The organism is Pseudomonas sp. lyk4-TYG-107, assembly GCF_030209055.1.
Classification (GTDB): domain Bacteria; phylum Pseudomonadota; class Gammaproteobacteria; order Pseudomonadales; family Pseudomonadaceae; genus Aquipseudomonas; species Aquipseudomonas putida_A.
Genome location: NZ_JARVST010000011.1, coordinates 1 through 57,671, shown reverse-complemented (window position 1 = coordinate 57,671; position 57,671 = coordinate 1). Strand labels below are relative to the sequence as shown.

Genomic DNA, 57,671 nt, shown 5'->3' with positions numbered 1-57,671 from the left:
TTCCGCTGAAACACCGCGTTATCGAATTCTGGGCGACCTCGCGAAAGCCGATGCGGCGAAACTGAGCTGGCGCCTGATCGGCGCTGATGGCCAGATCAGCTATGAGCTGGAGATGATCCTCGATGAGGTCTGGGCCGACTTCGGCAATGCCGGCAGTGGCACCCTCAGCGGCAAGGCTTTGCGCCTGGATCGAGCGCTGGCCTTGCCGGCGCAGGACAACCGCTTCGTCGCCGTCAAGCGGCTGTTTCCCGAAGCGCGCGAGCGCACGCCGCTCAACCCGACGTTGCTGGCGTGGTTGATCTCTCCCGAGCATCGCCTGTTTCACCAGTTGTGGCATGCGACCCGGGACAAGTGGCACAAACTGCCCGAGGACAAGCGCGAGGCCTTGCGCGGCATCGGCTGGCAGCCCGGCCCGCGTGACAAGGAGCGCGATGCCCGAGGCCCGCGCAAGGATCGCAATGGCTCGGGCGTGGACTTTTTCTTCATGCACCGGCACATGCTCGGGACGGCGCGCTCGATGCAGGATCTGCCATCCTGGGCGTTTTTCCCGCTGCCGCAGCCGGAGCTGATCCGCGACCGCGTCGGCTTCGCCCGCTATTTCGACAACCACGACGGCACGGCCTTGCCGCCCACTTGGACGGCGGCGGGCGATGACGAATTCAGCCAGTGGGTCAGCGACATCAAGACTGCCGAAACCTACGAAAGCAACTTCCAGGTCTGGGAGTCGCAGTACCGCGATCCGGCGTATCTGGCCCGGCTCACCCTCGGCCAGTTCGGCTCCGAAGTCGAGCTGGGCCTGCATGACTGGCTGCACATGCGCTGGGCCTCCGTGCCACGCGATCCGTCCAACGGTCAGCCGGTGCCGTTTGCCCGCGATCCGGCGGACTTCGCGGCCCGCTGGTACAACGCCGAAAACGACTTTCTCGGCGATCCGTTTTCTTCCCACGTCAACCCGACGTTCTGGCATTTCCATGGCTGGATCGATGATCGCATCGAGGACTGGTTCCGCGCCCACGAGCGGTTCCATCCGGGCGAAGTCACGCGGCTGCAGGTCAATGGCGTGCCATGGTTTGCCCCGGGGCGCTGGGTGGAAGTCGACGACCCGTGGCTCGGGCCGATCACCCATGGCTGCAGCACCACGCCGGGATTGCAGATGGGCAAGTCGGTGGAGATGGATCCGGAAACCATGAAGCTGGCGCTGCGCATCACCTTCATCACCGACGAGGAAAAACTCGCCGGCCTGTTCCGCCGCGTGCCGCAACGGCCATGGTATGCGCGCAATCTGAAGCCTAAAACCAGCCCGACTTGAGGGCTGCGTCATCGATCATTCGCGAGCAGGCTCGCTCCCACAGGGTTATGTGTCAGCCCGAGATAGCGGCAACACCGTCAATCAATGTGGGAGCTGGCTTGCCAGCGATAGCATTGGGTCAGGCAACATTGATGTCGGGAGTGCTGGCCTCATCGCTGGCAAGCCAGCTCCCACAGGGTTGTCGTGTTCATTCGATTACAGCGTCTGCCACCCGCCGCCAAGCGCCTTGTACAACGCAATGCTGGCCTGCACTCGTGACAGCCGCAGTTGTGCATGCTGATCCTGGGCCGCGTACAGCGTGCGCTGGGTTTCCAACACGGTCAGCAAGTCTTCAGCGCCGGCCTGGTAGCGGCTCTGCGCGATGTCGAATGCGGTCTGCGCCTGATTCAGTTCTTCGTTCTGCCACAACCGCTGCTCATCCAGGCGGCGAATGCTATTGAGCGCTTTTTCCACATCGGCGAAACCGTTGATGATCGCCCCACGGTAAGTTTCCAGCAGCTCTTGCTGGCGCGCAGAGGCCTTGTCGCGTTCAGCGCCGAGGCGACCGTTATTGAAAATCGGTGCGACCAGTCCGGCGGTCAGGTTGTAGAAAGGGCTGCGGATCAAATCGTCGAACTGATTGGCGCCCGAGCCGAGTTGGGCGGTCAGGGTCAGTGCCGGCAACATGGCCGCGCGAGCGACTTTGACGTCAGCTTCGGCGGCGGCCAGTTGGGCTTCGGCGCGTGCGATGTCCGGACGATGCGTGAGCAACTCGCTGGGCACGCCAGCGGCGATGTCTGGCCATTGCAGGTGATCGAAGGACTCTGTCGTCGACAGTTGCTGCACCGGTCGGCCAAGCAGGGCGGCGAGGCTGATCAGCGCGTCCTGGGCTTGCTGTTGCACGCGCGGCAATTGCCATTGCTGGGCGGCGACCAGGCTCTTCTGTTGCGCCAGTTCCAGCGCGGTGGCTGAGCCTGAATCAAACCGCGTCTGCACCAGTTTCAGCACGCTTTGCGCGTTGGCCAGATTGAGTTCGGCGATGCGGCTCTGCTCGCGTAGCGACAAGGTTTGCGCATACGTGCTGGCAACGCCGCTGAGCAATGTCAGTTCGACCGTCGCCCGGTCGAATTCGCTGGCCTGCAGAGCGAACTGCGCACTGTCGCGCGAGGCGCGTTTGCCGCCCCAGAAATCGATTTCGTAGGTGGCGCTCAGGTTGGTATCGAAATAGTCCACCGCCTTGTTGCTGCTGTTGGCATCGAGTTGGCTGTAGCCATTGCCGCGCAGCAGTTTCTGCCGATTGGCATTCAGGCCGGCCTTGACCTCCGGCAACTGAGAGCCGCCAGCGATGACAGTGCCTGCCTGCGCCTGATGCACTCGAGCAACGGCGGCCGCGAGGTCGAAACTGCCGACGCGAGCCTGTTCGATCAGGCGATCCAGTTCCGGGCTGCCAAATTGCGTCCACCATTGTGGGTTGTTGCGGGCAACGCTGGCGTAATGGGGCGATTGCCAGGCAGCAGGCGCCTGCACACCGCTGTCCGGGCGTTGAGCGGGACTGCCGCAGGCACTGAGGATCAGGCACACGGTCAACAGGCTGAGGCGCGGTTTCATAAATCGATCATTCACTGGTAAGGGCTGTGACCGGGTCGAGCCGGGCAGCTTTGCGGGCAGGCATGAAGCCGAAGACAACACCGGTGACCAGGGCGCAGCCGAAGGCGCCGAGTACCGCCATCAAGGAAAAAGCCACGGCCACTTCGCTGAGGATCAGCACGCCGCCGACGATCAGCGCCAGGGCGATCCCGGCAATGCCGCCGACCACCGAGAGCATCACCGCTTCGGTGAGGAACTGCCGGAGGATGTCGCGCTGGCGGGCGCCGGTGGCCATGCGAATGCCGATCTCGCGAGTCCGCTCGCGCACGGTCATGAGCATGATGTTCATCACGCCGATGCCGCCGACCAGCAGCGAAATCGCCGCAATCGAACCGAGCATCAGCGACAGGGTGTTCTGGGTGCGCGCCTCGGCCTGAATCATCGCGGCGTTGTTGGTCAGTTCGAAATCCTTCTTGCCGTTGTGCAGGCGCAGCATCAGTTGCTCGATGGCCTGCTCGGTGTCCTTGACCTTACGCGCGTCGGCGGCGGCAATGGCCACGTATTCCGGATTGCGCGTGCCGAACAGCCGGACGCTGGCCGCCGAATAGGGGATGGCGATGCGGTTATCACTGTCGGAGTCGCCGGAGCTGGCGCCTTTTTCTGCGAGTACGCCGACCACCTGGAACGGCACATTCTCGATCAGGATGAATTGGCCGATCGGGTTCGGCACATCCTTAAGCAGTTTGCTGCGGACTTTGTGGCCGATCACCGCGACGGCTGCAGCGTTCTGCTCATCGGCCTCGGTGAAGTAACTGCCTTGCACCACCGGCCAGTTGAAGATCGCCGGGAAGTTGGTGTCGTTGCCACCGACGTAACTCAGGTGGTCGGCATTACCGTAACGTACGCCGGCCTCGGCGCCGTTGACCGGCATGATCCGCTGCACTTGCGGCAAGCTGGCCAGCGCGTGCACATCGTCGAGGGTGATGATCCCCGGCGGCGTGCGCGGGTTGGGCGCCGAGCCGCTGAGGTAAATAATGTTTGAACCGAAGGCGCCCATCTGCGCCATCACCTGGCGTTTGCTGCCTTCACCGACCGCCAGCATCACCACCACCGACGCCACGCCGATGATGATCCCGAGCAGGGTCAGCGCCGTGCGAAAGCGGTTGATCCACATCACCCGCCACGCCGCGTGCAGGGCATCGACCAGTTCACCTTTCCACGCGCCAGTGGCTTCGGCGCCGTCGGCCAGACGCTGGCGCAGATCCACCGCTTGCAGCGCGCCGGGGTTGGCGCTGGTCTGGGCGTGGGGATTGTCGCGGGCGCTGTCGCTGATGATCAGGCCGTCGCGGATTTCGATGATGCGTTTGGCTCGGGCTGCGACTTCGCGATCGTGGGTGATGAGGATCACCACGTGGCCCTGACTCGCCAGTTCGTCGAGCAGCGCCATCACCTCTTTGCCGCTGTGGCTGTCGAGGGCGCCGGTGGGTTCGTCGGCGAGGATGATGTGGCCGCCGTTCATCAACGCCCGGGCAATCGACACCCGTTGCTGCTGGCCACCGGACAACTGATGCGGGCGGTTGCCGGTGCGCGAGGCCAGACCGAGGCGGTCGAGCAGGGCAGCGGCGCGGGCGTGACGTTCGGCGGCCGGGGTGCCGGCATAGATCGCCGGCATCTCGACGTTTTCCTGGGCCGAGCCGGACGGAATCAGGTGATAGCCCTGGAACACAAATCCAAAGGCTTCGCGACGCAGCCAGGCCAGCTCGTCGCTGTCGAGGCCGGCAACGTTTTCCCCGGCGAAGCGGTACTCGCCGGAGGTCGGGCGGTCGAGGCAGCCGAGGATATTCATCAGGGTCGATTTGCCGGAGCCGGAAGCGCCGACAATCGCCACGAATTCACCAGCGTGAATCGACAGGTCGATGCCGCGCAACACGTGAACTTCAGGCGCGTCACCGCCGCCGTAGGATTTGCGAATGTCCTGCAGATCGATCAGAGGCGTTTGCATTCAGCCTCCGCTGCCGTCGACCGGGCCGATCAGCAGGTGATCGCCTTCGTTGAGGCCGTCGACAATCTGCACTTTGAGCCGGTCGCTGATGCCGGTGCGCACCTCGCGCTGCTGAATCTCGCCGTTGGCCGCCACCACCTGCGCGGTTTGCAGGTTGGCCGTGGTGCTGCCCTGCAACGCGGCGACCGGCGCGGTGAGCACGCCTTTGGCCTGACTGGCGACGAAAAACACTTGAGTGGTCATCTCGGCCATCAAGGCGTTGTCGGCGTTATCGACGTCGAGCAAAACCGTGTACAGCACAACGCGGGCGCTGCCGCTTTTGCTGGCGCTGGCCGGGCTGCCGCCGCCCTGGCTGGTCTGATCCAGTGGCTTGGGCGGCACCGGCAGAATCTGCCGTACGGTGCTGCTCCAGCGCCGCTGACCGCCGCTGAGGGTGGTGAAGTAGGCGGTCATGCCCGGTTTGACGTGACCGATGTCAGCCTCGGAAACCTCGGCCCACACGGTCATCGGTGACAGCTTGGCGATGCGCAGGATCAGCGGCGTCTGCTGTTGCGCGTTGAGGGTCTGGCCTTCGCGGGCGTCGAGGGCAACCACGGTGCCGGCCATCGGCGCGTAGATCCGCGTGTAGCCGAGTTCGGCCTGATCGCTGCGCAGGCTCGCCTCAGCCTGGCGGATCTGCGCCTGGAACATGTCGACGCGGGCCTGAGTGGCTTTCAGTTCGGCGCGGGCGGTTTGCACGTCTTCTTCACGGGTGGCGCCGCCGGCCACGAGATTCTGCTGCCGCTGATACTTCTGCCGCGCCAGCTCATGCTGGGCGCGCTGCTCCTGCAATTGCGCCTTGAGGTTTTCGATGGAGAAGCGCCCGGCGTCGAGTTTGGCCTTCTGCGTGGACGGATCGATTTCCACCAACAGTTGACCTTCCTTGACCACGTCACCGACTTCGACGTGGATCTTCTGGATCTGCCCGGAGGCCTGCGCGCCGACATCGACATACCGGCGCGGTTGCAGGGTGCCCAGCGCGGTGACGCTGCTCTCGATGTCGCCACGGCTGACTTGCACGGTGGCGAAGCGCTCGCGGCCCGGCGGCATGATTTGCCACGCGGCGTAGGCAACAACGGGAATCAGACATAGGACTGCGAGCAGGGCGCGTCGAGCGGGGCGGGGACGTTTCATGCAGGGTTCCGGCCAGTGGAATTCGGCCCGTCGTCCGGCTGCACGCCACAGCGCGCAGCCGCAGAACGCTGTCGCAGGGCGCGACAGACACGGGGAGCTGTCCTGTAAACGATGAATACGCGGGGGAATTTAAGCGAAGACACAGGATGTTACAGGTATAGAACGACACTATTTAGCGGGCAACGACAAACGCCACTTTAAATCTATATGAGAATTACTATAAATTACGCACCTCAGTTGCCACTATCTTGCTACCCGTGTTCGCGGGCCGTCGATCAGTGTGCTCAAGGATCGAATCCGCATCGATGCGGCCGGGAGTCATGTTGGAAAACTACTATCGCGAGCTGGTGTGTTTCCTGAACGCCAAGCTCGGCAACCGTCAGGTCGCCGAAGATGTGGTGCATGACGCTTATGTGCGGGTTCTGGAACGCTCCAGCGACACGCCCATCGAGCAGCCCCGGGCCTTTCTTTATCGGACGGCGCTGAATCTGGTGATCGACGATCATCGGCGCAACGCCTTGCGCCAGGTCGAGCCACTGGAAGTGCTCGACAGCGAAGAGCGCTATTTCACCCCGTCGCCCCATGGCACTCTCGATCACGGCCAGCGTCTGGAGATGCTCCAGCGCGCCCTGGCGGAATTGTCGCCGCTGTGCCGCGACAGTTTTCTGCTGCGCAAGATCGAAGGCCTGTCGCACCCGCAGATCGCCGAACAGCTGGGAATTTCCAAGGCACTGGTGGAAAAACACATCGTCAATGCGATGAAGCATTGCCGCCTGCGCATCAAACAATGGGATGCCCATTGAGCCGCCATCGCTAAATTTTATTTCACTGTCCTCGTTCCTACTCAACAGACGACCTGCTGTCCTGCTCAAGGCCAGTCGGGTCACTTAGGCTCTCCTTTCCCCTTGTTGAGGGGTTCATCCAGAGGACACTGGAAATGACTCAGGCAATTGCATCGCCCATCGTTCACGACCTGATCGGCGTCGGTTTCGGACCTTCGAACCTGGCGCTGGCCATCGCTCTGCAAGAGCGCGGCCCGACCCACGGCGAGCTGGATGTGCTGTTCCTCGACAAGCAGGCCAACTACAGCTGGCACGGCAACACCCTGTCGACCCAAAGCGAATTGCAGATTTCCTTCCTCAAGGATCTGGTGACCCTGCGCAACCCGACCAGCCCGTACTCGTTCGTCAATTACCTGAAGGCCCACGGCCGTCTGGTCGACTTCATCAACCTCGGCACCTTCTACCCGTGCCGCATGGAGTACAACGACTACCTGCGCTGGGTCGCCGGGCAGTTCACCGAACAGAGCCGCTATGGCGAAGAAGTGCTGACCATCGAACCGGTGCTGCACAACCATCAGGTTGAAGCGCTGCGCGTGATCTCCCGCGACAGCGAAGGCCAGCAGTTGGTGCGCACTGCGCGTTCGGTGGTGGTCAGTGCCGGTGGCACGCCGCGAATTCCTGAAGCGTTCAAGGCGCTGAAGGGTGACAGCCGCGTGTTCCACCACTCGCAGTATCTGTCGCAGATGGCCAAACAGCCGTGTGTGAACAACCAGCCGATGAGCATCGCGATCATCGGCGGCGGGCAGAGCGCGGCGGAAGCCTTTATCGATCTGAACGATTCGTTCCCGTCGGTGCAGGTCGACATGATCCTGCGCGGCTCGGCGCTCAAGCCTGCGGACGACAGCCCGTTCGTCAACGAAGTGTTCTCGCCGGAGTTCACCGATCTGGTGTTCCAGCAAAACAGCGCCGAGCGTGAGCGGCTGGTCAACGAGTACCACAACACCAACTACTCGGTGGTCGACATCGACCTGATCGAGCGCATCTACGGCATCTTCTATCGGCAGAAAGTCTCGGGCATTGCCCGTCATGCGTTCCGTACCCTGACCACCGTCGAGAGCGCCACCGCCACCGAACGCGGCATCGAACTGGCGGTGCGCAACAACGCCACCGGCGAAGTCACCGTGCGTATCTATGACGCCGTGGTCCTGGCCACCGGTTACGAGCGGCAGATGCACCGCAAACTGTTGGCACCGCTGGAAGAATACCTCGGTGATTTCGAGGTCGATCGCAACTACAAACTGATCACCGACGAACGCTGCAAGGCCGGTCTGTACATGCAGGGCTTCTGCCAGGCCAGCCATGGTCTGAGCGATACGCTGCTCTCGGTATTGCCGGTGCGTGCCGACGAGATTGCCGGGTCGCTGTATGAGCATGGCAAGAACCGTGGGCATCGTTCGGTGGCAGATCTGTTGTTGGCGACTGCCAGCTGAATCTGCTTTGCCTGATACACCGCAATCGCGAGCAGGCTCGCTCCCACATTGGCTCTCTGTCGACCACAAAATCTGTGTTCAATGAAGATCCCCCTGTGGGAGCGAGCCTGCTCGCGAAGGGCCGTCAAAAACACCCTGAAATCTGAATCCTGAACCCTTCCTGAACACCCGCCACATTCCCTGACACACTTCCTTTTGCGGGTTTACTCTCAAATCATCGAGGCGTAAGCTTCGCGCGTTTTCATCAATAGCGGAGACCCACAGTGGGTACTTGTTCGAGTGACAGTTGTCGGCCGGTCTCGGTAACCGGCAGATTCTCGGCAAGATAACGCGCAGCCTTTCTCTGCCGTTGTCTCGCCGTAAAGCGAGCAGCGGCATCCCGATCATGGTCAGTTGAGACCATGTCCCGACGTCCTTCTCATCGACACTGAAAGTATGTGATTTCGACCGTGTGGTCGCGATCGCAAACCTATCGACACGCCTGTCCTTGTGATCGGCGCGCCAAGCCTTGCCGTGCCGGATTTTCCGGCGTACGAGGCGCGGTCGTACCTGCTCGACGGTTTCCCGGCTGACCATAGGGGCAACAGCCATGAAACTTACGCTCAAGGAATTTTTCGCAGGCTTCCTGCGCACACGCCACATCGCCCGGCACTTCCGCCGTCTGGCGCTGCTGGAATCGATCAACGACACCACGGTCAGCCGTGAAGTCCCGCCCACTCTGGCCAACACCCTGGTCGATGCAGCCCATCGCGACAGCGGTGAACTGCTGTCGTCGCTGGGCACTCACACCGACGGTTTGACTGACTTTGAAGTCGACGCCCTGCGTGCGCAGTACGGCCTCAACGAAGTCGAACACGAGCAGCCGCTGCCATGGTGGACCCACCTGTGGCACTGCTACAAAAACCCGTTCAACCTGCTGCTGACCCTGTTGGCGGTGATTTCGTGGCTGACCGAAGACCTGAAAGCCGCCACGGTGATTTTCTCCATGGTGGTGCTGTCGACGCTGCTGCGCTTCTGGCAGGAAAGCAAATCCAACCAGGCCGCCGACGCGCTCAAGGCGATGGTCAGCAACACCGCCACGGTGATGCGCCGCGACGAGCCGCGGATCGAACTGCCGATCAAGCAACTGGTGCCGGGCGACCTGATCGTGCTGTCCGCCGGCGACATGATTCCTGCCGACTGCCGGGTGCTCAGCGCCAAGGATCTGTTCGTCAGCCAGGCGGCGATGACCGGTGAATCGATGCCGGTGGAAAAATTCGCCCGTCAGGCCGACCGCGACACACGCAATCCGCTGGAGCTGGAGAACATTCTGTTCATGGGCACCAACGTGGTGTCCGGTACGGCGGTGGCGGTGATTCTCACCACCGGCAACAGCACCTATTTCGGCGCGCTGGCGCAGCGGGTCGGCGCGACTGACCGCGCGGTGACCTCGTTCCAGCTGGGCGTGAACAAAGTCAGCTGGCTGCTGATCCGCTTCATGTTCGTCATGGCGCCGCTGGTGCTGTTCATCAACGGTTTCACCAAGGGCGACTGGACCGAAGCGCTGCTGTTCGCGCTGTCGATTGCCGTGGGCCTGACCCCGGAAATGCTGCCGATGATCGTCACCTCGACCCTGGCCAAAGGTGCGGTGTTCCTGTCGCGCAAAAAGGTCATCGTCAAGCGTCTGGACGCGATCCAGAACTTCGGCGCCATGGACGTGCTGTGCACCGACAAGACCGGCACCCTGACCCAGGACAAGATCTTCCTCGCGCGCAATGTCGACGTCTGGGGTGAAGACTCCGATGGCGTGCTGGAAATGGCCTACCTCAACAGCTACTACCAGACCGGGCTGAAAAACCTGCTCGACGTGGCGGTGCTGGAACATGTGGAAATTCACCGTGAACTGAAAGTCGGCACGGCATTTCGCAAGGTCGATGAGATTCCGTTCGACTTCAATCGCCGGCGCATGTCGGTGGTGGTCGAAGGGCGTGGCCAGCCACATCAACTGATCTGCAAAGGTGCGGTGGAAGAAGTGCTGGCGGTGTGCACCCGTGTGCAGCACGGTGACGTCGAGGAAGCCTTGAGCGATGAATTGCTGACCCGGATTCGTCAGGTCACCGCAGCATTCAACGCTGAAGGCTTGCGCGTGGTGGCAGTGGCTGCCCGCTCGATGCCGGAAGGTCGCGACACCTACAGCCTGGCCGATGAGCAGGAACTGACGCTGATCGGTTATGTGGCCTTCCTCGATCCACCGAAGGAAAGCACCGCACCGGCGCTCAAGGCGCTGGCCGAGCACGGCGTCGCGGTCAAAGTGCTGACTGGTGACAACGAACTGGTGACCGCGAAGATCTGCCGTGAAGTCGGTCTGGCGCAACAGGGCTTGCTGCTGGGCAACGATGTCGAGCGCATGAGCGACGCCGAGCTGGCGGTGGCGGTGGAGAACACCAACGTCTTCGCCAAGCTCACGCCGTCGCACAAGGAACGCATCGTGCGCATCCTCAAGGGTAACGGTCATGTGGTCGGTTTCATGGGCGACGGCATCAACGATGCGCCGGCGCTGCGTACCGCCGACATCGGAATCTCGGTGGACAGTGCGGTGGACATTGCCAAGGAAGCCGCCGACATCATCCTCCTGGAAAAGAGCCTGATGGTGCTGGAGGAGGGCGTGCTCGAAGGGCGGCGGACCTTCGCCAACATGCTCAAGTACATCAAGATGACTGCCAGCTCGAACTTCGGCAACGTGTTCTCGGTGCTGGTCGCCAGTGCGTTCATTCCGTTCCTGCCGATGCTGCCGATGCACCTGCTGGTACAGAACCTGCTCTACGACATTTCGCAGATCGCGATTCCGTTCGACAACGTCGACAAGGAGATGCTGAAGAAGCCGCAACGCTGGCAGCCGGCTGATGTCGGGCGCTTCATGCTGTTCTTCGGCCCGATCAGTTCGATCTTTGACATCCTGACGTTCGCCTTGATGTGGTATGTGTTCGATGCCAACACTCCGGATCACCAGACCCTGTTCCAGTCCGGCTGGTTCGTGGTGGGGCTGCTGACCCAGACGCTGATCGTGCACATGATCCGCACGCCGAAGATTCCGTTCCTGCAAAGCCGTGCAGCGATGCCGCTGCTGGTGATGACCGGGATCATCATGGCGGTCGGAATCTTCCTGCCGATGGGGCCGCTGGCCAACTACTTCAAACTGCAGGCGCTGCCGTCGATGTACTTCGTGTTCCTGCCGATGATCCTGCTGACGTACATGGCGCTGACCCAGGCGGTGAAAGGCTTCTACATCCGCCGGTTCGGCTGGCAATAACAACAGGACAACGCTGTTCCCTCTGTAGGAGTGAGCCTGCTCGCGATGGCAATCCGTCAGTCAAAATTTCAACGACTGACACACCGCTATCGCGAGCAGGCTCACTCCTACAGGGGATTCGGATGTTTTCAAGGACAAGACTATGCAAGCCATCAACAACCTCAACCTGACTTCTTTGCTCGACACGCTGGTCAGCCTCAGCGCAGCGTTCATCCTCGGTGGCCTGATCGGTTTCGAGCGCCAGTACCGGCAACGCACCGCCGGTCTGCGCACCAACGTGCTGGTGGCGGTCGGCGCGGCGATTTTTGTCGACATGGCCAACCGTCTCGGCGGTGCTGAAGGCGCGGTGCGGGTGGTCGCCTACGTGGTTTCCGGCATCGGCTTTCTCGGCGCCGGGGTGATCATGCGCGAAGAAGGCAACGTGCGCGGCCTCAACACCGCCGCGACCCTGTGGACGTCAGCTGCCGTTGGCGCCTGCGCCGGTGCCGACCTGCTGGCCGAAGCGGTGCTCGGCACGCTGTTCATTCTGGCCGCCAACACCTTGCTGCGGCCGATCGTCAACAACATCAACCGCCAGCCACTGGACGTGGTCTCGGCCGAAGTGACCAACATCGTTTACGTGATCGCCCGGCGCTCGCAGCAGAAAGCCGTGTTCGCCCTGCTCGAAGCCGAGCTGGAGCGCAGCAACTATCCGGCCAGCGACGTCGATGTACACGCCTTCGGTGCCGACGAAATCGAGATCGAAGCGACGCTGGCGACGACTTCGGTCGACGGCGATGAACTCGATGCGCTGGTGGCGCGGATTTCGACTTCAGCGCTGGTGGTGCAGGCGTTCTGGAGTCCGAGTACCACCGAATAAGGCAACAACGTCGGGCAGCCATTCGGCATGGCTCATGAGTGCGGATGAATGACCGGTTTTTTAGGAAAAGTCCTACAGAACTGCTCCTGCGGCTTGCGTAGTCTTGGCGCACCCGTCCACCTCCACGAGATCGAGCATGATCAATAAAGCCCTGCGTATCCTGATTGCCGATTCGCAGCATTTTCACCGGATGAAAATCGAGCGCCTGTTCAATGGTCTCGAATACTTCCGGGTTGCTCCGGTACAGAGTCTGCTTGAGCTGCTGACCCTGGTGGACTACGGCTGCGCACCGTTCGACGTCGTAGTCATCAACGCCGAGCTGGCGGCCGGATCGCTGGACCTGCAGGGGTTTTTCCTCAACAACCCGCAGGTGCGCCACGTCCTGATCTATAACGAACCCACGGCACCGGCGCTGACACCCGCCGGTTTCGCTCAGGAAAACCTGCAGATCAGCCATGTCGCCTTGCCCAATGCGGCCGCGATCAAGCACCTGATGGCGCGGGTCGACGTTGCCCCGTTGTGCGCAGTAAATGCCTGGAACCCGGCGCCAGCCGCGCAACGCCGGGCCTGAGCACGGATTATCCTTTCGCGCAACTGTCAGATCTGACAGGTAGATACGCTTTGCTTCCCGTGTAACAGTCTTTGCGCAGCCAACCCGGTGAGTAACAGCTGATGCCGGTGGCGCCATCGTCCTGTTTTTGCACTGGGAGCGGTCATGAAGTCAGCGCTGATCGTCGACGATCATCCGGTGGTAAGGGCTGCCGTGAAACTCGTACTCGAAGCCGAAAGATTCAAGGTGATTCACGAAGCATCCAGCGCCAGCGAAGCCATGGCGCTGAGCCGTGAGCACAAGCCGAAACTGGTGGTACTCGATCTCAAGCTGCCGGGAGTCGGCGGACTGGAGGTGCTGGAGCGGCTCAAGGCCACCGACCCCGACTGCAGAGTGCTGATCTTTACTTCTCAGGATCCGCTGCACTATCAGGATCGTTGTCTGCGTGGCGGCGCCATGGGTTACGTGGCTAAAACCAACCAGTTGCTGCAATTGCACAAGGCTGTCCAGGCCCTGATGTCGGGCTACTCCTATTTTGCTGCACTGCCTGATAACGGCCTTGTGTCGACCCCGTCGCACCGCAGCGAAAAACAGCTGATCGACGAGCTCTCCAACCGAGAACTGAACATTCTCGTGCAGTTGGCTCTGGATAAGCCCAACAAGAAAATCGCCGCTGAAATGTTCCTCAGCCACAAGACCGTCAGCACCTACAAAACCCGCTTGATAAAAAAACTGGGGCTGCACTCAAAGTCAGCGGTGTACTTGCGCGAATTCGCCAAGCGCAACCATTTGATCTGAGTAGCACAGTGAATCTGCGACGCTGGTGGTGCGTGCTGTGGTTGAGCTTCACGGCGAGCTGCTGGGCCAGTGGTTCGCCGCAGCCTCTGGAGTTATTGAGCCAGGCAGCACTGGAGAACATTCAGGTCCCGCTCGACCCCCAGGATCAACAGTGGCTACGCCGCCATCCGACGTTGCGCATGGGGATTTCCGGGCCCGATTATCCACCGTTCGAGATCACGCGGAATCGGCAGGAGCTGGAAGGCCTCACCGCCGACTATGCCGAGTTGCTGGCGCAACTGCTCGGGGTGCGGATCGAGGTGCAACGCTACGCAAACCGCGACGCGGTGATGAGCGCACTCAAGCGCGGCGAACTCGATCTGCTGGGCACCTCGAACAATTTCGAGCTGGCCGATGCGGATTTCATCTTGTCGCGCCCCTATGCCGAAGACCAACCGATGCTGGTGACCCGGCTCGACGAAACGTTACCGGCCGACCTGACAGGCAAACGCATCGCCATGGTCGAGGACTATCTGCCGCTGACCAGCGTGCAGGCGTTCTACCCCGACGCGAAGGTGCAGCGTTACTCCTCGGCAATGGATGCGCTGGGTGCGGTAGCGTTTGGTGTCGATGACGGATATCTCGGCGATCTGATCAGTGCCAATTACCTGATCAACACCAATTACCGCAATGACCTGCAACTGGCCGGGCCCTCGGGCCTGGATGCTAATCCCTTCGGTTTCGCCCTGCTGCGCAGTGAGGTGCGCCTCAAACGCATCATCGACAGGGCGCTGGCGGCGATTCCCATGGAGCGTCGTCAACTGATCGAGCAGCGCTGGAGCGCAGGGCGCGCGCAAATGGCCGCGCAGTCGCAGGTGCGCCTCAGTGCCAGCGAGCAGCAGTGGCTGGAGCAACATCCGCGGGTGCGGGTCGGCGTGATCGAAGACTTCGCACCGCTGACGTTTTTTGATGCCGACGGACGATTCAACGGGCTGTCGGCGCAGTTGCTCAACCTGATCAGTCAGCGTACCGGGCTGCAATTCGAGTTGGTTCGGGGGCGTTCGCTGGATCGTCAGATTGAGCAGCTCAAGGCCGGTGAACTCGACGTGTTGCCGGTGGTGACCCCGAGCAGCGAACGGGAAACCGAGCTGCAATTTACCCGTGCCTACCTGAACAATCCGTTTGTGCTGGTCAGCGCGACGACGGCCGGCAGCCCGCGCAGCCTCGCCGATCTGCCGGGCAAGCGGCTGGCGATTTATCGCGGTCATCCATTGCACGACTTTATTCTGCAGCAGGTGCCCGGGATTCGCCTGGTGGAGGTGCGCAGCCCGGCCGAGGGCATGGAGCAGATCGCCAAAGGCCAGGCCGACGCGACCGTCAGCTCGCTGCTGGTGGCGCGTTTTCTGATCGCCCGCCATTATCGCGAACGCCTGCGCATCACCAACACGATCGGCGATCAGCCGGCACGCATTGCGCTGGCGACCGCAGCGCAGGATACGTCGCTGCACACGATTCTGAACAAGGCGTTGCTGAGCATCGCGCCGCAGCAGATGGACGAACTGGTCGAGCGCTGGAGCCATGACGTGGTCGTGGAAGAGAGCTACTGGCAGCGTCATCGCCGCGAAATCCTGCTGGCGTTTGCCGGTGCGGCGGGGCTGCTGTTGCTGGCCTTGGCCTGGATCGGTTTTCAGCGCTCGCAGCTGCGTCAACGTCAACAGTGGCTGCAGCAGTTGCAGCAGGCCAAGGATGCCGCCGACGACGCCAATCGGGCCAAGACTACGTTTCTGGCGACCATGAGCCATGAAATCCGCACGCCGATGAATGCCCTGATCGGCATGCTCGAAATGGCCCTCAAGCGTGCCGAGGAGGGCGTCACCGACAAGCTGGCAATCGAGGTCGCGTCCGCTGCCGGCCAGCAATTACTGGCGTTGATCGGTGACATTCTCGATATCGCACGCATCGAGTCCGGGCATTTGTCCCTCGCGCCGCAGCGGGCCAATCTGCGCGAACAAGTGATCGCGGTGTGCCGCGTATTCGAAGGGCTGGCGCGGGAGAAACGCCTGCTGTGGCAGGTCGAACTGGATGCGCACAGTGACGTCGACGTCATGCTCGACCCGACACGCTTCAAGCAAGTGCTGTCAAACCTGTTGAGCAACGCGATCAAGTTCACCGAGCACGGGCAGGTCAGTCTGCAACTGTCGGTAACCAGGACAGCGCTTGGCCAGTTGGCCGTGAAACTAGCGATTGCAGACAGCGGAATCGGCATCAGTGCCGATGACCGCAAACGCCTGTTCAGTCCGTTCGTCCAGGCCGCTAGCCAGGGCCAGTCAGCGCGTAGCGGCTCGGGATTGGGCCTGGTGATCAGCCGTAACCTCTGCGAAATGATGGGCGGCACACTGCGCCTGGACAGCGAGCCGGGGCATGGAACGCGGGTTGAGGTAAACCTGCAGCTGCCACTGTTGACCGCGCTCGAACCCGAGACGGCAGGCCCGCAAGTGGCGGACACGCCAGCGCGTTCGCTGAGCGTGCTGGTGGTGGACGATCATCCGGTCAACCGCTTGCTCCTGTGCCGGCAACTGAGTGAGCTGGGCCACGCTACGGTCGATGTCGAGGATGGTGAGCTGGGCTTGCAGCGCTGGCGAACACAGGCTTTCGATGTGCTGATCACCGATTGCAACATGCCCCGGCGCAACGGTTACGAACTCGCTCGGACACTTCGTGAAGAAGAGGCGGCGAGCGGTCGGGCACGCTGCCTGATCCTCGGCTTCACTGCCAACGCGCAGGTCGAGGAGAAAGTCCGTTGTCTTGAGGCCGGCATGGACGATTGTCTGTTCAAGCCGATTCGCTTGCACGATCTGCAACAGGCATTGAAGACGGCCAGCCGCGGCGACAGTGATCAGCTGTCGAACCCGACACCGCCGCTGCCTGAGATCGACCTGAGCGCGCTTGAACAGATGGCCGGGGACAATCCTGCAGTGATGCAGCGCCTGCGCGAACAAGTGTTGCGCAGTCTGCACGACGATCTGCAACGGCTGGACGCTGCGCGCCAGCCACAGGATCTGAGCGAATTAACCACTCTGGCGCATCACATCAAGGGCGGTGCGCAAATGGTCGGTGCCGCGCGGGTGGCGGCGGCGTGCGCGGAGCTCGAACAGGCGTGCCGCGACGCCGAAACCCTGGCGGTCCACCGCTCGGCGGATGCGCTGCGCACGGCCATGCTCGACCTCGCGCAGCGGCTTCAGGACTGAGCGATCAATCCCACTGCGGCGCAATGCCTTTCGGGCTGGTCAGGCGCTGGCCACGCTCCAGACCGGCGATCAGCGCCATGTCGGATTCGCTCAGGGTCAGCGTGGTGGCGCCGAGGTTACTCTGCAGGTTGGCGCGTTTGGTCGACGATGGAATCACCGCGTAACCCGACTGCATCGCCCAGGCCAGAGTGACCTGCGCCGGGGTCGCTTGCAGGCGTTCAGCGATCTGCTGAATCACCGGATCCTTCAGCACTTCGCCATAGGCGAGGGTCATGTAGGAGGTGATCTGGATGCCTTGGCCGCGGGCGAACTCGACCACTTTGCGGTTTTGCAGGTACGGGTGCAGCTCGATCTGGTTGGTGGCGATGTTTTCCGCGCCAACCGCGGCGATGGCCTGTTGCATCAGCTCGATGGTGAAGTTGGACACTCCGATCTGCCGGGTCAGGCCCAGACGCTTGGCTTCGAGCAGCGCGCCCATGTATTCGGCGACCGGCACCTGATCTTCCGGCGACGGCCAGTGGATCAGTGTCAGATCGAGGTAATCGGTCTGCAATTTCTGCAGGCTTTCCTTGAGGCTGTCGATCAGACGGTCCTTGGCGAAGTTGGCGATCCAGATCTTGCTGGTGATGAACAGCTCTTCGCGAGCAATGCCGCTGGCGGCGATGGCCTGGCCGACCTCGGCTTCGTTCTCGTAGATCTGCGCGGTGTCGATGGCGCGGTAACCGAGTTCAAGGCCGGTGCGCACCGAATCGATGACCACCTGACCTTGCAGGCGAAACGTACCCAGACCAAAAGCGGGAACAGACATTGATGACTCCAGGGTTGCAGTGGGAATGGGCAGGAGTATCCGCGTCTGTGTCCTTGAGAAAAACCGCTGGTGGGGCAAAGCACTGTTGAGCAGAAGTCATGAATCTTTCCCGATAGTGGTGTTGTCTGGACTGGCCTCTTCGCGAGCAAGCCCACTCCCACAAGGGATCGAGATTCAACGGTGGGACTGTTCTATAAATGGAACACTAAAGCCGGTTTTTGCCGTCTAGTCCTAAAAACGCTATGGATTTAAGCTTAATCCATTGCGTCACCCATCTTTTCTGGAGGCAACCATGAAAAACATCATCGGTATCTACACCAGCCCTCGCGGCCATTGGGTCGGCGATGGTTTCCCGGTGCGCACCCTGTTTTCCTATGACAACCTGGGCAAACACATCAGCCCGTTCCTGCTGCTCGATCACGCAGGTCCGGCCGAATTCACCCCGACCACCGAGCGCCGTGGCGTCGGCCAGCACCCGCACCGTGGTTTTGAAACGGTGACCATCGTCTACGACGGCGAAGTGCAGCACCGCGACTCCACCGGCAGCGGCGGCACCATCGGCCCCGGCGATGTGCAGTGGATGACCGCCGCGTCCGGGATCCTCCACGAGGAGTTCCACTCGGATGAGTTCGCCAGAACCGGCGGCAAGCTGGAGATGGTGCAGCTGTGGGTCAACCTGCCGGCCAAGGACAAAATGGCCGCGCCCGGCTACCAGACCATTCTCGACGGCGATATTCCCAATATCGCGTTGAAGGACGATGCCGGCCGGCTGCGGCTGATCGCCGGTGAGTTCGATGGGCATAAAGGCCCGTCGCACACTTTCACGCCGATCGACGTCTGGGACCTGCGGCTCAATGCCGGCAAGTTGCTGACGCTCGATCTGCACGAGGGGCGCAACACTGCGCTGGTGCTGTTGAAAGGTTCGGTGCAGATCAACGGTGTGGAAACTGCGGGTGTCGGGCAGTTGGTGCTGTTCGAGCGCGACGGTCGTCAGTTGACCCTTGAGGCCAGTGAAGACGCGGTGGTGTTGCTGCTCAGCGGCGAGCCGATCGACGAACCGATTGTCGGCCATGGCCCGTTCGTGATGAACACCGAGCAGGAAATTCATCAGGCATTCGCCGACTTCCAGTCGGGACGTTTTGGCCGGATGCACGGGTAAATTTCACCCCTGTGGGAGCGGGCTTGCTCGCGAAAGCGCAGTGCCAGTCAATGCATGTCTGACTGATCCACCGCCTTCGCGAGCAGGCTCGCTCCCACAGGGGTTTTCCGGTGTTTTTGCGCGGGCGTTCATCCTCTGAAATCAATTACTCCTACACTTGCCCAATCTGTGCGATCTTCTCGCGACCGGGCCCTGTCGGAGTGCTTTGATGTTGTCTTTTTTGACCGAACATCCGTTGTTTTGCGCGTTGATCCTGATCCTCCTCGATCTCGGGCTGTGGCGCCTGATCAGCTCCCGTGGCAGCGAGTGGAAGCTGCTGGTGCGGGTGCTGATTTTCAGCCTGTTCAGCGTGCTGTTGTTCAACGAAGGCCTGAATCCGATGGAGCCGGCGCCGTGGGCCGACAACGTGCCGCTGCACCTGGCGGCGACCGGCTTGCAGATCGGCTGGTGGCTGTTTGGCGCGCGCACCCTGACCGTGCTGATCGGTGCGGTGATGATGCAGCGGGTCGGGCACACCGGGCGGCTGTTGCAGGATCTGCTCGGTGCGGTGATTTTCCTGATCGCGATTATCGCGGCCCTGGCCTACGTGCTGGATCTGCCGGTCAAAGGTGTGCTGGCGACGTCCGGGGCCTTGGCGATCATCGTCGGTCTGGCGTTGCAGAGCACCCTCAGCGATGTGTTTTCCGGGATCGTGCTCAACACCACCAAGCCCTATCAGATCGATGACTGGATTTCGATCGATGGCACCGAAGGCCGGGTCATCGACATCGACTGGCGCGCCACGCGTCTACAGACCAGTCAGGGCAGCATGGCGGTGATTCCCAACTCGCTGGCGGCCAAGGCCAAGATCATCAACTTCAGCCGGCCGAGCAACATGTTCGGCCTGGCCGTCAGTGTGCAGGTCAGCCCGCATGCGCGACCGACCACCGTGATCGACGCATTGGAGCGGGCAATGCAGGGCTGCCGCCCGCTGCTGGACAATCCTTCGCCAAGCGTCGCGCTCAAGAGCTCCAGCAGCGCCGGCGCGGAATATGAGATCAGCGGTTTTGTCTCGTCGATGGATCAGAAACGCTCGGTGCGCAATCAGCTGTTCGATCTGGCTTACCGGCATCTGCAGGCGTCCGGGATCAATCTGTTGTCGAGTGTCGAACCGATCGTCGCCGGCAACCTCTCGCGGCCGCGGGCGCTGCTCGACAGTTCGCCGATTTTCTCCACGCTGCGCCAGGAAGAGAAAGACACCTTCAGCCAAAACATGACCCTGCAAACCTTCCGTGCTGGCGAGACGATCCTCGAGGCCGGGGAGGTCAGCGATCATTTGTTCATCATCGAATCGGGCGTGGTCAGCGTGACCTTGACTCGCCATGGCAGCCCGTTCGAATCCGGGCGCATGGGGCCGGGGGAGGTGATCGGCGAGGCCGGCATCCTCTCCGATTCGTCGGTGCCGGCGACCTTCGCGGCGAAAACCTTCTGCGCGTTATATCGCATCGAGAAGACCTACCTGAAGCCGTGTCTGGATGCCCGCCACGACATCAACGAGGCGATGAAAGCTTTGCTCGATTATCGCCTGCACAAGGCCCAGACCCTGACTCAGGACGTGCCGCCCGTGGTGGCGAAAACCGGGTTCCTGCACTGGTTGCGCAATCGCGTGTGACAGGGTGGTCTACTCGTCTTCCGGGAGATTGGCTATTTGTCCGGGGCAAGTGCGGGACTACCTTAGTCACACATTCACTGGCCCCGGAAACTCAATCATGAAAGCTCGTACCGATTTCTACACCGCCTCCCCAGACGCCCTGAAAGCGATGATCGCCCTGGAAACCGCGGTCTCGAAACTGCCGCTGGAAAAGACCCTGGTCGAACTGGTCAAGCTGCGCGCTTCGCAGATCAACGGCTGTGCGTTCTGCATTGACATGCACACCGCTGACGCGATCAAGGGCGGCGAAACCCCGCGTCGACTGTTCGCCGTGACCGCGTGGCGTGAAGCGCCATTCTTCACCGAGCGTGAGCGCGCTGCGCTGCTGTGGACCGAATCGCTGACCCAGCTGAGCCTGACCCACGCCCCGGACGAAGACTACGACATCGTCGCGGCGCAATTCACGCCCAAGGAAATGGTCGACCTGAGCGTGGCGATCAGCACCATCAACAGCTGGAACCGTCTGGCGGTGGGCTTCCGCAAAATCCCGCAGCTCTGACAGTTCACGGTCGAAAACTGTGGGAGCGGGCTTGCTCGCGAAGGCGTCGTCTCAGTCACCTTAGTGGTTATCTGACACACCGCCTTCGTCGGATCGCCGCCCGGAGCAAGCCCGCTCCCACAGTGAAAAGTGCAAAACTTCAGAAGGGTGATCAATGCGCATCCGCACTCGGCGCGGCCGGTGGTTGTACCTTGCGCATCAAGGGCACCATCGCCGTGGCGATGATGAAGCACAGCATGATCATCAAAAAGGTATCGCCGTAGGTCTGGGTCTGCGCCTCGCGGTAGGTCAGCAGCCACAGTTGACGCAGGCCTGCGGTGACGCCAACGTCACCACTCTGACCCAGTGTCGCCAGATTGCCACCGACCTGCGCCAGCCACTGATTCATCGCCTCGTTACTGCTGTTCAAATGCTCGGCCAGACGGGTGAAGTGCAGGTTGGTGCGGTCATTGAGAATGGTCGCGCACGCGGCAATGCCGATGGCTCCGCCCAGATTGCGCATCAGGTTGAACAGCCCCGAAGCGTGCTTCAAGCGCGCCGGTGCCAAACCTCCCAGAGTCAGTGTCACTGCCGGCGGCACCGCCAGTTGCTGAGCGATCCCGCGCAGCGCTTGCGGTAGCATCAACTGGCCGGAACCCCAGTCGTGGGTGATCGGACTGAATTCCCACATCGACACGGCAAACAAGCCCAGCCCGATCATCATGATCCAGCGCAAATCCATGCGATTGGCGAGGAAGGCATACAGCGGAATCGCCATGATCTGGAACACCCCGGTGGAAAAAACCGCCAGACCAATGTCCAGCGCGCTGTATCCACGCACCCGGCCGAGAAACAGCGGCGTCAGGTAAATCGTCGCGAACAGACCAATTCCGGTGACGAAGGAAAAGAAGCAGCCCAGGGCGAAATTGCGATCCTTGAGTGCGCGCAGATCGACGATCGGATTGGCCACGTGCAAGGTGCGTCCGATGAAGGCCAGACCCGCCAGACCGCTGATCCATGCCGTGGTCAGAATCGTTTGATCGCTGAACCAGTTCCACCGCGGGCCTTCTTCGAGGGTGTATTCCAGGCAGCCGAGAAACAGCGCGAGAAACACCATGCTCAGGTAGTCCGCACCTTTGAGCAGCGCCAGTTCCGGCTGGTCGATTTTCACCAGCATCGGCACTGCCACCGCGACGAAAATCCCCGGCACCAGGTTGATGTAGAACAGCCAGTGCCACGATGAAATGTCGGTGATCCAGCCGCCGATCACCGGCCCCAAGGTCGGCGCCAGCGACGCCACCGCACCGATGGTTGCGGCGGCGATCACCCGTTGTTTGCCGGTGAAGAAAAAGAACGCGGTGGTGAACACCAGCGGAATCATCGAACCGCCGAGAAAGCCTTGCAGCGCACGAAAGGCGATCATGCTCTGGATGTTCCAGGCCACGCCGCAGAGCAGGCTGGCCAGGGTGAAACCGACGGCCGAGGCGCAGAACAGCCAGCGTGTGGAGAACACCCGCGACAGCCAGCCCGACAGCGGGATCACGATGATTTCGGCGATCAGATAACTGGTCTGCACCCACGCGGTTTCATCGGTGCCGGCCGAGAGCCCACCGCCGATGTCGCGCAGCGAGGCCGAGACGATCTGGATGTCCAGCAGCGCAATGAACATGCCGATGCACATGGTGGCGAAGGCAAACACTTTGGTCGCGGTGGCCATGTCGGCGGCGTTGAACGGTTGCGCCGGGGCGGTGAGGGCGGTGCTCATGGCGCGACGGCCACGGCGCTGGTTTCGGCTTGCGCGCGGGTGTCGACTTCAGCGGTCACCGATAGCCCCGGCCGCAGATGGCCGAGCACGCCGTCAGCCGGATCGAGCAGGATTCGCACCGGTACCCGCTGGACGATTTTGGTGAAGTTGCCGGTGGCGTTCTCCGGCGGTAGCACGCTGAATTGCGAGCCGGTGGCCGGGGCGAGGCTGTCGAGGCGGCCGTGGAACTCCTGGCCGGAGAGCACGTCGGCACGGATGCTCACCCGTTGCCCGGGTTTCATCCGCGCCAGCTGGTCTTCCTTGAAATTGGCATCCACCCACAGACCGCTGGCCGGTACCACCGACAACTGTTGCGACCCGGCCTGGGCATAGGCGCCGACCCGCGCGCGGCGGTTGCCGATCACGCCGTCGACCGGCGCGCGCAGTTCGGTGTAGCCGAGATTCAATTGCGCCAGATCACGCTCGGCGCGGGCCTGTTGCAGGGCGGCGCGGGCCTGTTGTTTCTGGGTGTCGATCACCGCCAGTTGGCGCTGGGCGGCAAGCAGTTCGGCCTGGGCGCGGGCACTCAGGGCCTGGGCGGTCTTGAAGGTGGCGTCGGCGCGTTGGGCGCTTTCCACCGACACGGCATTGGTGCTGACCAGACGTTTGTAACGCGCATTGTCATCCCGCGAGCGGGCGGTTTCGGCACCGGCGGCATCGATGCCGGCGCGGGCCTGGCCGATCACCGCTTGCTGCAGTTGTTCAGTGGCGTCGAGGTTGGCCAGCAGCGCCTCTTCGGCGGCAACGGCGCCCTCGGCTTTGGCGAGGCTGGCGCGATAGTCACGTGCGTCGAGGCGGATCAGCACGTCGCCGGCCTTGACCGATTGGTTGTCGCTGACCAGCACTTCTTCGATGTAACCGGCGACCTTCGGCCCGATCACCGTGACGTCGCCACCGATGTAGGCATCGTCAGTCTCCTCAAGGAAACGCCCGGTGCCCCACCAATGACTGGCGTAAACGCCGACCACGACCAGCGCGACCAGGCCAGAGCCGGTCAGCAGCAGGCGTTTGCGCAGTGGCGGCTTGGCGGAGGTGACCGGGGCAGACAGGTCTGGCTCAACGGTTGGCATGCTGGTCATGGCGTAATACCTGCGGATACGGGCTGTTATTACGGCTGTAATATGACGCAAGTAATATTTTGTGGCAATTATGTTTTTGTGCCGATCGTCAGTTGCTTACCCGGCCTCGGGGTTTGGAGCGGTTTCGACAAACGACAGCGCCCGTAATACGGGGCCAAATCTTCAAGAACTCGATGAAAGCCCTCGGGGAACCCCTGATGGACTGACGTTGAACACAGCAAAATCAAATGTTTAAGAAATGTAAGCGTTGTAGGAAGCGTCTTGCATTTGTGTAGGAAGGCTCTGAGTATCACTCGCATTGATGAGGTGGCATTACGCTACTTTATGATTGCAAGGATGTTGCGTGCCGTATTTGCTTTGCGCTGTTTTCCGTCGTCGTTCCACGCTTTGCCCGCTGTTGTCGGCCTTTGTGTTGAGTGTGTGTGCCTCCTCGATTCAAGCGGCTGATCCTGTTGCGCCGGGCCAGGAAGTGCTGCGCCAGCAGCAACAGCAACAGCGCGATCTGCAACAACTGCAGATGGAACAACGCAAGCGCCAACTGGAGCGCGGTGCGTTCGGTCCTGCGCCCGCCACCCCAGTGCTCCCGCAGACCGTCACCCCCGATGAACGCTGCTGGCCGCTAAGCGGCACGCGCATTGGTGGCGTCACGCTGATCGACAGCAACAAGCTCAACGCCCGGATCAAACCGCTGCTGGCGCCGTGCATGGGCGTCGGCCAGATCAACCATTTGCTGGCGACTATCACCGCGATCTACGTCGAGCAAGGCTACATCGCCAGTCGCCCGTACTTGCTGAGCGCGCCGGCGGCGGGGCAGTCGCTGGACATCATGATCGACGAGGGCTACATCGAGTCCATCGAACTGGCCGATCAGAGCCTGCCCGTTTCGCTGGGCGGCGCGTTCCCGCACATGCTCGGCCAGCCGCTGAACCTGCGCGATCTGGAGCAGGGCCTGGATCAATTGAACCGCTTGCGCTCGATCGACCTGACCGCCGACATCGCCCCCGGCAGCCAGCCCGGCGCGTCGCGAATCATCCTGCGCTCGCGCACCTCCGGGCAGTCGCGCTGGGCGTTGGGCCTGGGCATGGACAACCTTGGCAGCGCCAGCACCGGGCGTGACCGCGATACCGTCAGCCTGAGCTTCGACAGCCCGCTGCAACTCAACGATCTGTTGAGCCTCAGTGCCAGCGACACGTTGAATCAGGGCGACCGCTACAGTCGCAACGCCAGCCTGTATTACGCGATTCCCTACGGCTACTGGACCTACAGCGCATTCGCCAGCCACGCCGAATATCGCGCGCCGTTCAAACTGCCCAGCGCGACCTTGTACAGCACCGGCATCACCGATCAACTGAGTCTGCGCGCCGACCGCGTGTTGTGGCGCGACCAGAGCCGTCAGCTCAGCGCCAACCTGCAACTGGCACACAAGGACGTCGACAGCTATCTGGAAAATGTCCGTCTGGGCATTCAAAGCCCGACCCTGACCGTGGCCGAAGCCGGACTCAATCTGTTCTGGCTCGACCGTGCGGTGTGGAACCTCGACTTCACCTATTCGCAAGGCCTGCGCTGGCTGGGCGCCGATGACGACGCCAATCATGCGGTCAACAATTTGCCCAAAGCGCAGTTTCGCAAGTACCGCGCTGGCCTCAGCCAATGGCGCAACGGCCAGTTCGGCGCGCAAGCGTGGCAGTGGCAGAGCCAGCTCAATCTGCAATACAGCCCCGACCCGTTGCCGGCCATCGAACAATTGCTCGGCACCGACGATTCGGCGGTGCGCGGTTATCGGGTCAGCAGCGCTTCCGGCGCCAGCGGCGCTATCTGGCGCAACACCCTGCGCCTGCCGCTGCGCAGCGATTGGCCGCTGCAGATCACCCCGCGTGTGGGCCTGGACAACGGCTGGCTCAAGGCCGATCACGGTGCTCAGGGCCAGCGCCTGAGCGGCGCCAGTGTCGGGCTGAATCTGGGCTGGAAGAATCTGCAAGTGGACGTCGATTACCAACGCGCCCTCAACACCCCCAGCGGTTTGCAGCACGAGCCGGAGACCTGGCTGATGCGCGTGGGGTTGCAGATATGACACCAGCGAGACTCATCAAGCAGTGAACAAACAGCCGTCGGATCTGAGCGCGACAGCCACGGCCAAGACCAAATCGCGTGCCGTGATGCCGTACTTACATGGAGACGTTTTTATGCCAGCACACACCTTTGCATTCCATCTTTCTCCTCGGGGCAAACTGCGCTGGGCGATCGCCAGCCTGTTCTTCGCCGTGCACCTGCCCAGCGCCATCGCCGGCGGTGTGGTGGTCGCTCCCGGCCCCGGCGGCACCGCGCAATTGCAGACGCAGGGCGGCGTGCCCATCGTCAATATCGTCGCGCCCAACGGCTCGGGCCTGTCGCACAACCAGTTCCTCGACTACAACGTCGACCGTCAGGGTCTGGTGCTGAACAACGCCTTGCAGGCCGGGCAATCGCAGCTCGCCGGGCAACTGGCAGCCAACCCGCAACTGCAGGGCCAAGCGGCGAGCGTGATCCTCAACGAGGTGATCAGCCGCAACCCTTCGGCCATCAACGGCGCCCAGGAAATCTTCGGCCGCGCCGCCGATTACGTGCTGGCCAACCCCAACGGCATTTCGGTGAACGGCGGCAGTTTCATCAACACGCCGAACGCGAGTCTGCTGGTCGGTCGTCCGGAGTTGAACGACGGCAAACTGCAAGCCTTGAACACCCGCGACGCCAGCGGTCAGTTGCAGATCCAGAGTGGCGGCCTGCGTAATGCCGAGGGTTCGGTCAATCTGATCGCCCCGCGTATCGACAGCCAGGGCCGCATCGATGCCCGCGATCAGTTGAACCTCACCGTCGGACGCAATCAGATCGATTACGCCAGCGGTCAGGTCAAAGCCGTGGATCCGGCGGGCAACACCCAGGATCAACGCATTGACGCCAGCCTGTTCGGTGCGATGCAGGCCGGTCGCATCAACATCGTCAGCACCGCCGAAGGCGCGGGCGTGCGTGTGGGGGCGGTGCAAGTGGCCGGGCGTGACGGGGTGCAGATCCGTTCGGCTGGCGATCTCAGCGTCAGCGGTGAAGCCATCCCCAACAGCCTCGAAGTGACGCGTGCCAGCATCCGCAGCAGTCAGGGTGATGTCGGCCTGCACAGCGGCAACGACCTGACGCTGGCCGCCACCGATGTCAGTGGTCGCGACGTCAACGTCAATGCCAAGCGCAACCTGACCCTGAGCACCGTCGAAAGCCGCAAGCTTCAGCAGACGCGAGAAAACTGGAGCAACAGCACCATCGGCATCACCTGGGAAACCTACGATCGCACCCAGACCGACAGTGAAACTCGCCAGCACGGCAGCCAGATCGTCGCCACTCGTGACGCCAAATTGTCCTCCGGCAAAGACACCGAACTCAAAGCGGCCAAGGTCGAAGCGGCGAAAAATCTCGATGTGCAGAGCAGCGGCGATCTGCGCCTGAGTGCGGCCACCGAAAGCCACACCCAGACCGATCAGGGCAACCATCGCAAGCATCTATGGAAGGCCGACTGGAACAACAGCAGCGAAGAGCAGCGCAGCATCGGCAGCCAGCTGAAGGGCGGCAATATCGCTTTGCAGACCGCCGCGTTGCTGCGCGCCGAAGGTGCCGAACTGAACAGCACCGGCGATGTGAAACTGGCGGGCAAGCAAGTGGACGTCACCACCGCCACGCGCACCAGTCGCAGCAACAACAACAGTTACTCCGGCGACCTGGTGGGTGGCGGTTTCTTCGGCAAGACCGGTGACGCTGACAAGGGCCAGACCCGGCATCGGGGCAGCAAAATCAATGCGGCGGGCAAACTGATCGTCAAGGCTGACGACGTGCGCATCAGCGGCAGCCAGGTCCGTGGCGGCACCGAGGCCAGCGTGATCAGCGATCAGGGTTCGCTGGTGATCGACGGTGTGCAGGACACTTCGCACAGCAACAACCACGACAAGGACAGCAAGTTCTTCGGCATCAGCAAGGACGAGTCACGGCAGAACGCCAAAGACAGCACCACGCTGCGCAGCGAGCTGGTTTCCGACAGCAATCTCAAGCTCAAAAGTGCCAAGGACATCGAAGTCGCCGGCTCCACGGTCAAGGCCGGCGGCGCGCTGACGGCGGACGCCGCCGGTGATGTGAACGTGCATTCCACGCAGAACACCCACGACAGCAGCTCGACCACCGAGACCCGTGGCTTCGATGCCTACGCCAAGGAGCAAACGCCGGAGCAATACCGCGCCGGGGTGCACTACGAAGACAAGCAGCAGACCGTCACCCGCAACGACGTCAACCAGCAAGGCTCGAGCCTCAGCGGTGGCACCGTGCAAGTGAAGGCCGGCGGCGATCTGACGATCAAGGGCGGTGAAGTCAAATCCACGGCCGGCGATACCACGCTGGGCGGCAAGAACGTGTCGTTGCTGGCCGAACAGGACAGCCACAAAACCTCATCCGACACCTCCAGTACTGGCGGCGGTTTCTACTACACCGGCGGCCTCGACCGCGCCGGCAGTGGCGTCGATTTTGCCCACAGCACCACGCAAGACAGCAGCAGCAAAACCAGCGCGCAAACCACCAACATGCAGAGCAGCGGCAACCTGAACATCAACGCCGACAAGCTGCTGACCGAAGGCGCGCAGGTCAAGGCTGGCAACGGCCTGAACGTCGCGGCCAACGAGGTCGACAACCGCGCCGCCAGCAACACCGAAAGCAGCACTCACAACCAGAGCAACTGGTCGGCGGACATCGGCGCCAACGTCGAGTACAAGGACATCGCCCGCCCGATTGCCGGTGCGGTCAAGGATGTGCTCAACGGCAAGGTGCCGGACAAGGAAGCCCTGAGCAATCTCGGCCAGCCGAACGTCGGCCTCGACGTGGCGATCGGTCACGGCAGCGCCGACAAGACCGAGCAGAGCAGCAACGCTGTGGTCAGCCGTTTCGACGGCGGCAGTGTCGAGGTGAAAACCGCCGGCACCCTGCACGACGAGGGCACCCAGTACAGCGCAAGCAACGGCAAGGTCAACATCAGCGCTGACAAACTGGTTGCCGATGCCGCGAGCAACACTCACAGCAGCACCGATAACTCGGTGGACGCCAAGGTCGACGTGCGCGTCTACACCAAGACCGGCGAGGACGTGAACGTCGCCGGCAGCGGCGCGGGTGGCAACAGCTACAGCAGCAAGGACAGCAGCACCGCAGTGGTCGGCGGTTTTGCCGGCAGCCAAGGCGTGAACATCAAGATGGGCGGTGATGCGCAGTTCGCTGGCAGCCGTTTCGACGGCGGGCAGGGCGGTGTGAACATCAAGACCGGCGGCGATCTGGCGCTGAATCAGGCTACCGACCGCCAGAGCAGCAGCGACTCCAGCCTGCGCGGCAACGGCTCGCTGACGGTCGGCACCTTGCCGGGCACCGACGGCACCAACGTCGACCTCGGCGCTGGCTTCCAGCTTGATCACACCGGCAAGCAGACCAATGACACCCAGGCTCACGTGGCGAGCATCAGCGGCAACGGCCCGGTGCAACTGATCAGCGGTGGCAATCAGGTTCAGCAAGGCACGCAGATCGACAGCGTCGGCGGCATTGAGCTGCACGCTGACGGCAAACTCGATCTGCAAGCGGCCGTTGATACCCACACCGCGACTGGCAGCAATCTCGGCGGCGGCTTGAAGGGCGGCGGCAGCAAATCCAGCAGCGAGAAGAGTCGCGATCAGGGCGGTAATCTGAGCGGTAACTTCAACATTGGTCGGGTCAACGAAAACTCGCAAACCCTGACCGGTGGCCAGCTCAACAGCCAGAGCAACGTCGCCTTGAGCGGTGACGCGGTGCACCTGCAAGGCACGCAAGTCAGCGCGCCGAACGTCAGCATCGATGCGCAGAAGGGCGGTTTGGTTCAGGAATCGGCGCAGTCCACCGAGAGCCGCAACAACTGGAACGTCGCGCTGAATGCCGGCGGCAACCTGAGCAGCAAGACCCCGACCGCAGCCGATGAAAAGGCCAACAGTGACCATGGCTTCAACGCCGGGGCCAAGGTCGGCGTCGATTACCTGCAAGGCACCACCCAGCAGAACAGCCATATCAAGGCTGACAGCGTGGTACTCAATAGCGCAGGCGATGCACAACTGTCTGGCGCGCGGATCGACGCGAACACTGTCGGCGGCAAGGTTGCCGGTGATCTGACCGTCGAAAGCCGTCAGGACTCGAAGACGCAGGCCAAGGTCGATGTTGATCTGGGCCTGACGGCGAAGAAGAACCCACCGAGCGACAAGGAAAAGCTCGCCGGCACTGACTACAAACCAACGCTGAAAGCGCAAGGCGAATACGCGCACAAGGACAGCGTGGTGCAGGCGTCCGGCATCAGTGGCAATCAGGGTGTGAAGTTGAACGTTGATGGTGGCGCGCAGCTGACCGGCGCACGGATTTCATCGATTGACGGCAAGGTCGATCTGGGCGGTTCGAAGGTGGGTAGCAGCGATCTGGTCAACCGTGAATATGGGGTGAAAGCCGGACTGGATCTACCGCAGAAAACCGAGGAGAACGCACCGAAGGTGTCATTCGATAACGGCAATCTGAAAATCGGTCCGGTGACCCTGAGCGGCAATCTGGACAGCCAGACCCTACAGGCCGGGATCGACGAAAAAGGCTGAGCAGCACCGCTGTAAAAACTGCGGGCTTGCTCGCGAAGGCGTCAGTTCAGTCAGCCAAGCTGTCGACTGAACCAGCGCCTTCGCGAGCGAGCTCGCTCGTTTTGATCTGTCGCATTACCGCGAAGATAGTCGCTGCGCAACCATCGCATGCAAATACGCAGGTCGAATATATATATATCAAAAATGAATATTAGGCATAGCGAAGAGTTTTAAAAAACTGTCATTTATAACAGTTGTGAGAGTTTCCTTGAAAACTGAAGATCAGGTTCCGGTACTTCAAACCACATTGGTTTTATCCCGGCCTTCGTCAAGTCATTTCAAGGAGCTGCAAAAATGAGCGATATCACATTTCCGGATGCAAAAAACGGCATCATCAATTGCAGTTCGAATCCAATGGACGGTGTAAGGGTTAAAGTGAGGCTGTTGCCTGGCACACCGATCGGGGCCGTATTGAAACTGAACTGGCAGGGATATACCGATCGAGCGGGCGAGCAACCCATTCCCGGTACCGAGACTTCGCTCAAGCACGCTATCACTTCGGAGGACATATCCGAGGGTGTTGTAATAACAGTCGGTGATTGGTCAACGCATATCAAGCCTATTAAAGATGGATCGGCCCGCGCTACCTATGCAATCAATGGTGGCGAGGTGGGGGATGCACTGGTCCAAGTAAGATTGTTAAATGCTGCAGGGCAGTCATGCGACGAAGTTTGAGGTGCAAAAAGGCTGATTTGCACAGTGAAGCGGGATCTGTTGCGGGCGCAACGTCTTGAGGTCACTGAAGGATCCAGAACCGTCGGGGCGCAACAGTTCCGGATCGCGTAGCTCGGTTGCAATCGCCTCAGTCCCAGTCAACGCGAGTTGACCGGGACTGCTTGTCGCAGACGGTCAGCTCGAAGCCTTCGCCTTACCCGCATTCATCAGCACGACCACCGCCAGCAGCGCGGACAGGATCGAACCCAGCAACACCCCAACTTTCACCGAATCGACCAGATGCGGCGCGCCCGGGAACGCCAGCGCGCCGATGAACAGGCTCATGGTGAAGCCGATCCCGCAGAGCAGGGCGACGCCGTACAGTTGCAGCCAGCTCGCGCCTTGCGGCAGTTGCGCCAGGCCGCTGCGAATCGCCAGGGCACCGAGGCCGAGGATACCGATCTGCTTGCCGAACAACAGGCCCAGCGCGACGCCCAGCGGCACCGGCTCAAGCAGGTTGCTCGGAGAAATGCCGGTCAGCGACACACCCGCGTTGGCGAAGCCGAAAATCGGCACCACAGCGAATGCCACCCACGGGTGCATTTTTTCTTCGAGGTAGAGCAGCGGCGAGTTGTGCTCGTCTTCGGGATTTCCCAGCGGAATGCACAGGGCCAGAATCACCCCGGCGAGGGTCGCGTGGATCCCCGATTGCAGCATGAAGAACCACAGGAAGGCGCCGGCGATCAGGTATGGCCAAAGCTTTCTGACACCGCAGCGATTGAGGATCACCAGCAGTGCAATCACTGCCAACGAGGCCAGCAGCATGCTCACCGACAGGCCGCTGGTGTAGAAAATCGCGATGATCACCACTGCGCCCAGGTCATCGAGGATGGCCAGCGCCGAGAGGAAGATTTTCAACGAGACGGGCACCCGTTTGCCCAGCAGCGACAGCACGCCCAGGGCGAAAGCAATGTCGGTGGCGGCGGGGATCGCCCAACCGCTCAGGGTCTGCGGATTACCCCAGTTGATCGCAACGTAGATCAAGGCCGGGACCAGCATCCCGCCCAGCGCGGCGAAGCCCGGCAGCGCGCGCTGACCCCAGGTCGACAACTGACCGGCGAGCATTTCGCGCTTGATCTCCAGGCCCACCAGCATGAAGAAGATCGCCATCAGGCCATCGTTCACCCAATGCTCGATCGACAGACCGGCGATCTTGATGTGCAAGGTCGAGAAATACGTGGCCGCCCAAGGCGAGTTGGCGACCAACAGTGCGGCGAGGGCCGCGGCCATCAGGATCAGACCACCGGCGGACTCGGCGGCGAAGAATCGGGTGAGAAAGGCCAGGGCAGACGGCGCCTGCTGGCGGGCAGGGGCAGCATGCAAGCGTGACGGATCGTGGCTCATAGGCACGGCGACTCCGCGCGGCGGCCCGACCTGCGCTGAATTAAACCTGCCCTGCCGCGTTGTTGCGGTGGCACCCGGGCGGCATTTTACACAATAGGTGGGGGAAGGCGCGGTTTTACTGACGATTACCCTTGAATCGAGCGTTTCCAAGGAATGAATTGCCGGCCTTAATAGGAAGCATTACTATTCACGCCTCTTTCCCCCAGCACGCTGTCATGAACCCCATGCTGCCCCGCAGACCCGGCTTTTTCGAGCATTACGAAGAGTTGATCGGCACCTGGACCCGGCGTCTGCGCAATCGCGCGCAGGCCGAGGATCTGGCGCACGACACCTTTGTGCGGGTGCTCGAATCCGATTCGGCAGCGGTGCAGCAGCCACGGGCGTATCTGCACCAGACCGCACGCAATATTGCGGTCGACGGTTATCGGCGTGAGGACCGACGGGAAGCCATGGAGTCGCAGGCGATCGATCACAGTGTGTCGTCCACCGGCGACCCGGAGCATTACATGCAGGCGATCCAGCTGGCCGACTCCATCGAACGGGCGCTGCAGGAACTGCCGCTCAACTGCCGGAAGATTTTCGTCTGGCAGAAGATCGAAGGGCTGACCCAGGCGGAAATCGCCGAACGCCTGGGGCTGTCGAGGAACATGGTCGAAAAGTATATGATCCGCACCCTGCGCCACTTGCGCGATCGCCTCGACGGCATGCAGTCATGAGCGGCCGCCGCTTTTCATCTTCAGCCCGACAGGACACTCCATGATGGATACCCGTGATTGCGCGTGCGGGCAAACAACGGTGCGCGATGAAGCGGCACGCTGGTTTGTGCGTTTGCAGGAACCGCTGATCAGCGCCGACGAACAGCAGCGCTTCGATGCCTGGCTGAACCAGCATCCGCAACACCGTGACGAATTCCAGTTGCTGCAAGGCCTGTGGACGGCGGCCGATCTGCTGCCGGCGCCACGTCTCAAGTCCCTCGTCGAAACCCCGCCGGCCCGTCGCGAACGTCGCCCGCTGCTGCGCTATGCCGTGGCCGCCAGTGTGCTGGCGGTGGCGCTCGGCCTCGGTCTGTTCAGCGGTCTGAATCTCCCCGACGGCTACAGCGCCGAGTTCGCGACGGCGCTGGGTGAGCGCAAGCACGTGGCGCTGCCGGACGGATCGGTGATCGACCTGAACAGCCGCAGCCGTCTGCAGGTGCGTTTTGAGAAGGATCGGCGGCTCATTGAATTGAGTGAAGGCGAGGCGCTGTTCAGCGTTCAGCACGACACCGCGCGCCCGTTCGTGGTCGAGGCCGGCAGTGGCAAGGTCACCGTGACCGGTACGCGGTTCGATGTGCGCCGCGACGTCATGCAAACCCGGGTCGCGGTGGAGCAGGGCACGGTAAAGGTGCAGGGGCGCAATGCGCCGGACAACGAGTTCATCAACTTGACGGCAGGTCTCGGTACCCACGTCGATGCCGAGGGTCGCGTCGCCGCCGCATATGCGGTCAACCCCGCCGAACTGACGGCGTGGCGAAGCGGCAAACTGGTGTTCAACAACGCCAGCCTCGGCGAAGTGGCAGCGGAAGTTTCGCGTTATCGCGACAAGCCACTGACGGTCAGCAACCCGGCCGTGGCCAGTTTGCGCCTGACCAGCGTGTTCAAATCCGACAACACCGACGCCTTGCTCAAGGCCCTGCCAAACATCCTGCCGGTGGCCGTCCGAACCCTGGCCGATGGCAGTCAGGAAATAATTTCAAAATAACATTCAGGTTTTTTTCGAGTTCATCGTCTTCCTGTTCAACTGCAACTGGTTTGCATTAACAGACGCACACTCTTGCGCTCCACAGGACTACGTTCGACGTGAAAAACACCTCAACCAACAACAAAAAATCCCCCTGGTTACCGCTGGCCCTGGCGTTGGCGGTCAACGCCGCCGTGCCGCTGGCCTTCGCCGCTGAAGCCATTCACATCCGCGCCCAGCCGTTGGGCCAGGCCCTGAGTGAACTGGGCCAGCAAACTTCGCTGCAAGTGTTTTTCAGCCCGGAACTGGTGGCCGGCAAACAGGCACCCGCGGTCGATGGCAACATATCTCCCGAGCAGGCGTTGCGCCAATTGTTGCAGGGCAGCGGCCTGGACTATCAGATCAACGAAGGCTCGGTGACCCTGGCCCCGGCCGCCACTGCCGCCAGCAATGGCCCGCTGGAACTGGGCGTGACCGACATCAAAGTGGTCGGCGACTGGCTCGGTGACGCTGACGCCGCCGTGGTGCAGAACCACCCGGGCGCACGCACGGTGATCCGCCGCGAAGCCATGGTCGAGCAGGGCGCGATGAACGTCAGTGATGTGCTCAAGCGTGTGCCGGGCGTACAGGTGCAGGACTCCAACGGCACCGGCGGCAGCGACATCGCGCTGAACGTCGGCGTGCGTGGCCTGACTTCGCGCCTCTCGCCACGCTCCACGGTGCTGATCGACGGCGTGCCGGCCGCGTTCGCGCCGTACGGCCAGCCGCAGCTGTCGATGGCGCCGATCTCCTCGGGCAACCTCGACAGTATCGACGTGGTACGCGGTGCCGGTTCCGTGCGTTACGGCCCGCAAAACGTCGGCGGGGTGATCAACTTCGTCACCCGCGCCATTCCGGAAAAAGCCACCGGGGAAATCGGCACCACCCTGGAGACCACCCGTTACGGCGGCTGGAAGCACATCGACACGGCGTTCCTCGGCGGCACCGCCGACAACGGCATGGGCGTGGCGCTGTTGTATTCCGGGGTCAATGGCAACGGTTACCGCGAGCGCAACAACGATAACGACATCGACGACGTGCTGCTCAAGACCCATTGGGCGCCGACCGATCAGGACGATTTCAGCCTCAACTTCCATTACTACGACGCCAGCGCCGACATGCCCGGCGGCCTGACGCAGAAGCAGTACGACGACAAACCGTATGATTCGGTGCGCGATTACGACAACTTCAGCGGTCGGCGCAAAGACGTGTCGTTCAAGTGGATTCGCCAGATCGACGAGCGTACTCAGGCAGAAATCCTTACCTATTACACCGACAGCTTCCGCGGCAGCACCATCGCCGCCCGCGACCAGAAAACCCTCAGCTCGTACCCGCGTTCCTACTACACCCTCGGTGTCGAACCGCGTGTGTCGCGGGTGTTTGACGTCGGCCCGACTACGCAAGAAGTCAGCGTCGGTTATCGCTACCTGAAAGAGGCGATGCACGAGCAGTCGAGCCGTCTGGCGCTGGTCAACAATCAGCCGGTGGTCACGCCGACGTCCGACGGCCATGTGTTCCAGGATCGCACCGGCGGCACCGAGGCTAACTCGGTGTATGTCGACAACAAGATCGACGTCGGCAACTGGACCATCACCCCGGGCATTCGCTTCGAACACATCAGCACCGACTGGCATGACCGCGCCGTGCTCGATACTTCGGGCAAACGCGTGCCGGAGAAAAACCGCAGCATCGAGAGCAACGAACCGCTGCCAGCGCTGAGCGTGATGTATCACCTGTCGGACGCGTGGAAACTGTTTGCCAACTACGAAACCTCGTTCGGCAGCCTGCAGTATTTCCAGCTCGGCCAGGGCGGCGCGGGCGACCAGACCGCCAACGGCCTGGAGCCGGAAAAAGCCAAGACCTACGAGATCGGTACGCGCTACAACGATGACGTGTGGGGCGGGGAAGTGACGCTGTTCTACATCGACTTCGATGACGAACTGCAATACATCAGCAACGATGTCGGCTGGACCAACCTCGGCGCGACCAAGCACCAGGGCATCGAAGCCTCGGTGCACTACGACATGGCGGCGCTTGATCCGCGTCTCGACGGTCTGACCGCCAACGCCGGTTTCACCTACACCCGTGCGACTTACGAAGGCGAGATTCCGGGCTTCAAGGGGCGTGATCTGCCGTTCTATTCGCGGCAGGTGGCGACTGTTGGCTTGCGCTATGACGTCAATCGCTGGACCTACAACATCGATGGTTTCGCCCAATCGAAACAACGCTCGCCGGGCACCGGGGTCAACGCCGATGGCAGCTTCAACGGCAATTACATCACCGAAGGCACGGCCGATGGGCAGTACGGTGACATCCCGGGTTACGTGACCTGGAACGTACGCGGCGGGTATGACTTCGGGCCGCAGGTGTCGAACCTGAAGCTCGGCGCCGGGGTGAAAAACGTCTTCGACAAGCAGTATTTCACCCGCTCCAGCGACAACAATTCGGGGATGTATGTGGGTGCGCCGCGGACGTTCTTTGTGCAGGCCAGTGTAGGTTTCTAAAGCGCTATTGTGGCTGAACCGGTTTCACACGGTTCAGCCACAAAAAGCCTGGAGCTATTGAGGGATCAGAAACTCGATGGTCGGTCCGGGATTCCCGGCCAGGTCTGCGCCTTTAAGGCAGACGTTCTGTCGGCCATTGGCAATGGAAACATGGAACACGCCTGTGGAGGGTGATACGCGTTGAAATCCCAGCCCGTCATTGCAATTGATGCTTCCGGGCTGGCCGTACTTGTATTGAAATCGGGCGGGATCCAGATCCGGTGAAACCGGAAATACTCTGATGTCGTATTCGTCGCCACCTACCCATTCGACCTTATAGGCAGGCTTCAGCGGTGCGGGCGCTTCCATCAACCAGCGCCAGTAGACGCTGGGTGTTCTCCCGGCCCATTGCTTGGGTACGTCCGTAGGCCGCTGTTGGCCAATCAGGCAGAGAAAGTACAAGCCTGAGCCGTCTTTAAGTTCATGACTCAATTGATTATCGGCGTCCGGTGCAGCCGTTCGCACTTGGCTATAGCCATCAAGGTTCTGACATTCGTCCAGAGTGCGCGTAAAGCGATAGCGGTAGTAAGGCGCGGTTGTGGTGAACGTTTGCAGCCATCGCCAAGGCACGACTTGTCCATGTTCGTCGCGCTCGAGCTTGATGTAATCGCTGTTTTGCGACGAACCAGGAAACGACCAGTTCTCGCCCAGCGAACAACCGTCCAGACGTGGATTGAAATGTCCCTTGGCGAAACAGGCGTCCAGCCCATCGGTTGTGGAGGCGTAATTGGTATTGTTGCGTTTGTTGACCTGTCCCGCCACGACTTCGCAGGGCGCGCCCTTGTCGCAGCGATTGCGGTCACTCCCGCGAGTGGTGGTGCCGAGCACACCCACAATTTCATTGCTGTAACGCGCAAGCAGTGGCGAGCCTGACAGCCCGCTGACAACATCGAGACAACGGTTGCTCAGTTGTCCGACCCAACGCCATGGGCCTTCAATAATCGCCGCCGAGTGTTCTTGTTTGCAGGCCATGCGCTGAATGAAACCGTTCATGGGCGCGCCGGTGATCAGAATATCGTCTTCGCTGACCAATGGGGTCCGCGCCAGTTTCAACGGCTGGATACCGTCTCTGATCAACTGTTCCAGAGGCTGTTCAAGCTCAATGATAGAGAGGTCTTGACCGCGTAGCGTGCTCCAGCCAATGCGACTGACCGTGTAGGAACGGCTTTGCGGTTGCGTGTCGAAAAAATAATTGAACGTCACCCGACCCTTTGCAGGTTGATTGACGATGATCTCGTTATTGCCTATCTCCGGATGTGTGCAGTGTCCGGAGGTCAGCACATAGGCGGGTTGCGATACTGCTCCGGGTTCTCGAGTGTCAATCAGCGTGCCGGAGCAGGTCATGCCGTCTTCAACTTCAACACGGCCAATGGCTTGCCAATGCGCATAGTTCCCGCCGGCATTGGCCAGGCGCTCAGCGGGCGCAAAATTGGCAGTGCCTTCACCCCAGTCGTATCGATTGACGGAGGCACATCCCTGGAGAATAGTGATTAGCGCAATAACTGATCCTGTTCCAATGTTCATGCCGGATTTCCTTTTCTCCTGAGCTGGAAATCAACCCTATGATTGGGGGCAGGGCTTGTCTACTGTCAAACCTGACAGGTACCGCGCCAATGTTCAGACTTTCAAGGTCTTGCCGCCGATGGCCACCGCCACCAACAACACCGCCATCAAGCCAAACGCAAAACTCAAACTGCTGGCATGCGCGACAAAACCGATCACCGCCGGCCCCGCCAGAATCCCTGCGTAACCCAGCGTGGTGATTGCCGGCACCGCGATGCTTTCCGGCATCACCGTCTGCTTGCCCACCGCCGTGTACAGCACCGGCACGATGTTCGAACAGCCTGCGCCGACCAGCGCATAACCCAGCAGCGCCGCTTCCCAGCTCGGGGCGAAGGTCGCCAGAAACAGGCCTGCCGCCGCCAATAACCCGCCGAACAGAATGATCCGCGTGGCACCGACACTGCGCACGATCCTGTCACCCAGCAGGCGTCCCGCCGTCATGGTCAGGGCAAATGCGGCGTAACCCAAGCCCGCATACGCCGTGTCGATCCCGCGTTCCTGTGCGAGGAACACCGCGCTCCAGTCGAGCGCCGCGCCTTCGGTGAGGAACACGATGAAACACATCCCGCCGATGAACAGCACGATGCCGTGGGGAATGGCGAATGCCGGGCCCGAGCTTTCACTGCCGTACGGCAGCATGTGCGGCACCGCTTTGACCAGCGCACCGATCAACACCGCCACCACCACCAGCATCGCCGCCAGCGGCGTCAACCCGAGACCGAGCAGGGCGCTGACACCGGCCGCGCCGACAATCCCGCCGAGGCTGAACAGGCCATGAAACCCCGACATCATGTGCTTGCCGCTGGCCCGTTCGACGATCACCGCTTGCAGGTTGACGGTCGAATCCACCGTGCCCAACCCGGCGCCGAACATGAACAGCGTGGCGATCAGCGCCGGTATCGACGACACCGTCGCCAGCAACGGCAGCGCCGCGCAAATCAGCAGGGTGCCGCCGGTGGCGACTTTGCGGCAGCCGAAGCGCGTGGCGAGAATCCCCGCCAAGGGCATCGCCAGAATCGAGCCGACTCCCAGGCACAGCAGCAACAGGCCCAACGTGCCTTCGTCGAGTCCGGCGCGGGCCTTGGCGTACGGCACCAGCGGCGCCCATGCGGCAATGCCGAGGCCAGCGATGAAAAAAGCGATGCGCGTCGACATCTGTTGCAGGCGTCCGGGGACGAAGGTGTCTTGGGGGTTGAGGCTGGTCATATCGATCCTTGGCAAAAAACGTCGCGTCCCCGAATGACAGTGATAGCGCGTCGAGGTTCGATCGCAGGTCTCGGGGGCGGTGCAGCCGACATCCTAACCTGTAGGGATGAGTCTGCTCGCGATAGTGGTGTGTCAGCCAAAGAATATAGTGACTGACACACCGCATTCGCGAGCAAGCCCGCTCCCACAGTGATCTGCGCATGACAGCAGATGTGTGAGCGCCCGCCATTTAATGTGGGAGCGGGCTTGCTCGCGAAGGCGGTGGCTCAGGCAATGAATAGGGCGCCTGATACTGCGCTATCGCGGGCAGGCTCACTCCTACAGGGGATCGCGGTTTACAGTAGGTGCTTCGACTAGGTGAGTGAGGCTAGTGATGACGCAGTTTTACGATGCACGGGGCAATATCTACGGGGTGGTTTCGCCTCAGGCACTTCGTGAGGCGGGGATCGATTTGCCTGTCGGTGCCGCGCAGTGTGCCTTGTCGAGACAGGCATGGAGTCAGGCAGCCATTGCGCTGTGCTGCGACTGGCCTGAGGGGCAGCGTCCGGCGGGGAGCAAATCCCATCGCAGCGATGGCCTGCTGATCGGCCCGTTTCAGTCGGCAGCGCCGTTCGACGTGCTGATCGTCAACACCGACGGCACCTTGGCCGAGCGCAGTGGCAACGGTCTGACGATCTTTTCCCAAGCGTTGCTTGAGCAGGGGCTGATGCGGGAAGAAGGCGCGTTGCTGAAGGTGCATCACGACAAGGGCGACGCCGTGGAAACTTCGGTGAAACCAGCTGCAGTCGAAGGCGTTCACGGCTTCTGGCTGGATCTCGGTCAACCGGGCTTCGGGCCTTCAGCGGTGACCGCCCGGAATGTTGAAAACCGCGAATTCAATGGTCATGAAGTGAGCCATGTAAAACCATTGGCGCAGCTCGATCCCGCGTGGCAGCACAGCCAGTTCGTGCGCATCGGCAATCCGCATTGCGTGACCTTGCTCACCGACGTTGCCGTGTTGCCGAGCAACTCACAAATGCGCGAATCGCCCTGGGCTGAAGGCCTGACCCGAATCGCCTACGCGATGCCGACCGGCGCCGGCCAGCCATGCCCGGCGGGCATCAATCTGCAATGGGCCGCGCTTGAGTCCGCGCAGCGCATCGTCGCCCGAGTATTCGAGCGTGGCGAAGGGCCGACGGCGTCTTCCGGCACCAGTGCCAGTGCGGTGGCGTGTGCCGCATGGGCGGTGGGTTGGGTGGCGAGCGGCGAAGTGCACGTCGTCATGCCGGGCGGGACGGCGCCGGTGTTGCTCGAAGAAGAGCAGGGCGAATTGGTGCGGGTCAGGTTGTTTGGTACGGCTCGATTGATCGACTGAAGCGGCAATCGCCTTCGCTGGCAAGCCAGCTCCCACAGGGTTATGTGGTGAACACAAATCACGCGTTCACTGCTGAATACTGTGGGAGCTGGCTTGCCAGCGATGAGGCCTTCAGCCTGACAAAAGTTTCAGATTTGTCCGCTGCTGAACGCCACCACCGGCATCTGCCGCTGCATCAGCACCTTGCCGCCACGAATCGAATACAGCGGCAGGCCCTGGCTGCGGATCACTTCGTAGTCGCTGTCCGCCGACAGAATCAGCAGGTTCGCCGGGCGCCCCTCTACCAGGCCATAACGCTCGCCCAGGTGCATGGCCTTGGCGCTGTTGTCGGTGACCAGGTCCAGCGCGTTCTGCAGGTTGCGGTAACCGAGCATGTGGCAGATGTGCAACCCGGCTTCCAGCACCCGCAGGATGTTGCCGTTGCCTAGCGGATACCAAGGATCGACGATCGAATCCTGGCCAAAACACACGTTCATCCCGGCTTCAAGCAATTCATTCACGCGCGTCACGCCACGGCGTTTCGGGAAGTTGTCGAAGCGCCCCTGCAGGTGAATGCTTTCGGTCGGGCACGAGACGAAACTGATCCCGGAATGCCCGAGCAGGCGGAACAGTTTGGCGCAGTAAGCGTTGTCGTAAGAACCCATTGCCGTGGTGTGGCTGGCGGTGACCCGCGCGCCCATGTCGCGGCTGCGCGCCTCTTCGGCGAGCACCTCAAGAAAGCGCGAGTGCGGGTCGTCGGTCTCGTCGCAATGCACATCGACCAGGCACCCGGTGCGCTCGGCCAGATCCATCAGAAACTTCACCGAACTGACGCCCTGATCACGGGTGTACTCGAAATGCGGAATGCCGCCGACCACATCGGCGCCCATGCGAATCGCTTCTTCCATCAGCTCGCGACCGTTGCGGAACGACTCGATGCCTTCCTGCGGGAACGCGACGATTTGCAGATTGATCAGGTGCCGGGATTCTTCGCGGACTTCGAGCATCGCCTTGAGCGCGGTGAGTTGCGGATCGGTGACGTCGACGTGGGTGCGCACGTGCTGGATGCCGTGTGCGGCCAGGGCCTGGATGGTCTTTTTCGCGCGGGTCTTGGTGTCTTCTTCGGTGATGGTGACTTTGCGCTCACCCCAGCACTCGATGCCCTCGAACAGCGTGCCGCTCATGTTCCAGCGCGGCTCGCCAGCGGTCAGCGTGGCGTCGAGGTGGATGTGCGGCTCGACGAAGGGCGGCACCACCAGATTGCCGCCGGCATCGAGGTCACCGGGGTTCAGGGTCGGGGCTTCGGTCTGGCGGCCGATGCTGCGGATCAGGCCGTCTTCCAGGTGCAATTCGTGCAAACCGTCCTGGTTGCGCAGTCGGGCGTTGATGATGTGCATCAGGCGAATCCTTCTTATAGGTCTGGTAGTGGCGCACTGGCGCGACGGGCGCCGAGCAGGCTGGTGACGATGACATACGTTAGCGCGGCGGCGGCAATCCCTACCAGCGGCGCGACCCACGGCGAGTGGAACGCAGTGAGCGTGCCGACCGCGTAAGCCCCCAGTCCCGGCCAGTTGAACGCCGGCAGCCGTGCGTCGGCCAGACGCGGATAGCGCCCGCGCCAGCGGAAGAAAAAGTCGGCCATGATCACCCCGCCAATCGGCGGAATCACCGTGCCCAGCAGAATCAGGTACGGCACCAGCATGTCGTACATGCCCAGCAGGGCGAGCAGGGTGCCGATTACCGCGCCGGCCAGGGTCACGGTTTTGCGTCGGCCGGTGCGCAGCAGGTTGCAGCCGGCGACGGCGAAGTTGTAGATGGTGTTGTCCTGGGTGCTCCAGATATTCAGTAGCAGCATGGCCATTGCGGCCATGGCGAAACCTTGCAGCAGCAACACTTCAACCACGTCGGGCTGCTGATAGACGATCGCGCCGTAGGCACCGATCAGCACCATCAAGCCATTGCCGATGAAAAATCCGATCAGGCTCGCCAGCACGGCAACCCGTGCCGAGCGCGAGAAGCGGGTCCAGTTGGTCGCCTGGGTCGCGCCGCTGACGAAGGTGCCGAACACCAGCGTGATCGCGGTCGACCAGTCCAGCGAACCCGTCGGCACCACGCTGAGCAAACCATCGAGGCCACCGACTTTTACCGTCGCGACCCACATCGACAGCATCAACAGCAACATCATCGCCGGCACCGCGATGTACGACAGGATCTCCAGGCCGCGATAACCGACATACGCCGTGGCGCAGAACACCAGGCCGAACAGCACCATCAAGCCGAGCACTGTGCCTTGCCCCAGATCGAAGTATTTGCCGAGGACCACGGCGGCGGTCGCAGTGCCCCAGGCGTACCAGCCGATCTGGGTGAAACCGAGGATCAGGTCGCTGAGCTTGCTGCCGACTTCGCCAAAACAGAAGCGCCCCATCAGCACGGAGTTAAGTCCGCTCTTGAAGGCGATATAACCGAGGCCCGCCGCATACAGACCGAGCAGCAGGTTACCGACGATGATCACCGCCAGCATCTCGCCAAAACTGAAGGTGACCCCAAGCTTGCCGCCGGCAAACATGGTTGCGGTGAAGAAGGTGAAACCCAGCAGCACCATGGCGGTCGAGGCCAGACCTTTTCGCGCGTGCATCGGGACTTCGCTGAGGGGGTAATCGTTGCCGGGATCGTTCTGCGTCATGGGGCGTTCCTTGCTGAAGAGGGGGGGGACGCGAAGCAGATTGCAGTGGTCGTGCCAAATCCGGTTGGCGCGGGTTATGTATAGACGAGGCGCATGGATTGGCGCGAAAGCGGTGCAACTGAATGCACCCGAGCACAATGTGGGAGCGAGCCTGCTCGCGAAGGCGGCGTGTCAGGCGACATTTGCAATGGCTGGTATTCCGCTTTCGCGAGCAGGCTCGCTCCCACAAGGGATGGGTGTTGGGTCAGAGGAATCTGAGCAGGGCGGCGACGATCGCTTCCGGGGCGTCCTCCTGGACCAGGTGGCCGGCGTTGGCGATTGGGTGAAATTGCGAACCGGGGATCATCTGGTGCAACGCCCGACCCCGCTCGATGGGAATCCACTGATCGGCTTCACCCCAGAGAATCTGCACCGGGCAGCGGATGCTCGGGTACAGCGGTTCGGCCTCGCGGGTGTAGCGCTCGTCCATCTGCGCGATCTGCCGATAGAACGCCGCTTGCCCCGGATCGCCGAGCCACGGTTGCACGTAGGGCGCCAGTTCAGCGTCGGGGATGTCGCGGTGAATCGCCCCGCGAATGTAAGTCGGGACGATCGCGCGCTGGATGTAATCGGGCAGGCCGCTGAACGCCGTTTCATGCTGGCGCACATGCTGCACGAACGGCGATCCCCATGGCGTCAGCGCCACCGGATCGATCAGCGTCAGGCTGCGGTAGTCCTTGCCATTGAGCAAATGCGTGCGCAACGCGGTGGCGCCGCCGAAGTCATGGGCGACCACGTCCGGGCGCTGGATGTTCCAGTGATCGAGCAACTGCGCGAGCAGTTGATTCTGCACCCCGAGGGAAACATCGGCATCCGGTTGTGCGGAGCGCCCGTAACCCAGCAGGTCGAAATAATGCACCCGGTGACTGGCAAAGAAATGCGGCGCGATGCGGTGCCACACATACGATGAAAACGGCGTGCCATGCACGAACACCAGTGGCGGGCCATCACCGCGCACGGCGTGGCGCACCGGATGCCCGTTGAAATCGAAGACCTGATCCAGCAACCAGTCCGTCATCGACCTGTCCTCTTGGCGGGGTTGAGCCAAAAAGCATAGGCATAAAAAAACAGCCGTGAAGGCTGTTCTCTATTTTCCTGACAAACACCGATCCTTTGTAGGAGTGAGCCTGCTCGCGATAGCGTCGGCACATCCGAAATCAATGTGTCTGACAAACCGCTATCGCGAGCAGGCTCACTCCTACAGGGGGATTTGTGTTGGATCACTCACCGCGATAGATGCAACCGCTGGTGCAGGTCTCGTGAATGCGGATCGCGCTGAGTTCCGGCAGCAGCGGCTTCATTTCATTCCAGATGAATTTGGCCAGGACTTCGCTGGTCGGGTTTTCCAGGCCAGGAATGTCATTCAGGTAGTTGTGATCCAGACGCTCGTACAGCGGCTTGAAAATCGCCTTGATCTCGGAGAAGTCGCGGATCCAGCCGGTGTGCGGATCGAGGTCGCCGCTCAGGTGAATCGCCACCTTGAACGAGTGACCGTGCAGGCGTCCGCACTTGTGGCCGTCCGGTACGTGCGGCAGGCGGTGGGCGGATTCGAAAGTAAATTCCTTGAAGATTTCCACAGTATTTTCGGCTCTGTTCAGGTGGCGTTCGCCGCAGCGATTCGGGCAGGCGGCGAGTTTACCAGCTTGTGTTTGGCGATGCGGGAAAACACTGACTAAAGGGTCAGCAAGCGCTCGGCGAGGCGACCATTGGCAGCCAGTTCAAGAAACTCGTCACCGAGACGGCGGCTTTCGTCCATCGCCGCGTGCCAGTATTTCTGCCGACTCGGCGCATCGCCCATGAAGCGCTTGAAGTCGTTACGGTCGGGCAGTTTGCCGTAGGGCAGGCGCGCCAGATATTCCTTCGATGGTGCCAGCAACAGCACGTCCTGCAAGCGCTCCACCGAGGCGCGGCGCCACGGCAGGGTCTTGTCGAACCAGCCCGGAATCACCCGGTCGGTGAAGTGCGGATAGAGCACGATGCCGTCGCCGCTGTAGGGCAGGTCGAGGTGATAGTCGAGCAGGCCGCCGTCGCGAAAGGTGCCGGCACCGGCGCCCGGCAGGTCACGTACGCCTTCCATGACCATCGGGATCGACCCCGAGGCCAGCAGCGCCTGCCGCAGGTTGCCGGCGTTGAGGGCGACGAAGCGCGACGGGAAGTCATTCAGCGCATTCACCGGCGGGGCGAGGCGTGGGTCGTGAATGATCAGGCGCTCAAAGTGCCGCGACAGCCGCGCGCGACCGCGCAGGTTATCGGCAATCACCGAGCCCAGCGCCATACCGAGGCGGCCGCGATGGTCATCGGCCAGGCGTCCGTGGCTTTTCACCACCATGATGTTCAGGCGGTAGTCGGCATTGTTGAGGATGCTGGCGTCGCGGCCGTCGAGCAGGTCATTGAGCATGCGCTGCGAGCTCGCGCTGATCTCGGCCATGGTCACGCCTTTGTTGAAGTTCTGCTCGGCATACAACTGGCCGAGGCGGCGAATGCCTTCGGCGGCATCCGGCAGGCAGGCGCTGGCGAAGCGCCAGGAGCCGACCGACGCACCGATCAGCGAGCGCTCACGCGGCGCGCTCGGCAGCCACTCACCGAACAACGCCAGGTCCAGCCCTTGAATCCCCAATGCCTTCGGCCCACCAGCCGCACCGGGCAGGGTGCCGACGTCAGCGGCGTTCAGGCCTTGGGCACGAATGCGCGCCATGGCCCGTGGGCCGGCCTTGAGGGTAAGGGCAGGGAACTTGATGTGGATGGCAGTCATACCGGTCTCGATCGTTAGCAAGCTTTGGATTATAGGCGCACTACTTGACCCTGTGGGAGCGGGCTTGCTCGCGAAAGCGGTGTGTCAGTCGCCATCATTATTGCTGACCAGCCGCCTTCGCGAGCAAGCCCGCTCCCACAGGGTTTTGCATGAATCTGCAAATGAGGTTGGTGTCAGGGGCAATGATGGCAATTCAGTTTCAGTTAAGTTCGCACCGCTATGGTGCCCACCGTAGCTGCACATAAAAACACGGAGACACCCATGAAAACCCTGACTGCCCTGTCCATTGCCTCGATCATCGGCCTGACCGCCAGCCTCGCCCACGCCCGCGATCTTGGCCCCGATGAAGCCCTGCGCCTGCGCGACGCTGGTACTATCGTCTCCTTCGAGAAGCTCAACGCCACGGCGCTGGCCAGACACCCGGGCTCGACCATCACCGAAACCGAGCTGGAAGAGGAGTACGGCAAGTACGTCTACCAGGTCGAAATGCGTGATCCGCAAGGGCTGGAGTGGGATCTGGAATTAGACGCGGTCACTGGGCAGGTTCTCAAGGATCATCAGGATACGTAATGAAGGTTAATGTTCGCGCCACCAGCCGCACGGCGTTGGCGCTTGTGATTGTTTGCTCGGCGGCGATGGCCCGCGACCTCGATCAGGACGAAGCGCTGAAGCTGCGTCAGCAGGGCGTGATCCTGCCGCTGGAGCAGGTGCTGCAACAGGCGCTGGATCGCTATCCGGGGGCCAAACTGCTGGAGGTCGAGCTGGAGGAAAAGCACGACGTCTATGTTTATGAAGTCGAGCTGCTGACGGTCGAGGGCGTGGCGCGCGAGCTGCATCTGAAAGCCGATACCGGCCAATTACTCAAAGACAAGGAAGATTGACCGATGCGTTTGCTTCTGGTGGAAGACCACGTGCCGCTCGCCGACGAACTGATCGCCGGCCTGCAGCGCCAAGGCTACGCGGTGGACTGGCTGGCGGACGGACGCGATGCGGTCTATCAGGGCAGCAGCGAGCCCTATGACCTGATCATTCTCGACCTCGGTCTGCCCGGCGTTCCCGGGCTGGAGGTGCTGGCGCAATGGCGTGCCGGTGGCCTGTCGACCCCGGTGCTGATCCTCACCGCCCGCGATTCCTGGGCCGAGCGCATCGAAGGCCTGAAGGCCGGCGCCGACGATTACCTGACCAAACCGTTTCATCCCGAAGAGCTGCATTTGCGGGTGCAGTCGTTGCTGCGTCGCTCCAAGGGCCAGGCCAATCAGCCGACGCTCAAGGCGGCCGGCCTGCATCTGGACGAAGGTCGCCAGTGCGTGATTCGCGACGGCAGCGAGATTCAGCTGACCGCCGCCGAATTCCGCTTGCTGCGCTATTTCATGCTGCACCCGGAACAGATCCTGTCGAAAACCCACCTCGCCGAGCACCTCTATGACGGCGAGACCGAGCGTGATTCCAACGTCCTCGAAGTTCACGTCAACCACCTGCGGCGCAAGCTGGGTAAAGCGGTGATCGAAACCCGCCGCGGCCAGGGTTACCTGTTCGGCGGACAAGCTTCGTGAGGTCGATCCAGCGCCGCTTGAGCCTGGGGTTGATCAGCGTGATGGTGATCGTCGGCCTGGTGCTGGCGCAAACCAGTCTGTGGTTGTTCGAAGTCGGGTTGCAGCGTTACCTCGAGGCCGGTCTGCGCAACGACAGCGAAAGCCTGCTGGTGGCACTGGTGCGTGGCCCGCAAGGTTTGCAACTGGATGAGCGGCATCTGTCGCCGGCCTATCAGCGACCGTTTTCCGGGCATTACTTCCGCATCGATTTTGCCGACAGCCACTGGCGCTCGCGTTCGCTGTGGGATCAGGATCTGCCGCTGCTGGAGCACCCGGGTTTGCACAGCAACCTGCAACTGGGGCCGGACGGTCAGCAGTTGCTGGTATTGCGCTCGGACTATCGACGTCTGGGGCAGTCGATCTCGATCAGCGTCGCCCAGGATTACACCCCGGTGCGCGAGAGTTTCCAGCGCATGCGCCAGATCGGCCTCGGGCTGGGCCTGGCCGGTTTGCTGCTGATTCTGCTGCTGCAACGGCTGACGGTGCGCCGCGCGTTGAAGCCGCTGGAGCGGGCGCGCGAGCAGATCGCCCAGTTGCAGCAGGGCCAGCGCTCGCAACTGGACGATCAGGTGCCGGTGGAGCTGGAGCCGCTGGTGGCGCAGATCAACCATTTGCTCGCGCACACCGAGGACAGCCTCAAGCGCTCGCGCAATGCGCTGGGCAATCTGGGACATGCGCTGAAGACGCCGTTGGCGGTGCTTTTGAGTCTGGCGTCGAGCGAAAAACTCGATGCCCACCCGGAGCTGCGCAAGATCCTCAAGGAACAGTTGGAGCAGGTGCAACAGCGGCTCAATCGCGAGCTTAATCGCGCGCGGTTGTCAGGTGATGCGCTGCCCGGCGCGCTGTTTGATTGTGACGCGGAACTGCCGGGATTGCTGGCAACGCTGAACATGATCCACGGCGAGCATCTGGCGTTGAGTTACGTCGCGCCGCCGGGGCTGCAACTGCCGTGGGATCGCGAGGACTTGCTGGAACTGCTCGGCAATTTGCTGGACAACGCCTGCAAATGGGCGGACGCCGAGGTGCGTCTGAGTGTGATCGAACGTACTGACGGTTACGCCCTGGGCGTTGAAGATGACGGGCCGGGAATTCCTGAAGAGCAACGCACTCAGGTGTTCAGTCGTGGCACGCGGCTCGATGAGCAGACCGACGGGCATGGTCTGGGGCTGGGGATTGTGCGCGATATTGTCGAGACGTGGGGCGGGTTGCTGGTATTGGGCGAGAGTGAGTGGGGCGGGCTGAAGGTGGTGATCGAGTTGCCTAAACGCTGATCTCCCCAACACCACCAATCCCCTGTGGGAGCGAGCCTGCTCGCGAATGCGCTGGATCAGACACATCATCGCTGACTGACATACCGCTTTCGCGAGCAGGCTCGCTCCCACATTGGGTTTGGCAATGGGCTGTCAGACCCGGAACTGATCCATCAGACTCTGCTGTTGATTCGCCAGGCTGTTCAGCGACTGGCTCACCCGCGCCGACTCATTGGCCTGTCCGGACAGCGATTCGGTCACGTCACGAATGGTCGCGACGTTGTTGTTGATCTCCTCGGCCACTGCGCTCTGTTCTTCCGCCGCGCTGGCGATCTGCAGGTTCATGTCGCTGATCACCGTCACTGCATCGCCGATCTGGCGCAGTGCGGTCACCGCTTGCCCGACCTGTTCGACACTGCCCTGCGCCTGACGATGGCTGTTGCCCATCGACCCCACCACATCCTGGGTACCGGTCTGCAATTGCTCGATGACCTGACGGGTTTCTTCCACCGACTCCTGCGTGCGGCGGGCAAGGTTGCGCACTTCGTCGGCGACCACGGCAAAACCACGCCCGGCTTCACCGGCACGCGCTGCTTCGATCGCCGCGTTGAGCGCCAACAGGTTGGTCTGTTCGGCGATGGCGCGGATGGTTTCCAGCACGGTGCCGATCTTCTCGCTGTTGGCAGCCAAGCCTTCGACCTGAACCATCGCCGCGCTCATGTCGGCGGCGAGGGTGTCGATACTCGCGGTAGTGCGGTCGATCACGGTCAGGCCCTGGCGGGTGGCGCGGTCGGCGTCCTTGGCCGCTTCGGCGGCTTGCGCGGCGCTGCGTGCGACGTCCTGCGCGGTGGCGCTCATTTCGTGGGAGGCGGTGGCGACCTGATCGACCTGACGGTATTGCTGCTCCATGCCGGCGCTGGTCTGGGTGGCGATGGCCGAGGACTGGTCGGCGGTGTTGCGCGCGTCCTGCACCGAGCGTTTCACTTCGGCGATGATCGGCTGCAACTTGTCGAGGAACTTGTTGAACCAGCCGGCCAGTTGACCGAGTTCATCTTTCTTGTCATACGCCAGACGGCGGGTCAGATCACCTTCACCACTGGCAATGTCTTCGAGCATGTGTGCCACGCCGAGGATCGGTTTGGTCACGCTGCGCGCCATCAGCCACACCAGCAGCAGGCCGACCAATGCCGCCAGCACGCCGAGGCTCAGCTCGATCAGGGTGCCGGAGTTGTTGCTCGCATCCAGTTGCTGCTTGAGCGCTTCGGCGCGGCTGACCAGCACCTTTTCCGGCACGTCGAGCAACACGCCCCACGACGGGCCGCCGGGGATCGGCTGGAACGGCGACAGCACTTTCAACTGGCCGTTGCTGTGCAGGCTGCTGACGCTGCTGCTGGCGGCGAGTTGACGCAGCAGTTCGGCGCCGTTGACGGTATCCACGGCATCCAGGCGCTTGCTCAGTTTGCTCGCATCCGGGCTGTAACCGGCGAGCAGGCCGGTGGGGCTGATGATGCTCACGGCGGTCTGGCCGTCGTAGAGTTTTTTGCTCGCGCCCTGGCTGATCGCCTGCAGGCTGTTGAGGTTGATGTCCACCGACAGCGAGGCGATGACTTTGCCGTTGACCATCAGCGGGAAGACGATGCTGGTCATCAGCACGTTCTGGCCGTCGATCACATAGAAGTACGGCTCGATCACGCACGGCTTGAGCGTGGTGCGCGGACAGGTGAACCAGGCGTTGGCCGCCTGACCGCTGGGGCCGGTGCTGGTGTCGACCATGTCGCTTTCCGGCAGGGCCATCGAGGTGACTTTGCCGGGAGTCGGCTGCGACCAGTACAGGGCGAAGCGGCCCTTGTCGTTGCTGCCCAGTTCGGCCTGACCGGCGAACAGTTCATCCTTGCCATCCAAGGCGTTGGCTTCGAACACCAGTGACAGACCGAGCAGGTCCGGGTTGGCCTGCAGCGCGGACTTGACCTGACGGGTCATGTCTTCGCGCAGGTCGAAGGCATCGAGGAAGCGCTTCTCGGCCTGCTCGCGCAGGAATAGCACCTGCCGCGAGAAGCCGTGGCCATATTGATAGGCGTCCATGAACTGCTGGCGAATCCCGGCAGCCTGCACCTCACCCTGCGACTCAATGCGCGCCTGGGCCGACTCGGTCAGCATCTCCATGCTCGAAGCCTTCACCAGCTCGGAGCTGTGCTCCATGCGATACAGCGAAAGACCCACCAGCAGGGTCACGATGCCCGCCAGGCACAGTCCGGCGAGCAGGGTGATTTTCCATTGAATGGAAAGTTGTCTGAGCGACATGGAGACGTCCTTATTCGATAAATATCTGAGACTTTGCACTGTAACGGCCGCGTTTCGGCTTTCTTTATTGTTCAAGCGCAATATGACCAATTGCCGCATGCTGGCGATCAGATACCTGTGGTGAGGGGATTTATCCCCGATGGGTGGCGAAGCCGCCCTCACAATTGTTCAGAGAAATTGCATAGTCAGGTTTGGCGACTGCTGCGCAGCCGATCGGGGATAAATCCCCTCGCCACACGGTTCTCCATTGCCCGTTACATTGATCTCCTTACCGCAGGGTTCTGCATTGCCAGTTACATTTCAGTTCAGCCGCTCGCTTTGACACCGCCGCCACTCTGCGGCACAGTGCGCGCCCTTCTAATAAGACCCTCTTTGCAAATCCGCCGGTGCTCCGTGGGCGGACTCATCCTGTCTGGCGGTGATGATTTCATCGCAGTGTTTTTGAGGTAGTGAAATGAATGCAGTGATTGCTGCGGTCGGCGTCATGCTGATCCTCAGCCTGTCCCGCGTGCATGTGGTGATCGCCCTGATCGTCGGTGCGCTGGTCGGTGGCCTGACCGGTGGTCTGGGCATCGACGCCACGCTCAAGGCGTTCAACAGCGGTCTGGGTGGCGGGGCGACGGTGGCGTTGTCCTACGCGTTGCTCGGCGCTTTCGCCGTGGCGATTGCCAAGTCCGGCCTGGCCCATGCGCTGGCCGACAAGGCCCTGGCGATGGTCGATCGTCAGCATTCGACCGGCGGCGGCAGCGTCAAGTGGCTGCTGATCGGCCTGCTGTGGGTGGTGGCTATTGCCTCGCAGAACATCCTGCCGATCCACATTGCCTTCATTCCGCTGCTGGTGCCGCCACTGTTATATGTGCTGACCAAGTTGCAGCTGGATCGCCGGCTGATCGCCTGCGTCATGACCTTCGGCCTGATCACCCCGTACATGGTGTTCCCGGTGGGTTTCGGCAACATCTTCCTCAACCAGATCCTGCTGGCCAACGTCAGCAAGGCCGGGGTCGATATCAGCCAGATCAACGTCATGCACGCCATGGCGATTCCGGCCCTGGGCATGGTCTTCGGCCTGTTGCTGGCGGTGTTTTTCAGCTATCGGAAAAAGCGTGTTTACGATCTGGAGAAAATCGAGCAGGTCGAGCAAGTCAGCGTCGCCTACAACCCGAAGACCATTGGCATTGCCGGTCTGGCGATTGCCGCCGCGTTCATCATTCAGTTGCTGCTGGATTCGATGATTATCGGCGCACTGGCCGGGTTCCTGATCTTCTCGGCCTCGGGCATCGTCAAGTGGCGTGAGACCGACGACCTGTTCACCGAAGGCATGAAGATGATGGCGATGATCGGCTTCATCATGATCTCCGCCTCGGGCTTCGCCGAAGTGCTCAAAGCCACCGGCGAAGTGCGCTCGCTGGTGGAAAGCGCGGCGGCGTGGATCGATCACAGCCAAGCAATCGGTGCGCTGTTGATGCTGCTGGTGGGCCTGATGGTGACCATCGGTATCGGCTCGTCGTTTTCCACGGTGCCGATTCTGGCGGCGATTTTCGTGCCGCTGTGCGTGCAACTGGGCTTCAGCCCGATGGCCATCGTGTGCATCGTCGGCACCGCCGGGGCATTGGGCGACACCGGCTCGCCGGCCTCGGACTCGACGCTGGGCCCGACCTCGGGTCTGAACGTCGATGGCCAGCATCACCACATCTGGGACACCGTGGTTCCGACCTTCCTGCACTACAACCTGCCGCTGCTGGCGTTCGGTTGGGTGGCGGCGATGGTCCTCTGACACCCTGAGAACTGTGGGAGCTGGCTTGCCAGCGAAGGCGTCGGCACATTCAATATTTATGTGGCTGACACACCGCCATCGCGGGCAAGCCCGCTCCCACAGGGAGATACAGTGTCTGCAGACTCAACTTTTGCTTTTGCGTGCCGTTAACGCCTTTAACCACGCCAATAAAACCAAAAGAGTGAGCCCCCCCAATGCGCTTGAGTCTCAAGGCCAAAGTCCTGTCCCTTGCCGTCCTGCCGGTGCTGCTCTTCGCGCTGGTCATCAGCCTGACCACGCTGTTTATCCTCCAGCAACAGGCGCACACCGAGGTCGAGCAGACCCGCGAGCGCCTGCTCGCCGACGCCAAGGCCACGCTGCAAAGTTACGTCGCCGTGGCCATGACCACGATCAAACCGCTGTACGACGCAGCCGCCCCCGGTGACAACGCGGCGCGGGCGCAGGCGATCAAGTTGCTCTCGGGCATCCGCTACGGCAAGGACGGCTACTTCTTCGGCTACGACTCCGAGACCGTGCGCCTGTTCAAGGCCAACGATCCTGAAGGCGTGGGCAAAAGCTTCAAGGACAACCGTGACCCCAACGGCGTCTACGTCAACCTCGGCCTGGTGAAAGTGGCGAAGGACGGCACCCACTATCTGCAATACAGCTCGCCGCTGCCGGGCAATGCCAACGTGCTGGTGCCGAAACTCGGCTACACCGAGTACCTGGCGAAGTGGGACATGGCGGTCGGTACCTCGGTCAACCTCGACGGCATTGAAGCGCAAGTGGCAGTGGTCGAGGCGCAAGTGCAGGAGCGCATGCAAGGCGTGATCCTCAGTATCGTCGGCGTGGCGGTGCTGGTGCTGTTGGTGATTGCCATCGCGGGGATGCTGTTGGCCAACACCATTCTGCGGCCGTTGAACCTGATGAAAGCCAACCTCGACGACATCGCGGCGGGCGAGGGCGATCTCACCCGCCGGTTGAACATCACCAGCCAGGACGAACTGGGCGAACTGGCCGGCTCGTTCAACCGCTTCGTCGACAAGATCCACGGTCTGGTGCGGCAGATCACCGAGATGACCACGCAACTCACCGGCCTGGTGACCCAGGTTTCCGATCAGGCTCAGCGTTCCGATCAGGCGATGGAGCGTCAGCGCCACGAGACCGATCAGGTCGCTACGGCGATCAACCAGATGTCCGCCGCCGCCCAGGAAGTTGCCAAGAGCGCGCAGAACGCCGCGGTCGCCGCGCAGCAGACCGATGAAGAAGGGCAGAGCGCCAAACGCGTGGTGGCCGGCAGCATCAAACAGATTCATGCGCTGGTGGATGACATTCGCAGCAGCGGCGTGTCGCTCGACAGCCTGCAGCAGGACGTGTCGTCGATTGTCGGCGTGCTCGGGGTGATTCGTTCGATTGCCGAGCAGACCAATCTGCTGGCACTGAACGCGGCGATTGAAGCGGCGCGCGCCGGGGAGGCCGGGCGCGGTTTTGCGGTGGTGGCGGACGAAGTGCGGGCACTGGCCAGCCGCACGCAGATCAGCACCCAGGAAATTCAGGGCATGATCGATCGCCTGCAAGCGGGTACGCAGTCGGCGGTCGAGGCGATGCGCCGTTCCAGTGAAGCGGGCGATGGCACTTCGGCGCAGGCCAATCAGGCCGGGGCGTCGCTGGATGCCATGGCTGACCTGATCGCGACGATCAACTCGATGAACGCGCAGATCGCCAGTGCTGCCGAGGAACAAACGGCAGTGGCCGAAGAGATCAACCGCAGCGTGCATCAGATCGCGGTGGCGGTGGACAGCGTGGCGGACGAGACGCAACTGGGGGCGCAGACTTCGCGCAGTCTGGCAGAGCTTGGGCAGCGGTTGGGCAAGCTGGTGGGCCAGTTCCGCATTTAAAAAGTCTGTAAAACCTCATTGTGGGAGCGGGCTTGCTCGCGAAGGCGTCATGTCAGTCAGTATTCTTGTATCTGACACACCGCCTTCGCGAGCAAGCCCGCTCCCACATTGGGTTTCGTGTAGGGCTTAGGGTCTGTCCCAGTACGGGATTTCGCCAAAGCACTCGATGAAGAAATCAATCACCGTCCGCACCTTCACCGACAACCTTCGACTCCCCGGCCACAGCACTGCGATCTGCTGCGGCTCCAGGCTGTTCGACACCTGATATTCGCCCAGCACTGGCACCAGCGTGCCTTCGCGCACCGCCTCACCAATCAGCCAGGACGGAAACATCACCAACCCCAGGCCTTGCTCGGCGGCCTGGGTGAGGGTGTCGGCGTGGTTGCCAGTGATCGGGCCTTTGACCGAGTAAGGCGTCCAGTCGCCCTGATCCTTACGGAAAAACCAGCGTTGCTGACCGGTCGCACCTTTGTAGGCCAGGCACTGGTGTTGCGCGAGTTCGTCGGGATGCTGCGGCGTGCCGTGACGTTTCAGGTAAGCCGGGCTGGCCGCGACCTGAAAGCGGTGCGGCGCGAGAATCCGCGCCTGCATGCTCGAGTCGTGCATCGGGCCGATGCGAAACAGCAGGTCGGCGCCTTCCTGCAACGGGTCGACGTAATGGTCAGTCTGCTGGATGTCCAGTTGCAGCTTTGGATAGCGCGCGCACAACTGACCGAGCCACGGCGTCAGATGACGTTGGCCGAACACCACCGGTGCGTTGATCCGCACCAGTCCGGTGGGTTCGCTTTGCTGCTCCTGCAACTCCTGCTCGGCTTCCTCCAGTTGCACCAGCACCAGCCGCGCATGGTGGCCGAGCATGCGCCCGGCTTCGGTCGGGGTGACAGCGCGGGTGTGGCGGTAGAGCAATTGCTGGTTCAGCGCCTGCTCCATCAACTGGATCTGCCGCGAGATCGAAGAGGGCGCCACGCCCTCGCGCCGGGCGACTTCGGAAAAACTGCCGTGGTCGAGCACCGCCACAAACAGCCTCAGCGCCTTGAATCCCAGTTCGTTCAGCCCGTGCATGGATCTTCCTGCTGTGCGAGTTGCGCAAAAGTGTTGTCCGGATGCTCCCATTTATCGCACAGCTACGCCAGCCGATAATCCGCGCCATCGTTTACTTGCGTGGGTTTTGGATGATGCAGACATTGGATGAAGTGAGTGTGCCGGCGCCGGCGCCCCGGTCGTGGTTGCGCCTGTTGTTGCTGCCGCTGGTGATTCTGGCCGGCATGGGCCTGTCGGTGGAGGCCGGGTTACTGGGGCCGCTGGGGGAGCAGGTCGGGCATCTGTGGGCGACCTTGAGCATCTTCGGCGTGGGTTCGGCGATTCTGTTTTTGCTGCTGTTGTTCGCCGGCCCGCAGAAAGGCCCGGCGCTGACCGATCTGCCGCGCTGGCAATTGATCGGCGGCTTTCTCGGGCCGATGTACGTGGTGGTGCTGACCCTGGCGACGCCGCATATCGGCATCGCGATGACGATGATCGCGATTTTGTCCGGGCAGGTCGGCAAGAGTGTGCTGATCGACCATTTCGGCTGGTTCGGCGCGACGCGCAAGAAGGTCAATGCCGAGCGGTGGCTGGCGTTGGGGTTGATAGTGGTGGCATTGGTTCTGATTGCGCGGGGTTGAGAATATGAGTCTGGTTATTTTGTTGGCAGTGGTGGTGTTGGCTGGCGCGGTGTTGAGTGTGCAGGCGGCGATCAATGGGCGCCTCGGTGAAAGCGTCGGGGTATTGCGCAGCAGTTTGCTGACGTTTTTCGTCGGGGCTGTGGTCACCGGATTGTTGATTGTGTTTTTTGAACCGGCGCATGCGGTGAGTTTGCTCGATGTGCCGAAGTGGCAGGTCTGCGGGGCGTTGTTCGGCGTGGTTTACATGATGGTCATGGTTGGCGCGGTGCCTGTTGTGGGGACTGCGGTGGCGACTGTTGCGGTGATTGTCGGGCAACTGGGGATGGGGATGTTGATCGACAATTTTGGCTGGCTGGGGAATCCGGCGATCGAGCTTTCGTCCTCGCGGGTGTTGGCGATGGTGTGTCTGGGGTTGGCTTTGGTCTTTATGTATCGGAGCAGTGTTCGCGGTTCTGATTGAGTTTTGGGTGTATATCCGTTGCTGCGGTTATGGCTGCTTAGGGTTCCGCCCTTACGGCGGGTCACT

General features: G+C 61.8%; 42 protein-coding genes and 1 pseudogene (1 of these 43 running past the window's edge). 26 read left to right on the top strand and 17 right to left on the bottom strand.

Going from position 1 to position 57,671, the window contains the following annotated elements:
• On the top strand, window positions 1–1,309 hold the 3' portion of the coding sequence (gene pvdP, locus QRN61_RS11080) for a pyoverdine maturation tyrosinase PvdP (protein ID WP_096797109.1). 311 nt of this gene lie to the left of the window's left edge; only the last 1,309 of its 1,620 coding nucleotides appear in the window; the start codon falls outside the window, past its left edge; its stop codon occupies window positions 1,307–1,309.
• A 195-nt stretch (window positions 1,310–1,504) separates the two neighbouring features.
• Here pvdP and QRN61_RS11075 read toward each other — a convergent pair whose 3' ends face one another.
• The 3 genes from QRN61_RS11075 to QRN61_RS11065 are packed head-to-tail and all read right to left on the bottom strand — an operon-like array spanning window position 1,505 to window position 6,050.
• Window positions 1,505–2,896 (bottom strand): efflux transporter outer membrane subunit, encoded by a 1,392-nt coding sequence (locus tag QRN61_RS11075; RefSeq protein ID WP_285373779.1) that lies wholly within the window; start codon window positions 2,894–2,896, stop codon window positions 1,505–1,507.
• A 7-nt stretch (window positions 2,897–2,903) separates the two neighbouring features.
• A complete protein-coding gene (locus QRN61_RS11070; RefSeq protein ID WP_027614029.1) occupies window positions 2,904–4,877 on the bottom strand; it encodes a MacB family efflux pump subunit in 1,974 nt (657 codons plus the stop codon).
• Window positions 4,878–6,050, bottom strand: coding sequence for an efflux RND transporter periplasmic adaptor subunit (locus QRN61_RS11065; protein WP_285373778.1), 1,173 nt, complete (start codon window positions 6,048–6,050; stop codon window positions 4,878–4,880).
• A gap of 320 nt (window positions 6,051–6,370) precedes the next feature.
• On the opposite strand from QRN61_RS11065, the gene QRN61_RS11060 reads away from it, so the two are divergent.
• The 7 genes from QRN61_RS11060 to QRN61_RS11030 all read left to right on the top strand — a co-directional run bounded on the left by QRN61_RS11060 (window position 6,371) and on the right by QRN61_RS11030 (window position 17,045).
• Complete coding sequence (locus tag QRN61_RS11060) at window positions 6,371–6,853, top strand: sigma-70 family RNA polymerase sigma factor (RefSeq protein ID WP_027614027.1); 483 nt, start codon at window positions 6,371–6,373, stop codon at window positions 6,851–6,853.
• A gap of 134 nt (window positions 6,854–6,987) precedes the next feature.
• On the top strand, window positions 6,988–8,322 hold the full coding sequence (locus tag QRN61_RS11055; protein ID WP_097087697.1) for a lysine N(6)-hydroxylase/L-ornithine N(5)-oxygenase family protein: 1,335 nt from the start codon (window positions 6,988–6,990) through the stop codon (window positions 8,320–8,322).
• 589 nt (window positions 8,323–8,911) lie between these two features.
• A complete protein-coding gene (gene mgtA, locus QRN61_RS11050) occupies window positions 8,912–11,611 on the top strand; it encodes a magnesium-translocating P-type ATPase (protein WP_285373777.1) in 2,700 nt (899 codons plus the stop codon).
• A gap of 142 nt (window positions 11,612–11,753) precedes the next feature.
• The gene (locus QRN61_RS11045) at window positions 11,754–12,470 is read left to right on the top strand and encodes an MgtC/SapB family protein (RefSeq protein ID WP_007968289.1); all 717 of its coding nucleotides are present in this window, start codon (window positions 11,754–11,756) and stop codon (window positions 12,468–12,470) included.
• Between the two features lie 136 nt (window positions 12,471–12,606).
• Window positions 12,607–13,041 carry a chemotaxis protein CheY gene (locus QRN61_RS11040; protein ID WP_096797114.1) on the top strand — a complete coding sequence of 145 codons (435 nt, stop codon included), beginning with the start codon at window positions 12,607–12,609 and terminating at the stop codon, window positions 13,039–13,041.
• Window positions 13,042–13,185: 144 nt separating this feature from the next.
• Window positions 13,186–13,818 carry a response regulator transcription factor gene (locus QRN61_RS11035; protein WP_096797115.1) on the top strand — a complete coding sequence of 211 codons (633 nt, stop codon included), beginning with the start codon at window positions 13,186–13,188 and terminating at the stop codon, window positions 13,816–13,818.
• An 8-nt stretch (window positions 13,819–13,826) separates the two neighbouring features.
• Window positions 13,827–17,045, top strand: coding sequence for a transporter substrate-binding domain-containing protein (locus QRN61_RS11030; RefSeq protein ID WP_285373776.1), 3,219 nt, complete (start codon window positions 13,827–13,829; stop codon window positions 17,043–17,045).
• Window positions 17,046–17,049: 4 nt separating this feature from the next.
• Here the strand turns inward: QRN61_RS11030 and dkgB are convergent, their stop codons facing one another.
• A complete protein-coding gene (dkgB, locus tag QRN61_RS11025; protein WP_285373775.1) occupies window positions 17,050–17,853 on the bottom strand; it encodes a 2,5-didehydrogluconate reductase DkgB in 804 nt (267 codons plus the stop codon).
• A 292-nt stretch (window positions 17,854–18,145) separates the two neighbouring features.
• On the opposite strand from dkgB, the gene QRN61_RS11020 reads away from it, so the two are divergent.
• From QRN61_RS11020 to QRN61_RS11010, 3 genes are all read left to right on the top strand, one after another.
• On the top strand, window positions 18,146–19,012 hold the full coding sequence (locus tag QRN61_RS11020) for a pirin family protein (RefSeq protein ID WP_096797117.1): 867 nt from the start codon (window positions 18,146–18,148) through the stop codon (window positions 19,010–19,012).
• Between the two features lie 208 nt (window positions 19,013–19,220).
• Complete coding sequence (locus QRN61_RS11015) at window positions 19,221–20,663, top strand: mechanosensitive ion channel domain-containing protein (RefSeq protein WP_285373774.1); 1,443 nt, start codon at window positions 19,221–19,223, stop codon at window positions 20,661–20,663.
• Window positions 20,664–20,760: 97 nt separating this feature from the next.
• Window positions 20,761–21,201 (top strand): carboxymuconolactone decarboxylase family protein, encoded by a 441-nt coding sequence (locus QRN61_RS11010; RefSeq protein WP_115990283.1) that lies wholly within the window; start codon window positions 20,761–20,763, stop codon window positions 21,199–21,201.
• Window positions 21,202–21,352: 151 nt separating this feature from the next.
• On the opposite strand, the gene QRN61_RS11005 is transcribed toward QRN61_RS11010, so the two are convergent.
• Together QRN61_RS11005 and QRN61_RS11000 are read right to left on the bottom strand one after the other, a co-directional pair.
• Window positions 21,353–22,945 (bottom strand): DHA2 family efflux MFS transporter permease subunit, encoded by a 1,593-nt coding sequence (locus QRN61_RS11005; protein WP_115990282.1) that lies wholly within the window; start codon window positions 22,943–22,945, stop codon window positions 21,353–21,355.
• Window positions 22,942–24,063 (bottom strand): HlyD family secretion protein, encoded by a 1,122-nt coding sequence (locus tag QRN61_RS11000; RefSeq protein ID WP_285373773.1) that lies wholly within the window; start codon window positions 24,061–24,063, stop codon window positions 22,942–22,944. The genes QRN61_RS11005 and QRN61_RS11000 overlap by 4 nt, the downstream gene beginning before the upstream one ends.
• 343 nt (window positions 24,064–24,406) lie before the next feature.
• Here QRN61_RS11000 and QRN61_RS10995 point away from each other — a divergent pair, with 343 nt between their 5' ends.
• From QRN61_RS10995 to QRN61_RS10985, 3 genes are all read left to right on the top strand, one after another.
• Window positions 24,407–26,134 (top strand): ShlB/FhaC/HecB family hemolysin secretion/activation protein, encoded by a 1,728-nt coding sequence (locus tag QRN61_RS10995; protein WP_285373772.1) that lies wholly within the window; start codon window positions 24,407–24,409, stop codon window positions 26,132–26,134.
• 112 nt (window positions 26,135–26,246) lie between these two features.
• The gene (locus QRN61_RS10990) at window positions 26,247–30,716 is read left to right on the top strand and encodes a hemagglutinin repeat-containing protein (protein WP_285373771.1); all 4,470 of its coding nucleotides are present in this window, start codon (window positions 26,247–26,249) and stop codon (window positions 30,714–30,716) included.
• Window positions 30,717–31,049: 333 nt separating this feature from the next.
• Window positions 31,050–31,430 (top strand): hypothetical protein, encoded by a 381-nt coding sequence (locus QRN61_RS10985; protein WP_285373770.1) that lies wholly within the window; start codon window positions 31,050–31,052, stop codon window positions 31,428–31,430.
• Window positions 31,431–31,604: 174 nt separating this feature from the next.
• Here QRN61_RS10985 and nhaA read toward each other — a convergent pair whose 3' ends face one another.
• Window positions 31,605–32,813 (bottom strand): Na+/H+ antiporter NhaA, encoded by a 1,209-nt coding sequence (nhaA, locus tag QRN61_RS10980; RefSeq protein ID WP_285373782.1) that lies wholly within the window; start codon window positions 32,811–32,813, stop codon window positions 31,605–31,607.
• 215 nt (window positions 32,814–33,028) lie between these two features.
• On the opposite strand from nhaA, the gene QRN61_RS10975 reads away from it, so the two are divergent.
• From QRN61_RS10975 to QRN61_RS10965, 3 genes are all read left to right on the top strand, one after another.
• Window positions 33,029–33,529: a sigma-70 family RNA polymerase sigma factor gene (locus QRN61_RS10975; protein ID WP_003223490.1), complete on the top strand. Its 501-nt coding sequence runs from the start codon at window positions 33,029–33,031 to the stop codon at window positions 33,527–33,529.
• A gap of 40 nt (window positions 33,530–33,569) precedes the next feature.
• The gene (locus tag QRN61_RS10970; RefSeq protein ID WP_285373769.1) at window positions 33,570–34,553 is read left to right on the top strand and encodes a FecR family protein; all 984 of its coding nucleotides are present in this window, start codon (window positions 33,570–33,572) and stop codon (window positions 34,551–34,553) included.
• Window positions 34,554–34,651: 98 nt separating this feature from the next.
• Window positions 34,652–37,075, top strand: coding sequence for a TonB-dependent siderophore receptor (locus QRN61_RS10965; RefSeq protein WP_285373768.1), 2,424 nt, complete (start codon window positions 34,652–34,654; stop codon window positions 37,073–37,075).
• A 54-nt stretch (window positions 37,076–37,129) separates the two neighbouring features.
• On the opposite strand, the gene QRN61_RS10960 is transcribed toward QRN61_RS10965, so the two are convergent.
• The gene (locus QRN61_RS10960) at window positions 37,130–38,638 is read right to left on the bottom strand and encodes a trypsin-like serine peptidase (protein WP_285373767.1); all 1,509 of its coding nucleotides are present in this window, start codon (window positions 38,636–38,638) and stop codon (window positions 37,130–37,132) included.
• A 93-nt stretch (window positions 38,639–38,731) separates the two neighbouring features.
• Window positions 38,732–39,883, bottom strand: a complete 1,152-nt coding sequence (locus QRN61_RS10955) for an MFS transporter (RefSeq protein ID WP_285373766.1) — start codon at window positions 39,881–39,883, stop codon at window positions 38,732–38,734.
• A gap of 373 nt (window positions 39,884–40,256) precedes the next feature.
• Here QRN61_RS10955 and QRN61_RS10950 point away from each other — a divergent pair, with 373 nt between their 5' ends.
• Window positions 40,257–41,237, top strand: a complete 981-nt coding sequence (locus tag QRN61_RS10950) for a DeoR family transcriptional regulator (RefSeq protein WP_027614005.1) — start codon at window positions 40,257–40,259, stop codon at window positions 41,235–41,237.
• 128 nt (window positions 41,238–41,365) lie between these two features.
• Here QRN61_RS10950 and codA read toward each other — a convergent pair whose 3' ends face one another.
• The 5 genes from codA to QRN61_RS10925 all read right to left on the bottom strand — a co-directional run bounded on the left by codA (window position 41,366) and on the right by QRN61_RS10925 (window position 46,690).
• Complete coding sequence (codA, locus tag QRN61_RS10945; protein WP_285373765.1) at window positions 41,366–42,613, bottom strand: cytosine deaminase; 1,248 nt, start codon at window positions 42,611–42,613, stop codon at window positions 41,366–41,368.
• 14 nt (window positions 42,614–42,627) lie between these two features.
• The gene (codB, locus tag QRN61_RS10940; protein ID WP_285373764.1) at window positions 42,628–43,899 is read right to left on the bottom strand and encodes a cytosine permease; all 1,272 of its coding nucleotides are present in this window, start codon (window positions 43,897–43,899) and stop codon (window positions 42,628–42,630) included.
• 244 nt (window positions 43,900–44,143) lie between these two features.
• Window positions 44,144–44,956 carry an alpha/beta fold hydrolase gene (locus QRN61_RS10935; protein ID WP_115990272.1) on the bottom strand — a complete coding sequence of 271 codons (813 nt, stop codon included), beginning with the start codon at window positions 44,954–44,956 and terminating at the stop codon, window positions 44,144–44,146.
• Between the two features lie 202 nt (window positions 44,957–45,158).
• Window positions 45,159–45,515, bottom strand: a complete 357-nt coding sequence (gene queD / locus QRN61_RS10930; protein ID WP_003223505.1) for a 6-carboxytetrahydropterin synthase QueD — start codon at window positions 45,513–45,515, stop codon at window positions 45,159–45,161.
• Window positions 45,516–45,610: 95 nt separating this feature from the next.
• On the bottom strand, window positions 45,611–46,690 hold the full coding sequence (locus tag QRN61_RS10925; protein ID WP_115990271.1) for a patatin-like phospholipase family protein: 1,080 nt from the start codon (window positions 46,688–46,690) through the stop codon (window positions 45,611–45,613).
• Window positions 46,691–46,951: 261 nt separating this feature from the next.
• Between QRN61_RS10925 and QRN61_RS10920 the strand changes: the two genes are divergently transcribed.
• From QRN61_RS10920 to QRN61_RS10905, 4 genes are read left to right on the top strand one after another with little or no spacing between them, the layout of a single operon-like run.
• Window positions 46,952–47,260 (top strand): PepSY domain-containing protein, encoded by a 309-nt coding sequence (locus QRN61_RS10920; RefSeq protein WP_027614000.1) that lies wholly within the window; start codon window positions 46,952–46,954, stop codon window positions 47,258–47,260.
• The gene (locus tag QRN61_RS10915) at window positions 47,260–47,571 is read left to right on the top strand and encodes a PepSY domain-containing protein (protein WP_027613999.1); all 312 of its coding nucleotides are present in this window, start codon (window positions 47,260–47,262) and stop codon (window positions 47,569–47,571) included. Before QRN61_RS10920 ends, QRN61_RS10915 begins: the two co-directional genes overlap by 1 nt.
• A gap of 3 nt (window positions 47,572–47,574) precedes the next feature.
• The gene (locus QRN61_RS10910) at window positions 47,575–48,243 is read left to right on the top strand and encodes a response regulator transcription factor (protein WP_003223514.1); all 669 of its coding nucleotides are present in this window, start codon (window positions 47,575–47,577) and stop codon (window positions 48,241–48,243) included.
• Window positions 48,240–49,553 (top strand): sensor histidine kinase, encoded by a 1,314-nt coding sequence (locus QRN61_RS10905; RefSeq protein ID WP_096797134.1) that lies wholly within the window; start codon window positions 48,240–48,242, stop codon window positions 49,551–49,553. Before QRN61_RS10910 ends, QRN61_RS10905 begins: the two co-directional genes overlap by 4 nt.
• A gap of 132 nt (window positions 49,554–49,685) precedes the next feature.
• On the opposite strand, the gene QRN61_RS27750 is transcribed toward QRN61_RS10905, so the two are convergent.
• Both QRN61_RS27750 and QRN61_RS27745 read right to left on the bottom strand, forming a co-directional pair.
• Window positions 49,686–50,441: a methyl-accepting chemotaxis protein gene (locus tag QRN61_RS27750; RefSeq protein WP_371262551.1), complete on the bottom strand. Its 756-nt coding sequence runs from the start codon at window positions 50,439–50,441 to the stop codon at window positions 49,686–49,688.
• A 102-nt stretch (window positions 50,442–50,543) separates the two neighbouring features.
• A pseudogene (locus tag QRN61_RS27745) lies at window positions 50,544–50,690 on the bottom strand (HAMP domain-containing protein); the annotation flags it as partial.
• A gap of 1,597 nt (window positions 50,691–52,287) precedes the next feature.
• Between QRN61_RS27745 and QRN61_RS10895 the strand changes: the two are divergent.
• The gene (locus QRN61_RS10895; protein WP_115990270.1) at window positions 52,288–53,607 is read left to right on the top strand and encodes a Na+/H+ antiporter family protein; all 1,320 of its coding nucleotides are present in this window, start codon (window positions 52,288–52,290) and stop codon (window positions 53,605–53,607) included.
• Between the two features lie 194 nt (window positions 53,608–53,801).
• Entirely contained in the window at window positions 53,802–55,484 is a 1,683-nt protein-coding gene (gene ctpM / locus QRN61_RS10890) for a methyl-accepting chemotaxis protein CtpM (RefSeq protein WP_285373762.1), read from the top strand.
• 126 nt (window positions 55,485–55,610) lie between these two features.
• Here the strand turns inward: ctpM and QRN61_RS10885 are convergent, their stop codons facing one another.
• Complete coding sequence (locus QRN61_RS10885) at window positions 55,611–56,546, bottom strand: LysR family transcriptional regulator (RefSeq protein WP_285373761.1); 936 nt, start codon at window positions 56,544–56,546, stop codon at window positions 55,611–55,613.
• Window positions 56,547–56,659: 113 nt separating this feature from the next.
• On the opposite strand from QRN61_RS10885, the gene QRN61_RS10880 reads away from it, so the two are divergent.
• Together QRN61_RS10880 and QRN61_RS10875 are read left to right on the top strand one after the other, a co-directional pair.
• Window positions 56,660–57,145, top strand: coding sequence for a DMT family transporter (locus QRN61_RS10880; protein ID WP_285373781.1), 486 nt, complete (start codon window positions 56,660–56,662; stop codon window positions 57,143–57,145).
• A gap of 4 nt (window positions 57,146–57,149) precedes the next feature.
• Window positions 57,150–57,605 (top strand): DMT family transporter, encoded by a 456-nt coding sequence (locus QRN61_RS10875; protein WP_027614318.1) that lies wholly within the window; start codon window positions 57,150–57,152, stop codon window positions 57,603–57,605.
• Window positions 57,606–57,671: the final 66 nt, after the last annotated feature.

Coding starts and splice junctions, on each gene's coding strand:
- QRN61_RS11035 (WP_096797115.1), top strand. CDS start 13,186: ATGAAGTCAGCGCTGATCGTCGACGATCATCCGGTGGTAAGGGCTGCC.
- QRN61_RS10960 (WP_285373767.1), bottom strand. CDS start 38,638: ATGAACATTGGAACAGGATCAGTTATTGCGCTAATCACTATTCTCCAG.
- QRN61_RS10925 (WP_115990271.1), bottom strand. CDS start 46,690: ATGACTGCCATCCACATCAAGTTCCCTGCCCTTACCCTCAAGGCCGGC.
- codB (WP_285373764.1), bottom strand. CDS start 43,899: ATGACGCAGAACGATCCCGGCAACGATTACCCCCTCAGCGAAGTCCCG.
- QRN61_RS10875 (WP_027614318.1), top strand. CDS start 57,150: ATGAGTCTGGTTATTTTGTTGGCAGTGGTGGTGTTGGCTGGCGCGGTG.
- QRN61_RS11075 (WP_285373779.1), bottom strand. CDS start 2,896: ATGAAACCGCGCCTCAGCCTGTTGACCGTGTGCCTGATCCTCAGTGCC.
- QRN61_RS27750 (WP_371262551.1), bottom strand. CDS start 50,441: ATGGAGCAGCAATACCGTCAGGTCGATCAGGTCGCCACCGCCTCCCAC.
- QRN61_RS10975 (WP_003223490.1), top strand. CDS start 33,029: ATGAACCCCATGCTGCCCCGCAGACCCGGCTTTTTCGAGCATTACGAA.
- QRN61_RS10955 (WP_285373766.1), bottom strand. CDS start 39,883: ATGACCAGCCTCAACCCCCAAGACACCTTCGTCCCCGGACGCCTGCAA.
- QRN61_RS10990 (WP_285373771.1), top strand. CDS start 26,247: ATGCCAGCACACACCTTTGCATTCCATCTTTCTCCTCGGGGCAAACTG.
- QRN61_RS10970 (WP_285373769.1), top strand. CDS start 33,570: ATGATGGATACCCGTGATTGCGCGTGCGGGCAAACAACGGTGCGCGAT.
- QRN61_RS10895 (WP_115990270.1), top strand. CDS start 52,288: ATGAATGCAGTGATTGCTGCGGTCGGCGTCATGCTGATCCTCAGCCTG.
- QRN61_RS11040 (WP_096797114.1), top strand. CDS start 12,607: ATGATCAATAAAGCCCTGCGTATCCTGATTGCCGATTCGCAGCATTTT.
- dkgB (WP_285373775.1), bottom strand. CDS start 17,853: ATGTCTGTTCCCGCTTTTGGTCTGGGTACGTTTCGCCTGCAAGGTCAG.
- QRN61_RS10885 (WP_285373761.1), bottom strand. CDS start 56,546: ATGCACGGGCTGAACGAACTGGGATTCAAGGCGCTGAGGCTGTTTGTG.
- codA (WP_285373765.1), bottom strand. CDS start 42,613: ATGCACATCATCAACGCCCGACTGCGCAACCAGGACGGTTTGCACGAA.
- ctpM (WP_285373762.1), top strand. CDS start 53,802: ATGCGCTTGAGTCTCAAGGCCAAAGTCCTGTCCCTTGCCGTCCTGCCG.
- QRN61_RS11010 (WP_115990283.1), top strand. CDS start 20,761: ATGAAAGCTCGTACCGATTTCTACACCGCCTCCCCAGACGCCCTGAAA.
- QRN61_RS11070 (WP_027614029.1), bottom strand. CDS start 4,877: ATGCAAACGCCTCTGATCGATCTGCAGGACATTCGCAAATCCTACGGC.
- nhaA (WP_285373782.1), bottom strand. CDS start 32,813: ATGAGCCACGATCCGTCACGCTTGCATGCTGCCCCTGCCCGCCAGCAG.
- QRN61_RS11005 (WP_115990282.1), bottom strand. CDS start 22,945: ATGAGCACCGCCCTCACCGCCCCGGCGCAACCGTTCAACGCCGCCGAC.
- QRN61_RS10915 (WP_027613999.1), top strand. CDS start 47,260: ATGAAGGTTAATGTTCGCGCCACCAGCCGCACGGCGTTGGCGCTTGTG.
- QRN61_RS11045 (WP_007968289.1), top strand. CDS start 11,754: ATGCAAGCCATCAACAACCTCAACCTGACTTCTTTGCTCGACACGCTG.
- QRN61_RS11060 (WP_027614027.1), top strand. CDS start 6,371: ATGTTGGAAAACTACTATCGCGAGCTGGTGTGTTTCCTGAACGCCAAG.
- QRN61_RS10880 (WP_285373781.1), top strand. CDS start 56,660: ATGCAGACATTGGATGAAGTGAGTGTGCCGGCGCCGGCGCCCCGGTCG.
- QRN61_RS11000 (WP_285373773.1), bottom strand. CDS start 24,063: ATGACCAGCATGCCAACCGTTGAGCCAGACCTGTCTGCCCCGGTCACC.
- QRN61_RS11065 (WP_285373778.1), bottom strand. CDS start 6,050: ATGAAACGTCCCCGCCCCGCTCGACGCGCCCTGCTCGCAGTCCTATGT.
- QRN61_RS10920 (WP_027614000.1), top strand. CDS start 46,952: ATGAAAACCCTGACTGCCCTGTCCATTGCCTCGATCATCGGCCTGACC.
- QRN61_RS11055 (WP_097087697.1), top strand. CDS start 6,988: ATGACTCAGGCAATTGCATCGCCCATCGTTCACGACCTGATCGGCGTC.
- QRN61_RS10985 (WP_285373770.1), top strand. CDS start 31,050: ATGAGCGATATCACATTTCCGGATGCAAAAAACGGCATCATCAATTGC.
- QRN61_RS10935 (WP_115990272.1), bottom strand. CDS start 44,956: ATGACGGACTGGTTGCTGGATCAGGTCTTCGATTTCAACGGGCATCCG.
- QRN61_RS11015 (WP_285373774.1), top strand. CDS start 19,221: ATGTTGTCTTTTTTGACCGAACATCCGTTGTTTTGCGCGTTGATCCTG.
- QRN61_RS10910 (WP_003223514.1), top strand. CDS start 47,575: ATGCGTTTGCTTCTGGTGGAAGACCACGTGCCGCTCGCCGACGAACTG.
- QRN61_RS10950 (WP_027614005.1), top strand. CDS start 40,257: ATGACGCAGTTTTACGATGCACGGGGCAATATCTACGGGGTGGTTTCG.
- mgtA (WP_285373777.1), top strand. CDS start 8,912: ATGAAACTTACGCTCAAGGAATTTTTCGCAGGCTTCCTGCGCACACGC.
- QRN61_RS11020 (WP_096797117.1), top strand. CDS start 18,146: ATGAAAAACATCATCGGTATCTACACCAGCCCTCGCGGCCATTGGGTC.